This window comes from Streptomyces sp. NPDC087845 (assembly GCF_044742755.1).
GTDB lineage: Bacteria > Actinomycetota > Actinomycetes > Streptomycetales > Streptomycetaceae > Streptomyces.
This window is the reverse complement of the sequence record NZ_JBIUVC010000010.1, coordinates 1-55,994: the sequence shown is the minus strand read 5'-3', so window position 1 is coordinate 55,994 and position 55,994 is coordinate 1. Positions and strand designations below refer to the sequence as shown.

The window sequence follows — 55,994 nt, the reverse complement described above, 5'->3', positions numbered from 1 at the left end:
ATCACCATGGGCTGCGGCGACACCTGCCCGGTCTTCCCCGGCAAGCGCTACCTGGACTGGAAGTTGGAGGACCCGGCAGGCCGGGGCGTCGAGTCCGTCCGCCCCATCCGCGACGCGATCAGGAACCTCGTCGAGGGCCTGATCGAGGAGATCGCCCCGGTCACGCCGGAGTGACGCCCGCCGCACCGCTTCACCGCGTCACCGCCGCCCCGCTCCCCCGCCGCACCGCCGCACCGCTTCACAGGCCCGACGGGCCTTCCGGACCCGGCCGGCCCGCGCTCGGCCGGCCCGCACTCGGCTAGCCCGCGCTCGGTTCTGCCGCACCCGGCGTGGGGTAGACGGGGACGTACGTCGAAGCCGGCCAGGGTTCGTACGCCGGCACAGTGCTCCACGGCGTGGGCTCGGGGGGCGCGAAGGGGCCCGCACGCTCCCGCATGAGGATCAGCATGACCACGACGAAGAGCAGGGTGATCACGATCAGCGCGAGACCGACGGGGTTCCGGGGGTTGTAGACGTAGCGGCTCGTCCCCCACTTGCTCCGAATGAAGACTGGCTCATCGTCACGGTCCACAAACCGGATACTACGTCGAACACTTGAGCAGTCGAAGGGTGGCCGCCGGTACGCCCGCCCCAAGGGCATGAAGGGCTGTCAGTCCCGGGCCGTACGGTTCTCCTCGTATCGATTCGATGCACTCGCGTACGAGGGGGAGGGCCGACGCGTGGCCAACGCTGCCGCCGCACGTCCAGTCGCCACGCTCACCGCACCGCTGGACCGCAAGCAGGACGCGGCAGACGCTCCGCGCCTCCTGTGGTGGCCCGCACAACGGCCGGACGGGCGACTTGTACGGCGGCCGAGCGGACAGCGCGCCCCCGGCAGCCCACAGCCCGCCTCCGACCGGTGCCTGCTCCTCCAGCGGGGCGACACCGAGTTGGCCGCCGCGTTCGTCTCCGTCGCCCCGGACACCGAACGCGCCCCGGTGATCCGTTTCCCCGCTCCCTGGCCCCGCAGCTTCGGCACCTGCACGGTGGCACCGGGCGGCGATCTCGCGGTCTTCGCCGGAGTGCACGCGCTGCGCGCGGTGGACCCGACGGGCGCGGTGCGCTGGGAAGTCCGGCACGGCTGCTGGGACGGCAGCTGCCCCACGCTGCACACCGCCTACGAGGAGTACGCGGCCGACCGTTCGCATCAGTACGCGGACAGCGGCTCGGCCGTCTTCTCGGCGGACGGGACACTCGTGTGGGCCCATATCCGCGGCCCCGTAGCGGCGGCCGGACCGGACCCGGAGGCGCTGGACGAGTGGCTGGTCATCGACGCCGCCGACGGGCGGGTGCTCGGCCGGGCGGACGCGGAGACCGCGGCCGCGGGCTCGGACCACGTGCCGCACCCCGACCCTGCCCGTATGGGGCTGTGCGTCGGCGAGGGGCAGGACGGGGTACCGATGCTCTGGGGCCGGTGGGACGGCGCGAACCTCTCCGTCGAGTGGTTCTGCAACGACGAGCGGATCCTGACGGCGGTGAGCCCCTCGGGCGAACGCTTCCTGACGGTGACCCATTACGAGGAGACACTCGGCGTGCACCGGGTCGACGACGGATCCGTACTGTGCGCACTCGACAGCGACACCGCGATTCCCCGCCACCCCGGGGCCGATCCCGACGACGTGGACGCCGACGTGGCCCTCTGGGACTACACGTGCGGTTTCCTCGACGAGGAGACCGTCATCGCCGGCACGTCGGAGAGGGACGAGGAGTACGGCGAGCCGCGCCACTGGCTGGTGGGCGCGGGCGAGGCAGGGATGCGGGTGACCGCCCGGATCACGTACCCCTTCCCGATATCGGGCGGGGTCACGGCCCTCGGTGACGGCACCTGGTACACGGTGTCGGAGTCGGGCGACGCCCTGCACATATGGAGCCGATGAGGCGGCGGCCCCACAGGCCCGCCCCCTCTCCGTCCCCGTCCCTGTCCGCCTGCCCGCCTGCCCGCCGGCCCGCCGGCCCGCCGGCCCGTCTGCCCGCCGGCCCGTCACATCGTCGGCGGCGCGTGCACGAGGCTGGACGGCCTCTACGACAGCGCGGGCGCACCGCCGGACACGCGCCTTCCGGCCCCCGGTGCCACGCGCCCGGCGGACGCCGGTCCGGATCCCGGCATCACGCGCCGGGCGGACGCCAGCCCGGATCCCGGCCGGTCAGCGCCAGCACCTGCTCGAAGGGGCCGGCCCCTTCCGGCACGGGGTGGGGCTCGCCAAACACCTTCGCCTCCCGGGCCATCGGCGCCATCGCGGCCAGCCCGGGGCCGATCTCGTTCAGCACGGACTCGTCCGGAACGAACTCCTGGCCGGTGGCCCGCGCGAGGTCCCAGGCGTGAACGGTCAGATCGCCCAGCACCATGTTCCCGACGGTCCTGGCCGGGAGCCCCATGGCCCCCGCGGTCCCCTCGTCGGCCCCGGGCACGGCCCAGGCCGCCACCAGCTCGGCCGTCTCCTCGCCGAAGCGCGCCCGCCAGTCCCCCGTGACGGCGTCCGGCACCTCACCGAAGTCGACCTCCTTGCGGGCCGCCAGGGCCTGGAAGTTGACGACCACTTGGAACAGGTGGTTGATCAGGGCCCGTACGTCGTACTCCGCGCACGGCGTGGGGTCTCCCAGACTGCTGTCGTCGATCCCGGCCAGCACGGGAACGGCCCGCCCGGCGGCCGTTTCCAGCAACTCGCTGATTTTCTCCATCCTCCGACCTTGCACGCCGGTGCGCCCCCGTGCTTGAAGAAACGCGACACGGCTCCACGGCGTACCGCGCCCACCGTAGGATCGCCGCCATGCCAGGTCCGCGACGCGACACCCGGGGCATCGTCGACGCCCCCGAACTCTTCGCGCAGGTACGCTTCCGCCGCCGCGAGCCCGCCCCCGGACTGCGGCCGTACCTGGAGCACTACTGGTTGATCGACTGGGATCTGCCGGAGCCGTACGCCTCCCATCTGGTACCGCACCCGTCCGTGAATCTGGTCTTCCAGCGGTACGGGACGGGGACCGGCAAGGATCACGGGGCCGCCGGGTTCGCCGAGGTGTCGGGCATCGGCCTGGAGCTCTTCACGCAGAAGCTGGAGGGGCGGGGGCGGGTCTGCGGAGTGCAGTTCCGGCCCGGCGGATTCCGCCCGTTCGCACCGGCCCGGCCGGTCTCCGAGTGGACGGGGCGGCGGCTTCCCGCCGACGAGGTGTTCCTCCCGCCCGCCCCGCCGTCGGCCGTGCTGGACCCGGCGGACGAGGACGCGCGGGTGGCGGCGCTCGACGCGTACCTGATGGCGCTCGGCCCGGAACCGGACCCGCAGGCCGACCGCGCGATGGCCCTGGTCGACCTGGTCCGCACGGACCGTACGGTGCGCCGAGTCGACGAGCTCGCCCGGATCGAGGGGGTGTCGTCGCGCTCGCTCCAGCGGCTCTTCGCCACGTACGTCGGCGTCGGCCCCAAGTGGGTCATCCTCCGCTACCGCATCCACGAGGCCCTGGAGCGGGCCGAGTCGGATCCGGAGGTGGACTGGGCGGCACTCGCGGCGGAGCTCGGCTACAGCGACCAGGCCCACCTGATCAGGGACTTCACGGCAACGGTCGGCGTCCCCCCGACCGCGTTCGCCCCACACTGACCACAGAAGTCGAGCACTGACACCACCGGCCGCACCGACACCACCGACCACACCAACGTCGCCGACATCACCGACGGCACCGACGGCACCGACGGCACCGACGGCACCAACCGCCCCGAACGCGGTGTGCCGCAAGGCGGGCTTCACCCTGCTCGGTGAGTGCGACTTCGAGTACCCGCCCGGCCACGCGCTGCTGACGAACGACTGGCGGCTGGACTTCACCCCTGGTGGGGCGCGCTGACCTCAGTCCAGATCGAGGGCCTTGTCGAAGTTGAACGCACCGATGCTCAGCCGCTCCCGCAGGTAGAAACGGTGGGCGTCGGTGCGCTGCGTGCCCGAGTCCAGGTTGAGGTGCAGACAGCCCGCCTCCCTCGCCCGCCCTTCGAGGTGCCCGAGCAGCCGACGGCCGACGCCGGTGGAACGGGACGCTTCGGCGGTGACCAGATCGTCGACGTACAGCATCCGGATCCGACTGGTGTTGTGGACGACACGCCAACCGGCCACGCCCACGCAGGCGCCGCCGTCGTCGTAGGCGGCGCTGAACCGCAGTCCCTGCGGGTACCCCTTCTCATACACCTCCCGGAAGAGTTCCTCGGTGAGATGGGGGCGGAGTTCACGCAGAACGGGAAGCAGGTCGGCGGCCAGTCGGGCATCGCCGGGTTCGAGGTCGAGGATCTTCATGCGGGAACTGTAGGCACCCGGCGCCCGCCCGAAAACGTTTGACGGGCGGACCTTCCTCCAAGATATTCTCTGCGTCACGCAGCTTATGCGCGAAACAGGTACATGCTCGGATCAGGCAGCTGGATCCCCGGCGAGACCCTCAGGGAAACACCCGGGAAAACGCTCGGGGAAACACCCGACGGAACACCCGACGGAACACCAGAGGAGACCCCGCCCCATGCTCACTCTCGTCACCGGATGCCGCGGCCGCATCGGCGCCACGCTCGTCTCGCTTCTGCACCGGGACGGCCACGCCGTACGCGCCGCCTCCCGCAACCCCGACCGGCTCACCGACCCGACCGCCGCCGCACGCACCACTCCCCTCCCGACCGCGGCCGGCGCGCTGCCAGCCGACGTACCGGTCGTGGCCTGCGATCTCGGCGATCCCACCACCTTCGCGACCGCTCTCGACGGGGTCGACGCCGTTTTCCTCTACGCCGAGGCGTCCGGCATCGACGCCTTCGTCTCCGCGGCCGAGGCCGCCGGGGTCGGCCACATCGTGCTGCTGTCCTCCAGCTCGGTCCTCGCCCCGGACGCCCACGACAACCCGATCGCCGCCTCCCACCACGCGGTGGAGCGGGCCCTGACGGCCTCGCCCCTCACCACGACGCTGCTCCGCCCGGGTGCCTTCGCGAGCAACGCGTACCAGTGGGCGGAGTCGGTACGGGCCCGCGGCTCCGTCGACCTCCCCCACCCCCGCAGCCACACCAGCCCGATCCATGGGACGGACATCGCCGAGGCCGCCCTCGCCGTTCTCACCGACCCTCTGCTGCGGAACGCGGCGTACCACCTCACCGGCCCCGAATCGCTCACCGCCGCCGAGCAGGTCGGCCTGCTGGCGGCCGCATCCGGGCGCCCCATTGCTGTCAACACCGTGACCGGAGCGGTCTGGAAGGAGTCCGTGGCCCCCTTCGTTCCCGGGCCGATCGCCGACGCGCTGCTCGCCTACTCTGCCGCCGCGGACGGCTCACCGGCCGAGGTGACCGGCGATACGGAGAAGCTGACCGGCCACCCGGCCCGCACCTTCGCCACCTGGGCCGAGGAAAACGCGGCCGCCTTCCGCCCCTGAGCCCTACACCCCGGCGACAGAGCCCCGTGACGGTGCCGCCCCGCACGGAAAACCCTCGCCGACGCACCCCACTCGATGACATCCTGACGAGGTGAACGGACCGGAGATCCACCTCGAAGTCGCCCCTGAGCTGCGGCTCTTCGTCGCCCATGAACGCCGTCGGGGACGCTCGGCCGTGACCACCGACGGCTCGTCCACCCTCGGCCATGTCGTGGAGTCGCTCGGCATCCCGCTCACCGAGGCCGGGCAGCTCCTGGTCGACGGCCGGCCCGTATCCGTCTCACACATCCCGGGGGCGGGCGAACTGGTCGAGGTGCGCGCCGTGGAACGCCCGCAGCGCGTCCCGGGCGCGCCCCTGCGGTTCCTGCTCGACGTCCACCTCGGCACGCTCGCCCGTCGGCTTCGGCTGCTGGGTGTCGACGCGGCGTACGAGAGCGAGGACATCGGCGACGCCGCGCTGGCCGCCCGGTCGGCGGACGAGCGCCGCGTCCTGCTCTCCCGGGACCGCGGGCTGCTGCACCGACGGGAGATCTGGGCAGGCGCGTACGTCTACAGCGACCGGCCGGAGGACCAACTCCGGGACGTGCTGGAACGGTTCGCCCCGCACCTGGCCCCCTGGACCAGATGCACCGCCTGCAACGGCCCACTGAAGGCGGCCGACAAGGACTCCGTCAGCGGCCGGCTGGAACACGGCACCCGGCGCTCGTACGACGTCTTCGCGCAGTGCACGGAGTGCGACCGGGTCTACTGGCGGGGCGCCCACCACACCCACCTGGACGCGATTGTCACGAAGGCGCTCCACGACTTCGCGCCCACTTCCCCGGACGGCGCCCGGAAGAACGGCCGGGAAAACGGCCGGGGCAGGGGCGGGGCACCATCGAGCCCGCCGGCCTTCGACCCGGAAGCCTCAGAATCCCCCAGGGCCTCAGGGCCCTCAGAAGCGCCTGGAACCCCCGGAGCCCCCAGCAGCTCGGAACCCTCAGGAGCCTCAGGGCCCTCAGGAGCCAATGACTGACGGTCCGCCCTCCCGCAACGCCCTGACCTGCCGCGCGCTCAGCTCGGCAGTCCGCCGCATATGCGCAATGAGCAGCGCCACTTCGTCATCGTCGTACGCCTCGAACATCGCCGCCCACGCCCCGTTCAACCGCCCCCACACCGCACCGATCTCCGCCATCCGCTCCGGAACGGTCGTGACGAGCACCCGCCGCCGGTCGGCCGTGTCCCGCTCGCGCGTCACGTAGCCGCCCCGCTCCAACCGGTCGACCAGCCGGGTCGCCGACCCAGTGGTGAGCCCGGTCAGCTCGGCGACGCGCCCCGTAGTGACCGGGGTCGCCTCCAGGCTGAGCAGGTTGAGGCACTGAAGATCCGTCGGGTGTAGCCGCAGGTGGTCCGCTACGGCCTGGTTGAAGAGGGCGTAAGCGGCCATGTAGCGGCGTGACTCGACGGTCAGCTCGGCCATCAGCGCACTGCGGCGCCCCCGGGACTTCTGCGGCATGCAGAAAGTGTACGAAGCAGATACTGCGGGGCGTCCGGCAGCTCGATCGCCACACCCGACCGCCACACCCTCGCCACCGGGTCGCCGACCGCCCCGGCCACCGTCCACCGCCCACCACCCCGGGCCACCGTTCCACCGCCACCGCCACCGCCACCGCCACCGCCACCGCCACCAACGAACGGCCGTGACCAGCACCTTCGGCAGATGCCTCTACAGATGCCTCTTAAGGCTGCTCGGCGGTCAGGTAGCGCTGAATGGTGGGGGCGAGCCAGGCGATCACCTCGTCGCGCGGCATCGAGACGGCAGGCTCGATGCGCAGGACGTAGCGCGCAAGCGCCATCCCCAGAATCTGCGAGGCGACGAGGGCCGCCCGGCGCGGTGCGGCGGCCGGGTCGGGGCAGACACCGGCCGCCATCGGACCGATCTGCCTGGCGAAGACCTCTCGCATCCGCTCGGCGCCGGCGTCATTGGTGACGCCCACCCTGAGCAGGCCCGTGAGCACGTCGTCGCCCTCCCACCGGTCCAGGAAGTGCGCGACGAAGGCGGCGCCGATGTGCTTGTCCGGTATCGCGCCCAGCTCAAAGATCCGCAGGTCGATCACGGACGCCGCGGCGAAAAGCCCCTCTTTGTTGCCGTAGTAGCGCATGACCATCGACGGATCGATGTTCGCGTCGCGGGCGATGGCCCGGATGGTGGCGCGCTCGTACCCGTCGGCAGCGAACCGCTCACGCGCGGCTTCGAGGATCGCAGCCCGGGTGGCATCCGAGCGGCGGGGGGCGGCGGGCTTCGTCTTCATGCCAACAACTGTAGGCCAACATGTGTTGACACGCCAACCGCGGGGGAGCTACGGTTGCCAACAAGTGTTGACCAACGCTTGTTGGCACGAAGGTGACCGCTGACGAACGGGCACAGGAGGCAGACATGACCACCACCCCGAGCACCGCACCCGACACCGACACCGTCGACGTACTCGTCGTGGGCGCAGGCCCCACCGGCCTGCTGCTCGCCGGCGACCTCGCCGCCCAGGGCCTCTCGGTCGCGCTCGTGGAGCGCCGCCCGCACGAGATCAGCAACATGACGCGCGCCTTCGCCGTACACGCCCGCACACTCGAACTGCTCGACAACCGCGGCGTGGCCGACGAGCTCATCAAGACGGGCACATCCCTCTCCGCCCTGCGCTTCTTCGGCAAGCTCTCGCTCGATCTCTCCCGGCTGCGCACCCGCTTCCCCTTCGTGCTGATCACCCCGCAGTACGAAGTGGAGCGCCTGCTGGAGCGCCGCGGCCGCACCGCGGGCGTCCATTTCCGGTACGGCACGGAGCTGACGGCGCTCCACCAGGACGCCGCATCGGAGACCGTCACCGCCGAACTGCGCGAGGCGGACGGCAGGGCGACCGCGCTCAGCGCCCGCTACCTCGTCGGTACCGACGGAGTGCGCAGCCGGGTGCGCCAGGCGCTCGGCCTTCCCTTCCCCGGGGAGGCCGTGATCCGGTCGATCGTCCTCGCCGACGTCCGGCTCACCGAGGAGCCCCCCAACCTCCTGACGATCAACGGCGTGGGGGACGCCTTCACCTTCATCGCCCCCTTCGGTGACGGCTGGTACCGCGTGATGGGCTGGACCCGCACCCACCAGCCCGCCGACAGCGCCCCCGTCGACCTCGACGAACTCCGCACGATCACCCGCCGCGCCCTCGGCACCGACTACGGCATGCGCGACGCGCGCTGGATCTCCCGCTTCCACAGCGACGAACGCCAGGTGCGGGCCTACCGCACCGGCCGGGTCTTCCTCGCGGGGGACGCCGCCCATGTCCACTCACCCGCAGGCGGCCAGGGTATGAACACCGGCCTCCAGGACGCGGCGAATCTCTCCTGGAAGCTCGCCGCCGTACTGCGCGGACACACGACCGCCCCGGAGGCACTGCTCGACAGCTATCACGCCGAACGGCACCCGGTCGGCACCATGGTGCTCCGCTCCAGCGGAGCAATCCTCCGCCTCGCCATGGCCCACACCCCGCTCCAGCGAACGATCCGGGCTTTCACCACCACGGCGCTGTCCATGATCCGGCCCGCCTCCGACAAGACCATCGGCCTGGTCTCCGGCATCTCGATCGCCTACGCGGCCCCGCGCGGGGCCCACCCACTCACCGCGAAGCGCGCCCCGGACCTGAGTCTGCGGGAGGGCCGCCTCCACCAACTCCTGCGCGACGGCACATTCGTCCTCGTCACCCCCACCGACGCCGCCACTCCACCCTCATCCATCCCGTTGGTGCACGCGCATTGGCGCAGCGACCGCACGACCACCCTGCTGATCCGCCCCGACGGCTACATCGCCTGGGCGAGCGACCGCTCCGACCCGGCGGCCCTGCGGGCCGCGCTCACCTTATGAGCACGCGCCCCGCACCGAAGCCCACCGCAGCACACCGCTCCGCGCTGCTCTGCACCCACGGCGCCCGTCCCTCCGACATCGCCGACGACGTCACCGACGCCATCGCCGGCATCGCCGACCGCCGGGGGTCAGAAGACGTACTCGTCCCCGGTGGCCGGAGCCAGCACCTCGTGGTCGTTGTTCTTCGGGTTCCGATCGGTCGCTCCGCCGTTCCACAGCGTGTCGACCCGCACGACGACCTCGTCCGGCCGCCCTGCAAGCTGCAGTTCGAGAGCGAGCTGCCGCCCCTCCGGCACGTCCGTGCGCAGCTCGCCCGTCCGGCACAGCACGGTCTGCCGGTCCGCCTGCAGACAACTCTCCGGAAGCTCCTGCCGCCCGGAGAGCGACAGCGACGTACGCACCCGTACGGTCACACCGGCCAGGTTCGACGGTCCGTGGTCCACGCTCTGCACCCAGACCCCGAGCCCCGAACCCCACAGCGAGACATGCCCGTGGTGCGACACATCCGCCTCGGGCGCGATGCCCCCGATCACCGAACCGGTCACCGAACCGGTCACCGTCCTGTCCCCGGCCCCGGCCCCGGCCCTAGTCGTATCCGTACCCGTATCCGCAGCACCAGCCGTGCCACACATTCCCAGCCCCACGGCCAAAGCCATAGCCATCGCCGCCGCCGCGGTGGTCACCACGGGCGCGGCTCTACGTGTCACTACCATGCCCTGAAGATACAGATCACCCCGAAACATCCACATTTCACCACGAGTTCGGCGCGCCTCTCCCTCGCGACCTCCCTGCGCCTCCCCAGACCCCCTTGGGCCTCCCCCGGTCGCCCCCGGTCGCTCCCCCGCCTCCCCCCCTGCCTCCTCCCCCTGCCCCCTCTGCCTCGCCCTTCGCTTTCCATGACACGCTGCGTCCATGGCCGTCGCTCGCTCTGTCGCTCTGTTCGTCGTCGCCGCGCTGTTCGAGATCGGCGGTGCCTGGCTCGTCTGGCAGGGTGTACGTGAGCACCGTGGCTGGATCTGGATCGGTGCGGGCGTCATCGCGCTCGGCGCCTACGGTTTCGTCGCCACGCTCCAGCCGGACGGCGAGTTCGGCCGCATCCTCGCCGCGTACGGCGGTGTCTTCGTCGCGGGCTCGATCGCCTGGGGCGTTGTCGCCGACGGCTACCGCCCCGACCGCTGGGACGTGATCGGCGCGCTGATCTGCCTGGCGGGCATGGCCGTCCTCATGTACGCCCCCCGCAACCACTGACCGCACGCCTGCCTATCCTGGCCCCGTACCGATCAGCTGCCCGAGGAGTCCGTCATGGCTGCCACCCCGATCGCCGTCATCACCGGAGCGAGCAGCGGCATCGGCGCCGCGACCGCCCGACAGCTGGCCGCAGCCGGCTACCGCGTAGTCCTGACCGCCCGCCGCAAGGACCGCATCGAGGCGCTCGCCGCCGAGATCAACGAGGCGGGCCACCAGGCAACCGCCTACGCCCTGGACGTCACCGACCGCAACGCGGTGGACGAGTTCGCCACGGCGTTCCGTACCCTCGCCGTCCTCGTCAACAACGCGGGCGGCGCACTCGGTGCCGACCCCGTCGCCACCGGCGACCCCGCCGACTGGCGCCAGATGTACGAGACGAACGTCATCGGCACACTCAACGTCACCCAGGCCCTGCTCCCCGCACTCACCGCGGGCGGCGACGGAACGGTCGTGATCCTCTCCTCCACCGCGGGCCTCTCCACGTACGAGGGCGGCGGCGGCTACGTGGCCGCCAAGCACGGCGAACACGTCCTGGCCGAGACCCTCCGGCTGGAGATCGTCGGCACCCCGGTCCGCGTCATCGAGGTGGCCCCCGGCATGGTCAAGACGGAGGAGTTCGCCACCACCCGCTTCCGCGGCGACACCGAGAAGGCGGCAAAGGTGTACGCGGGCGTCGAGGCCCCCCTCACCGCCGACGACGTGGCCGACACCATCACCTGGGCCGTCACCCGCCCCAGCCACGTCAACATCGACCTCCTGGTGGTCCGGCCCCGCGCCCAGGCCTCCAACTCCAAGGTCCACCGCACCGCCTGAGCCCGGCGGACACCCGAGGGCCCGGAGCGAGCAGCCCGAAGGGCCCCGGACGCGCATCCCGCGCCCGGGGCCCTCGTTCCGCACGCGTGAATCCACACGCATGAATCCACACGCGTGAATCCGCACGCGTGAATCCGCACGCGTGAAGAAGCCTCAGCCCTTCACGCACACCACCTGCTTGAGCTTGGCGACAACCTCCACCAGGTCCCGCTGCTGCTCGATGACCTGCTCGATCGGCTTGTACGCGGCCGGAATCTCATCCACCACACCGGAGTCCTTGCGGCACTCCACGCCCCGCGTCTGATCTTCCAGGTCCCGCGTCGAGAAGCGCCGCTTCGCGGCGTTCCGGCTCATCTTCCGGCCGGCTCCGTGCGAGGCCGAATTGAAGGACTTCTCGTTCCCGAGGCCCTTCACGATGTACGAGCCGGTGCCCATCGAACCCGGGATGATCCCGAAGTCCCCGGATCCCGCGCGGATCGCTCCCTTGCGCGTGACCAGCAGGTCCATGCCCTCGTACCGCTCCTCCGCCACATAGTTGTGGTGGCAGGAGATGACCGGCTCGAAGGTGACCTTGGCCTTCTTGAACTCCTTGCGGACCACGTTCTGGAAGAGCGCCATCATGACGGCGCGGTTGTGCTTCGCGTACTCCTGCGCCCAGAACAGGTCGTTCCGGTACGCCGTCATCTGCGGGGTGTCGGCGATGAAGACGGCCAGGTCCCGGTCGATCAGATCCTGGTTGTGCGGCAGTTTCTGCGCCTGGCCGATGTGGAAGTCGGCCAGTTCCTTGCCGATGTTCCGCGAACCGGAGTGCAGCATCAGCCAGACGGAACCCGATTCGTCGAGGCAGAACTCGATGAAGTGGTTGCCCGATCCGAGCGTTCCCATCTGTTTCGTGGCACGCTCCTGACGGAACTTGACCGCATCGGCCACTCCGTCGAACCGTCCCCAGAAGTCCTCCCACCCCTTCGCCGAGAGGCCGTACAGCCGGTCCGGGTCCACGGCCTCGTCATGCATGCCGCGGCCCACCGGAATGGCCTGCTCGATCTTCGATCGCAGCCGGGACAGGTCACCGGGGAGGTCGTTGGCCGTCAGGGACGTCTTCACCGCGGACATCCCGCAGCCGATGTCCACGCCGACCGCCGCCGGACAGACCGCGCCGTGCATCGCGATGACCGAACCGACCGTCGCCCCCTTGCCGAAATGGACGTCCGGCATGACGGCGAGCCCCTTGATCCAGGGCAGGGTGGCCACGTTGCGCAGCTGCTGCATCGCGACGTCCTCGACCGAAGCCGGGTCCGCCCACATGCGGATCGGGACCTTCGCGCCCGGCACCTCTACATACGACATAGTTCCTCGATACCCCCGAAAAGCCTGAAAGCGCAAAACCGGTGCCAAGGTCGGCAAATGAGTCGGTCGACCGGCAATCGCAGCGGCGCGTGCGATAGACATTGTGTCCACCGGTCGCCATCGAGCGACAACCGTTTTTCGCACGAAGGGAGCCCAGGACCGTGCGACGAATGGCGTACGTGCCCGGCATCGCGCTCATGGCAGCGCTTGTCGTCGGCTGCAGTGCCAGCACTGGAACGGGCGGCTCCGCCCCCGACAGCAAGCCCGGCGAGGCGACGGTCGCCGCCGCGGCCCCCGGCAAGTACCGCACGCTCCTCGACCCTTGCCGCGCCGTTGCGCCGTCCTCCCTGAAGGACCTGCTCCCGGGCGCCGCCGAACTCCCCGAGGACCAGCAGCAGAAGGTCTACGACGGCACGGCCACCGTCACCTACGACACCGACCGCCGGGTCGGCTGCCGCTGGAAGTCCGAGGCCCCCGGCTCCTCGCACACCCTCTTCGTCGACTTCGAGCGGGTCGTCTCCTACGACCCCTCGGTGAGCGACGACGACCGCGCGCGCGAGGTCTACGCGAAGAAGGAGGCCGCCGCCGGTCTGTCCTCGGACGCCGACGCCGCCACCTCCGACAGCACGAAGAAGCAGACGCTCCCCGCAACGGATCCCGCATCGGATTCCGCGTCGGGACTCGCCTCGCACGCCCTGTCCGGCCCGGCCGCCAAGGGCAAGAAGACGGACGAGCCCACGGACGACAGCACCGACGGGAACGGCCACGCAAGCACCGACGGCGGCAAGGCCGACGACACCGGCACCGGTACGGCCGGCAGTTCCGGCGACTCCGAGGGGTCCGACGAGAGCCTCCTGCCGCGCACCCTCGACGGCCTCGGGGACAGCGCGTTTCTCAACGATCTGCTCACCCGGGCAGGCTCCACCGCGAAGAACCGCACGGTGAGCGTGGTATTCCGCACATCCAACGTCATCGTGACCATCCAGTACACCGAGCAGCCGACCGTCTCCACGGTGGTCCCCGACAGCAAGGAACTGCAGGAGAGGGCCCGGTCGCTGGCCCAGAAGCTGGTCGACAAGTTCAGCGAATAGCCCCGGCCCGGAGCATCCGGACCGGCGGCTCCCCCGCCCGCCGAGCGCGCGACCGAGGCGGCATCCGGTCGCCGTCCGTCGTACCGTGGGCCCTCCGGAAAACCCGCCGGAACGTCCGCCGCCGCCCCCTGGCAGCCCGCCCGCCGCGCCACCCGAGTGAAGGAACCATGCACCGTTCAGCCCCGCGACTCACCCGCATACTCGCCTGCGCCGCCGTTCCGGTCATGCTCGTCGTCGCCGGCTGCTCGTCGGACTCCGGCGACAAGGACAAGAAGGACTCGTCGGGTTCGTCCTCGTCGTCCACGGCACCGAGTGCGAAGAAGTCGGAATCGACTGTCGAGCCCGCCAAATTCACCGCCCTGCCCAACCCGTGCAAGTCGATCGCCTCGAAGACGGTCACCTCCCTGGTCCCCAAGACGAAGTCCAAGGGCGGAACCACTGCCAACTCCAGCGACACCGCGTACCGCGCCGGCTGCTCCTGGAACGGCCTCGACGACAAAGGCGTGAAGGGCTCCCAGTACCGCTGGCTCGACGTCGGCTTCACCCGCTTCGACTCGGACCAGGCCCTGGGCAGCGGCGCCACGCGCGCGCAGCAGGACTACATGAAGCAGGTTGCCAAGGCCAGGGAGGCCGAGGGCGCGAAGAAGGTCGCCGAGGCGTCCGTCCCCGGTATCGGCGAGCAGGCCACCAAGATCACATATGACCTCACCAAGACGAGTGAGGACTTCAAGTACGCGACGATCGTGGCCCGTACGGAGAACGTCGTCGTCACCCTCACCTACAACGGCGCGGGTTACGCGGGCGCGAAGACCCCGTCCGCCGACGACATCCTGAAGGGCGCCGAGAAGGCGGCGAAGGAGGCAGTGGCCTCGGTCGCCGCCACCACCACCGCCGACTCCAAGCCGGACGCCCCGAGCGGGTCCACCGAGCCCGGCGGGTCGTCGAAGTCGGGCGAGAAGGCCACGGACAAGAAGACGAGCTAGCCGACCCGGCGGGGCACGGCGGAGCGCCGCGGAACGCACCCCCAACGTCCCTGTCCAGCAGCGGTTTCACGAAGCCCGGTCCTCCCCCGAGTACCGGGCTTCGCCCCTCCCCGCGCAACACGCCGCGCCCTCATGTGCCAGGCTGTGCCCGCCAGAAGTCGAAGCAGGACGCCCATGCAGAGCGCCGGGGCGGGCGTCGGACACGGGAGACGGGGAGGGGAACGCGGGTGGCCGCGATGCAGCTGACACGCACCCACCGGATACTCATCGGGCTCGTGGTCGCCGGTGCGGTGCTCATCGCCGCGATCGGTTTCGCGGGTTCGTACGCCGCGGTGCGCGAGCTCGCGCTGCAGAAGGGCTTCGGGGACTTCTCGCTGGTCTTCCCGATCGGCATCGACGCGGGCATCTGTGTCCTGCTCGCCCTGGATCTGCTGCTGACCTGGCTGCGCATCCCGTTCCCGCTGCTGCGCCAGACGGCCTGGCTGCTGACCGCCGCGACGATCGCCTTCAACGGCGCCGCGGCCTGGCCCGACCCGCTCGGCGTCGGCATGCACGCGGTCATCCCGGTGCTGTTCGTGGTCTCCGTCGAGGCCGCCCGGCACGCCGTGGGCCGGATCGCCGACATCACCGCCGACAAGCACATGGAGGGCGTGCGGCTCACCCGCTGGCTCCTCTCCCCCGTGCCGACGTTCCGGCTCTGGCGCCGCATGAAGCTCTGGGAACTCCGCTCCTACGAGCAGGTCATCAAGCTCGAACAGGACCGGCTGATCTACCAGGCCCGCCTCCAGGCCCGCTTCGGCCGCAACTGGCGCCGCAAGGCACCCGTCGAGTCTTTGATGCCGCTGCGCCTGGCGAAGTACGGCGTCCCGCTGGCCGAGACCGCCGCGGCCGGCCTGGCCGCCTCGGGCATCGAACCGGTCCTGCTGCCCCCGGCCCCGGCCCTGTCCGCGGCAGAAGTGGACGAGTTCCCGCCCGAATTGCCGTACGCCGAACACCACCCGCAGCAGGACCCCCAGCAGCAGCACCCGCCAGAGCAGGAACAACAGCAGCAGGAACAACAGCAACAGCTAGGACAACAGCAGCAATTCGGACAGCAGCAGCCGCAGCACACCCACCCCTCCCACCCGGCCGCCGCCGAGGAGTGGCCCCAGGAGGGCCCCGGCTCGCACGAGAGCCCGTGGTTCACGGCGCCCCGGGTCCCGGACGACGCCTACGAGAGCGCGTACGACCCGGCCTACGTCGAGGGTCTGGAGCCCGCCCCGGTCATGGTCCCGCTGGGCCCCGGCGGCCGCACCCGCCCCCTGGGCAACGTGGGCACGATCGGCGCCGTTCCGGCCCCCCGCGCCGCAGAACCCGAGCCGGAACTCCAGCCGGGCCCCCGGCAGGAACACCAGCAGGAGCCTCAGCCGGAACACCAACCGGAACCCCAGCCGGAGCCCAGGCCGATGCCTCAGCCCGAGCAGGACCCTGCGGAGTGGGCGCAGGAGGACGCGGAGTTCGCCGAGATCGCGTACGAGGTGTTCGCCGCGTTCGTGAACCAGCACCACGACTTCCCGAGCGTCGAGGCCCTGGACATACACGTCTCGGACGGCCACAACGTCAGGCACCCGCGCAGCGCGGCACTGATCCGGCGTCTGATGCCGGAGTTCAAGAACCGCTTCCACGCGGAACTCGAAGCGGACCACATCGCGTAGTCACGAAGCGCCACGTCACACCGCACCGCACCGCGCCGGGCACCACGCCGCACCACTGCCCCGCACCACGCCGCATCACGCCGCCCCGCACCCGACGACGGGCGGGCCCGGCGCCCGGAGCCTGGAGCCTGGAGCCCGGAAACGGCGGAGGGCCGCCACCCGGTGATCCGGGTGACGGCCCTCCGTACGAGCACCGCCTACGCGCCCAGCAGCCTCCGCACCCGGTCCGCGCCCACGGCCAGCAGCAGCGTCGGCAGCCGCGGCCCCGTGTCCCGGCTCACCAGCAGCCGGTACAGCAGCGCGAAGAAGGACCGCTGCGCGGCCTTCAGCTCGGGCGTCGGCTTGGCGTCCGGCTCCAGGCCCGCCAGCATCTTCGGCACGCCGTAGACGAGCGTGGTGAGCCCGTCCAGCGACCAGTGCGAGTCCAGCCCCTCCAGGAGCAGCCGCAGCGACTCCCGGCCCTGCTCGTCCAGCGAACCGAGCAGCTCCTTGTCCGGCTCGGTGCGGACGATGGTGCGGGCCTCGGCCGGTACCTGGCTGGTGATCCAGTTCTCGGCGCGGTCGAGACGCGGCCGGGCCTCGTCGAGCGAGGTCAGCGGGTTCTCCGGGTCCAGCTCGCTCAGGATGCGCAGCGTCTGCTCGTCGTGCCCGCCCGTGATGTCGACGACCGACGCGAGCGTGCGGTACGGCAGCGGGCGGGGCGTACGCGGCAGCTCACCGGCGGCCGTGCCGATGGCCCGTGCGTACGCGGCGGCGTCGGCCGGCAGCACCGAGCCGTCGGCGATCTTCCGCGCCAGCGAGTCCCACTCGTCGTAGAGCCGCTGGATCTCCTGGTCGAAGGCGATCTTGAAGGACTGGTTGGGCCTGCGGCGCGCGTACAGCCAGCGCAGCAGCGGCGCCTCCATGATCTTCAGCGCGTCGGCCGGGGTCGGCACGCCGCCCTTGCTGGAGGACATCTTCGCCATGCCGGAGATCCCGACGAACGCGTACATCGGGCCGATCGGCTGCACGCCGTCGAAGATCTCGCGGACGATCTGGCCGCCGACGACGAACGAGGAGCCGGGTGAGGAGTGGTCCACGCCGCTCGGCTCGAAGATCACGCCCTCGTACGCCCAGCGCATCGGCCAGTCGACCTTCCAGACCAGCTTGCCGCGGTTGAACTCGCTCAGCCGGACGGTCTCGGCGAAGCCGCAGGCCGCACAGGTGTAGTTCAGCTCGGTGCTGTCGTCGTCGTACGACGTGACGGTCGTGAGGTCCTTCTCGCAGTTGCCGCAGTAGGGCTTGTACGGGAAGTAGCCGGCCGAGCCGCCGCTGCCGTCGTCCTCGCTCGCCGCGCCGGAGCCCGCCTCGGCCTCCAGCTCCGCCTCGTCGACCTTCTTCTGCTGCTGCGGCTTCTTCCCGCCCTTGGCTCCCGCCGCGCCCGCCGCACCCGCCGCCGACGGGTCCTTCTTCGTCCGGTACCGGTCGAGGACGGCGTCGATGTCGCCGCGGTGCTTCATCGCGTGCAGGATCTGCTCGCGGTACGCGCCCGCCGTGTACTGCTCGGTCTGGCTGATGCCGTCGTACTCGACACCCAGCTCGTCCAGCGCGGCGGTCATGGCGGCCCTGAAGTGCTCGGCCCAGTTCGGGTGCGCGGACCCGGCCGGTGCGGGCACCGAGGTCAGCGGCTTGCCGATGTGCTCGGCCCAGGACTCGTCGACCCCCGGGACGCCGTTCGGCACCTTGCGGTAGCGGTCGTAGTCGTCCCAGGAGATCAGGTGCCGGACGGTGTACCCGCGGCGGCGGATCTCGTCGGCGACCAGGTGCGGGGTCATGACCTCGCGGAGGTTGCCCAGGTGGATCGGGCCCGACGGGGAGAGGCCGGACGCGACGACGACCGGTTTGCCAGGCGCACGACGCTCCGATTCGGCGATGACATCGTCCGCGAAGCGGGAGACCCAGTCGGTCTCGGTGCTGCTCTGACTCTGAGCCACGGTCTGCACGTCCTTCTCTCTTGTAGGACTCGTAGGAACACCCTTGTGGGACTCGTAGGGGCACCGCCATTCTCCCAGGTCCCACCGGCAGCGCGAAAACGGCTTTACTCACCGTGGAATACTGGGCGTGATCCCTTGTACCCCTACGGAAACGGCAGCCAGCCCATGGCCTCGGTCAATTCCCTCGCTTCCACGCTCCAGCAGCAGCTGGCGGACGCCCTGACGGCAGCTCTGCCGGATGCCGGCACCGCGGACCCGCTGCTGCGACGAAGCGACCGGGCCGACTTCCAGGCCAACGGCATCCTGGCCCTCGCCAAGAAGCTCAAGGGCAACCCGCGCGAGCTGGCGTCCCAGGTCACGGCCGCGATCCCGGCAGGCGGCCTGATCAAGGAGATCGAGGTCTCCGGCCCCGGCTTCCTGAATGTGACGCTCAGCGACAGGGCGATCGTCGAGACCCTCGCCGCGCGCGACGCGGACGACGAGGGCCGCCTCGGCGTCCCGTACAACAGCGCCGCGGGCACCACGGTCATCGACTACGCGCAGCCGAACGTGGCCAAGGAGATGCACGTCGGTCACCTCCGTTCCGCGGTGATCGGTGACGCGATGGTGCAGATCCTGGAGTTCACCGGCGAGACCGTGGTCCGGCGCCACCACATCGGCGACTGGGGCACCCAGTTCGGCATGCTCATCCAGTACCTGATCGAGCACCCGGGCGAGCTGACCCACGAGGGCGACGGCGGCGCGGCGGACGGCGAAGCCGCCATGTCCTCGCTGAACCGGCTCTACAAGGCGTCGCGGGCGCTCTTCGACTCCGACGAGGAGTTCAAGGCCCGCTCCCGGGACCGGGTCGTCGCGCTCCAGGCGGGTGACGAGGAAACCCTGTCCATGTGGCAGCGCTTCGTCGACGAGTCGAAGATCTACTTCTACTCGGTCTTCAACAAGCTCGACATGGAGATCCGCGACGCCGACATCGTCGGCGAGTCCGGCTACAACGACATGCTGGAGGAGACCTGCCGCATCCTGGAGGAGTCGGGCGTCGCCGTCCGCTCCGAGGGTGCGCTCTGCGTCTTCTTCGACGACGTGAAGGGCCCGGACGGCAACCCGGTGCCGCTGATCGTCAAGAAGTCGAACGGCGGATACGGCTACGCGGCGACGGACCTCTCCGCGATCCGCGACCGGGTGCAGAACCTCAAGGCGAACACCCTGCTGTACGTGGTGGACGCGCGGCAGTCCCTGCACTTCAAGATGGTCTTCGAGACGGCCCGCCGGGCCGGCTGGCTGAACGAGGACGTCAAGGCCGTGCAGCTCGCCTTCGGCACGGTGCTCGGCAAGGACGGCAAGCCGTTCAAGACCCGTGAGGGCGAGACGGTCCGGCTGGCGGACCTGCTGGACGAGGCGATCGACCGGGCGTCCGCCGTCGTGCGCGAGAAGGCCCAGGACCTCACCGACGAGGAGATCGCCGAGCGCGGCGCGCAGGTCGGTGTCGGCGCGGTGAAGTACGCGGACCTGTCGACGTCGGCGGCGCGCGACTACAAGTTCGACCTGGACCAGATGGTGTCGCTGAACGGCGACACGAGCGTGTACATCCAGTACGCGCACGCCCGTTCCCGCTCCATCAAGCGCAAGGCCGGCGAGCTGAAGCCGCAGCCGCACCCGGAGCTGGAGCTGGCCCCGGCCGAGCGCGCGCTGGGCCTGCACCTGGACCAGTTCGGCGAGGTCGTGGCCGAGGTCGCCGCCGCGTACGAGCCGCACAAGCTGGCCTCGTACCTCTACCAGCTGTCGTCGCTCTTCACGACGTTCTACGACCAGTGCCCGGTGCTGAAGCCCGAGGTTCCGGGCGATGTGGCCGAGAACCGCCTCTTCCTCTCGGACCTCACCGCCCGCACCCTGCACCAGGGCATGAAGCTGCTCGGCATCCGGACCCCCGAGCGCCTCTGACCCCCGAGCGCCCCTGCCCGGGGCGCCCGCCCGTACGCACCGGCCCGGTGGCGAGACCTAGTTCGGCTCCATGGTCTCCCACTGGGCTGTGTCGTACTGGTACCTGTACTCCGGCCGCGTCTTGATGCTGCTCGTACGGAACGGCTTCCCGCCGTCGTCGATGCGCAGCGTCCCCTCGCGGCCGCCGCTGCTCCACTCCAGCTCCAGGTACCAGCTGACGTCGTGCCCTTCGACATGGGCGTTGAGGTCGAACACCTCCACATCGGTGGAGGACACCCGGAACGGGAAGTCCTTCGGCGGCACCCGCACATCCCCCTGCTGCCCCGCCACCGGGGTGAGGGTCGGCCGGCCGTCGTCGAGGTCGATGTCGAAGGACTGCGGGGTGATGCCGCTCCCGCAGCCCTCCCCCATCGAATACGCCGACCAAGCCAGCGGCGCCTTCCGGGACAGCGTCCGCACATGCAGTCCGTTCAGCACGACGGCCTGCCCCGACTTCCCCTGCACGGTGACTTCGAGCAGCATGTTGCCGCCGTCCACCCCGCCGAGCGCCCTGGCCCAGCCGCGGGTGTCCTGCGGCGGGGGCGGCGGAGGCACGTCGTTCGGCTTCTGATCCAGCACGTAGTACTTGCCGCAGGGCTCTTCCCAGTTGTACGAGCTGATGGTGGCGCTCAGCGGCACGCCCCCGCTCTGCTGCCCACCCGGCCCGGCTCCCGTGCCGTGCCTCCCGGACGTGGCGAAGGCGCCGCCGGACGGCGGTGACGAGACGGTTGCCGAGCCGGACGGTACGGGCTTGCCCGACTTCTTCGTCCCACTGGGCGAGGGGGTGGCGCTCGCGTCGAGGCCCGATCCGACGCGCGCGTCCTCGTCCGGGTCCTTCGCATCCACGACGGGGGCGTTGCTGAGATCGTCCGTGTCCGTACCCGACAGCTTGCTGACGACGATCGAGGTCGGCACGGTCAGCGCGACGACGGCGACGGCCGCGAGCAGCACACGCGCCCGTGCGGAGGCCAGGAACCGCCGGGGCCGGCTCGCCCCGCCGGCCAGGATCGCGGGTTCGGGTCCGGGTTTGAGTTCCGGCTCGGGTTCGGGCTCGGGCGTGATCTCGGACGCGTCGCCACCGGCCCCTGCCCCGGCCCCTGCCCCGGCCTCGGCCTCCTCGGAACCACGAACCGCCTCCGGACCCGCCTCCGGACCCGCGTCGGAAGCCTTGCCCGAAACCGCATCCGGCACCGGCACCGGCACCGGCTCCGCAGAAGCAGAAGCAGGAACAGGAGCAGCCGTGGCAGGGCGCCGCCGGGCCGCATCCGCCACGATCCACCGCCGGTGCAGCTCCACCAGTTCGTCCGGGCTCGCCCCGCACAGCCGCGCCAGGCGTTCCACCGGGGCGTACTCGTTCGGCACCGCATCACCGTTGCAGTACCGGTGAAGCGTCGACGTGCTCACGTGCAGTCTCCCGGCGAGAACTCCGTAGCTGCGCCCCGAACGGTCCTTCAGTTCCTTCAGCAGAGCCGCGAAATCTCCGGCCTCCGGCGTCGCCACCTCGGCGTTCCCCCTCCTGGTCCGTCCCGGAACACCGTTCCAGGGACGTGGAATCTGCCCAGGTCACAGTACGCGCAGGCATTCCAGCTTCCCCAATGGGCTGTTCGGCGTTGCGGGCGGAATCCGCGGTCCCGCAATCTGTGAACACACCGCAGCGACCACCGGGACAACGCAGTGCGATTCCACTTCCGCATCGAGCTCATCGACGCAGTGGCCATCGGAGTGGTGATCGTGTCCGCCGCGATCGTCATAGTCCTGATCTGCCACAACTGACCGACCTTCATCACCGGCCCACACACGGGGAGTACCACCACCATGCGCAACCACATCCGCACCACCGCCCTCGCCGCGACCGCCCTCCTGGCCGCCCTCTCGCTCACCGCCTGCGGCGGCAACGACAACGCGAACGACAGCAAGGCAGGCGCGGCGGCTCCGGCGGCGAACGCCACCGCCACCACCCCCCACACGGACAAGGGCGCCAAGGACGCCAAGGACACCAAGGACACCAAGGACGCCAAGGAGACCGGCAGCGGCACGGCCCAGGCCCCCGCCCAGAACGCCTCCACCACCTCCAAGGGCTCCACCGGCGGCAGCAAGAGCGGGAAGAGCAGCGCCGGCAGCACCGGAAGCGGCAGCAAGTCCCCCGTCACCTGCACCGGCTCGAACACCAAGGTCACCGTCACCAAGGTGAGCCGCCCCATCAACCACCTGCTGCTCACGGCGACCAACACCGGCTCCGCACCCTGCTACGCGTACCACGCACCGGCGCTCGGCTTCGACGACGCCCAGGCCGCCTTCCCGGTCCTCCGCGACAGCATCCCGCAGGCCGTGGTCACCCTTGAGCCGGGCCAGTCCGCGTACGCGTCCATCGGGCTGTCCGGTGAGCCCGACGGGCAGGAGCTGCACAAGGGCACCCACCTCACGGTGTACTTCACCGGCAAGGCCAACCAGGGCTCCACGGGCGCCCCGGCCAAGCTGACGCTCCCCGCCGGCACCTCCTGGGGCGACAACGGCTTCGTCACCTACTGGCAGAGCGAGATGGCCGACGCCCTCATGTACTGATCCGTCAGCACGTACGGATCCGCCGACACGCACTGATCCGTCAGCGCCTCGCCGGGGTCGTCCGCTCTCGCGGACGGCCCCGCTCGCGGTACTCCAGCAGCTCGCGCAGCTGCTCGTCGAGGCGCAGCGCACCCAGCGCATGATGCCTGGCCACCAGGTGCCGGTGCGGATCGGGGCCGGGCCGCAGCGCGTCCAGCAGCAGCCGTCGAACGGTCTCCGGTAGCTGCACAGTGACTCCCGTTTCCTCTGCGTAAGGGCGGGCCGTACGGGCTGCGGAAGCAGCGTAACGCGACGCCCACGCCCAACAGCCCTACAACTGAACTACGTTGACTCGTAGTCGACCTACGGGGGCGCCGCATGGACCGGACCCGGCTGAAGTCACTGGCCTCTCTGGTGTCCGCGCTCGCGCTCGCGGCCCTCCTGCCGGTCCTCGTCGCGCTGTGGGTCGGCGACGGCGTACAGAAGCTGCTCACCGGCGACTCCGCCACGGTCCACGACGTCACGCAGTGCGTGGAGGGCGGCGGGCAGTTGCCTGCCGCCCACTGCTACGGGACGTGGACGTTCGCGGACGGCCGCACGGCCTCCGGCGAGATCACCGGCGCCGAGGTGGCCGCCGGTGACACGATCTTCGCGGGCGACGGCTGGGCGTACGACTCCACGTCCCCGCTCCACTGGCGGATCTGGATCCCGGTCACGATCTTCGGCGCCGGAGCCGCCGCCCTGACGGCCTCCTGGCTGCGCCACCGCAGATCCCGCGACGACCCGGCCCCGGCCGACTGACGTAAGCTGGCCTTCCATGGTTATAAGCACCGCTCTGTGGTCCTTCGCCCTGGTTGTAGGACTGCTCACCCTGACTCCCGGACTCGACACCGCTCTGATCCTGCGGACCTCGGCGCTCGGCCGCCGCAGAAGAGCCTGGGGCGTCGTCCTCGGAATCCAGACCGGCACCCTCCTGTGGGGTGCGCTCACCTCCCTCGGTGTGACCGCACTCCTCACCGCCTCCCACCTGGCCTACACGACGCTGCGCTGGGCCGGCGCCGCCTACCTGGTCTGGCTGGGCGCCCGCATGCTCCGGGACACCTTCCGGGGACGCCCCGTCCCGGACACGAGCGACTCCGTACTGCTCGCCGGTACGGACTCGGTACGCGGCGGCTGGCGGCAGGGAACGCTCACCAACCTCCTCAACCCGAAGATGGGTGCCTTCTACGTCGCCGTCCTGCCCCAGTTCGTCCCCGCCGGCGCAAGCCACTTCGCCATGGGACTCCTGCTCACCACCGTGCACATCCTCATCGGCCTGATCTGGTCGGCCGTCCTCATCGGCTTCGCCCGCGTCCTGCACGGCTGGCTCCGCAAGCCCCGGGCCCGCCTCCTGCTCGACCGGATCACCGGGACCGTCATCGCCGCCTTCGGCATCCGGCTGGCCCTCAGCGACTGAACCCCCGGCCCGGCCGGGCCCCCGGGAAAGGCCCAAACGAGAGGCCCTGGCGTCGATTGGTTCGGGATGCGCCGACGCGGACCGGTCGACCAACTGGCCCACCTCGCGGACCACCCGGACCCGAAGGTCCGCAGAGCCCTCGTATGGGCCGTCGAGAACTGGTCGCCCCGTGGCACCACGGAACTCCTCCACCACCTCTCCCAGGACCCGGACGCGACGGTCCGGGAGGCCGTCGAGTCCAGCGCACCCGAGACCTGAGGCCCTCGCCCCGACCGGGCTCGAACCCGTACAGATTTCTTGTACGGGTCGTGCACGCGTGACGCGGGCGCCCGGGTGGAAGTTCGCTCGGTATGCACCCCAGGAAGCGGAAGCGCAAGAACGCGTCGGCCATGAAACTCGTGGGGAGGCTGGTCGCCGTCTTCCGCAGGGCCGCCGGTCTGACCCAGCCTCAACTCGCTGACCTGGTCGGCCATCAGGTGGAGACGATCGCCTCCGTCGAGCAGGGCAGACGCGCTCTGCTGCCTAGCCTGGCCCTGATGTTGGACCAACTGCTGGACACCAAGGGCGCGTTGTCGGAAGCCGTCGAACAGATGCCGGAAATCGACCTGATTCCGGCATGGGCGGGCGAGTACCTGGAGCTCGAACTGGAGGCGCTCGCGCTCTCCTGGTACGACAACCAGGTCATGCCCGGCCTCCTCCAGACGGAGCGGTACGCAAGGGCGATGTTCCGCAATCGGATTCCGGCCTTCAGCGAGGAGGAGGTCACGTACCAGACGGAGGCCCGTCTGAAGCGCCGTGAGATCCTGCACCGGCCGTCGCCCCCGACCATCAGCTTCGTCGTCTGGGAGCCGGTCCTGAGCCTCCAGCTCACCGACGACGAAGGGCATATGGAGCAGCTGAGGCACCTGCGGGAATGTGCCGCGCTCCCCGGTATCTGCTTCCAGGTCCTGCCCCTGAACCACCGGACCCACGCGGGACTCGCTGGCCCCTTCACATTGCTGGAAACACCGGACTTCCAGCGCGTGGCCTACTCCGAGACACAGCGCGGGAGCCTGCTGGTCTCCGACCCCGACGAGATCAGCATCCTCTCCCAGAAATATGCGATGCTGCGAGCCCAGGCCCTCACCCCCGAAGACACCATGGGCCTACTGAAGCGTCTGCTGGGAGAGCAATGAGCACCGCACTTGAGTGGTTCAAGTCCAGCTACAGCAGCGACGAAGGCGGGCAGTGCCTCGAAGTCGCTTACGAATGGCGCAAGTCGAGCTACAGCGGCGACGAAGGCGGGCAGTGCCTCGAAGTCGGCTACGACTGGAAGAAGTCGAGCCACAGCGGCAGCGAAGGCGGCGCCTGCGTCGAGGTCGCCGCGCACACCGCCGCCGTCCACGTCCGCGACTCCAAGAACCCCGACGGCCCCGTCCTCACCGTCGCCCCCACCACCTGGACGGCCTTCGCCGGCTTCGCCGCCGACCGGCGACTCGCCTGAACCCACCGGAGGAATCCCACCGCCATGGCTGTCATCCACCGCACCACCCTGACACCCACCAAGCTGGAACTCCTCGCCACCTGGCTGCCCACGCAGCCCTGGTACCGCGGCGCGTCCGGGCAGCAACCCGAGTTGGCCACGTCCGGCGGATTCCGGCTGGACGATCCGGAGGGCGAGGTCGGCATCGAGTTCATGGCGGCCACCGACACCTCGGGCGACCAACCGGTCACGTATCACGTGCCGTTCAGCTATCGCGGCGCACCGATCCCGGGCGCCGACGAAGAGCTCATCGGCACTACCGAGCACGGAGTGCTGGGGCAGCGGTGGGTCTACGACGGGACGCGTGACCCGGTCCTCGTCGCCCAGCTGTTCGCACTGATCGTCGGCGAGGCCGAGCCGCAGATGCAGGGCACGAGCGACACCCCCGATCCGTCCGTCACCGGGTGGTTCGCGGAGACCGGAGCCAAGGCGGCGATCGCCTCCACGACCGTGACCGACGACCCGGACGGTACGGACATCCTGGTGGAGACGGCCGACGGACGTCGCCTGGCCATCCACATCAACCGCGTTCTCCAGCCCGGTCAGGAGTCCGAGGAACAGGCACTCGGCCACGTGGTCGCGGACGCGTCGCTGCCCGACGGCACCACCGCTCGCACCGCGTTCGTCGTGGTTCACGCACACCCGTAGCCGAACCGCAGCGCCCGGCCGATTGTCAGTGGCCGGGCCTACAGTTTGGTCATGGCGACGCTCCCGAACCCGCTCCCGTCCCTGGCCACGTCAGGGCTCCAACTCCCGCCCGGCTCCCTGGTGGACGCCACGATCGACGGCACCTGGCACGAGCCGCTGCTCTGGTGCGCCGACGAGCCCGCGTCCCACGGCACATGGCGCACGCTGCGCGCGGCCGGGCGGACGGTCGGCCTGCTTCCCGTGCTGATCGACGGCGGCAGACGTGACCAGTGGCCCGACACCTGGGACCTGATCCCGGACGGCACGTCGTACCCCGGCGATCACGACGCCGAGGAGGTGCTCAGCGAGTACTGGGAGGACTGCGCGCCCGAGGAGCTCGACGCCGCCGAGGGCGAGTGGCCGGGCCTGGCCCCCGTCCCGGCCGCCGAGGGGCAGGACACCCCCGACGACCTGGCGGTCGCGATCGCCGAGGAGTGCGTCGGCCCGGACGGCTGGTACCCCGGCTCACGGCTGGCGCTCGTCCCGGCCCGGCGCAGTGCCGACATACCGGCGGCGATCGGCTGGTCGGGCCCCGTCAACTACGAGGAAGACGTGGCCCGGCTCTGCGCCGTGCTCCGCTCCTGGGAGGACCGCTTCGGCATACGGGTCGTGGTGCTCGGCTTCGACACCCTGACCGTCTCGGTCGGGCGGCCGCCGACCACCCTGGCCGAGGCACGGGCTCTCGCCGCCGAGCACTTCGCGTTCTGCCCGGACAACATCAACCAGAACCCGCCGTACGACCTGGACGTCTACGCCGAGAAGATGATCCTGAACCAGGAGACCTGGTCCTTCTGGTGGGACTGAGCGAACCTGCCGGGTTCGCTCCGGACCGCCCCCAAGGCGGGCCGGGGTGAACCCCTTGGCGAACCGCACGTCGGCACTGGCACCGACACCGGCACCGGCACCGGCGGGCGGCTCCACGGGCCTGACCGCCGCCCGCAGCGGGTGAGTACGCGCACTCATGTGCTGTGCGAGGAGCCTCGGTTGACTCACTGGCATGACTGACGTCCCCACGGCCGCTCGTGCGCCGCGCACCTGGATCGCCTCGCTGATTTCCACGGTCGTGACGCTTCCGCTGGCGTTCTTCGCCCTGGTCTTCGGCGCGTTCGCTCCGATGGCATGCGATTCCTGCACGGAGCCCGAGGCCGGCCGGTTCGACACCAGCTTCGATCCCGCGTGGACGGTACTCACTCTCAGCCTGGTGCTGGCGCTGATCACCCTGGTCACGAGCTGGGCGTTCAGCCGGCGCAGGCCGCCGGCCGGACTCGCCCTCGCCGTGCTCGCGCCCGGTGTCGTGTTCTTCGCATGGGTGGCGTTCATGGCCCTGGTCGACTGGCCGTGAACCTCCGAGGGGACCTGCCGCGCCCTGCCCGGGGGAGCTGCGGCTCGGGGCCCGGCCCGGTAAGTTGGCTGTCTTCGGGCGGCGCAAGCTCCCGGAGTCCCCGAAGGCGAAGCCCATGACGAACCTCGCCCAGACGCCTGCACGACTTCGCCTCGAAGCCGCGCTGAACAACCTGACCGCTGTCTTTCGCGGGATGGCCGCCCACCCCGACGAGCACAACTGCGAGTGCCACTGGGGCAGTGCGGAAGACCTCGCGCAGCTGAAGACACCGGACACGGCGCTGGACCCCGACCTTCTGCATCGCACCTGGCAGGCCACCGACTGGACGTACAAGGCATCCGTGCTCCGCCGGATCCTGCCCCAGTTCGCCGCGGCCCTCACCACCGGCCTCGTCGAACCCCTCTTCGGCATGGAGGAAGCCGGACGCACCTTCCACCAGGCCGAGTGGCAGCAGTGGCCCGTCGAACAGGCCGCGGCCGTAAGAGAGTTCCTGCACGCATGGTGGGCCCACACTCTCACCGAGCCGGACCCCGTCGTGCCCGCGTACCAGGTCCTCGTACTGGCCGCCGAGGCATCCGCCACGCTCGGCCCCTGGCTCCGCACCTGGGAGGCGCAGAATCACCCCACGGCCGACGAGCACCTGGTCAAGGCCGTGACCTCCTGGGAGTACGACCTTCGGGGAGATCAACTCCCCTGGAGCACCTGGCACGACGAGGAAGACATGTGCGCCGAGCTGACAGCCTGGCTACTGCGTCATGCCCCCGCCCGGCTCCGGGCCCACGGCGCCCCCGAAGAACTGCTCCACCAGATACGACTGCTCGGCCTCACCGGCCCCGAACGCTGGGACGAGGACCTTGGAGCCGGTGGGCTCGCGTAATCAACTGTCGCCGCCTCCCCGTGGAACCCACCCAGCCGGTGACCACGTGCCGTCACCGCCGGCCGACGGCCGCCTTGGCCGACGCGGACGGTGCGGACGGTGCACCAGCTGGGCGGGGTGAGGGCGGGCGGCGGGGTCAGGATCCGGTGGACGCCCTTCGGCAGTCCTGCCCTTGCAGCCACAAGCTGCCTTCGGCCCAGCCGGCCCGACAGTGGAACCGGGCTTTGGTGCTGCGATCGACGACGTCGAAGTCGGAGACCGGGCCCCAGCGGTCGGAATTGCACTGCCGTGCGAACAGGTTGGGCAGGTCCGCGTCGACCTGGTCGCAGTTGAAGACCTCTCGCGCCTGCGCGGCCGGGCTGCCGGCCCTGGCGGTGTGCGGTGCGGCGGCTGAGGCAGCCACGGGGGCGGCCACGAAGAGGAAGGCCGCGAGAGCGCCGGCCGTAAAGGCCCGCCTGCCAGTGCGACGGGCTTGCTGCATTGTGGTCACGTCAGTCTCTCCTTGGGAGACGGTCCGGACACGGTCGTGCCCGGACAACACACGCCCGACGCGACGGGGCGTGCTTCCCAGCGCATCCACGGGCGTCCTGAACCCGGACGGTCCAGTCCCCCCTCTCATCGGCACGCCGAAGCCGACGAGCTGAGCCAAACCACCCCGCGGGCAGGCGTACGGAGCACACCGTCGAACCCACTGCGCGCGCCGCATGCCCGTTCCGCGCCCGTTCCGCGCCCACCCCGGCCGACAGCTCACCCCGCGCGTACTGCGCCCGGAGAACGCGAGACGCGCAGCAGTCCGCCCGGCCGCTGCCGGACAGTGGCGTGCAGGTCGGCAGCCGGTGCGCCGAGCGTCGCGGAGAGGGCCGTCTGAATCACGCCCGTGGGGCCGGGTGGGCGGCCCTGCCTTCATGCCTGAACCGCCGGGAGACCACCCGCCCAAGAACCCTGTTCGACCTGCATATTCCAAGATCGGTTGAACAACGGCTCTTCAGGCCGACTCAGGACGCCTCAGGCCGACTCAGCCGGCGAACCCCGGCACCACCAGACCGGACTCGTACGCGATCACTACCGCGTGGGTCCGGTTCTGCGCGCCGAGCTTGGTCAGCACGTTCCCGACGTGCGTCTTCACCGTCTCCAGGCTCACCGTGAGCGACTCGGCGATCTCCGGGTTGGACAGGCCGGTGGCCATCGACCGCAGCACCTCTTCCTCCCGCCCCGTCAGCGCCGCGTTCGGCAACGCCTCGGCGGAGCCCAGCGGGCGGGCGGCGACCATCCGGCGCAGTGCCGCCGGGAAGAGGATCGCCTCCCCCGCCGCCACCACCCGCACCGCCTCCGCGATCTGCTGGACCGGCAGCCGCTTGAGTACGAACCCGCTGGCCCCCGCGCTGAGCGCGGCCGTGACGTAGCCGTCGTTCTCGAAGGTGGTGATCACCACGACCTTCGGCGGTTCGGCGGAATCGGTGGAATCGGTGGAATCGGCGAGGAGTTGCCGGGTGGCCTCGATCCCGTTGAGACGCGGCATCCGCACATCCATCAGGACCACGTCCGGCCGCAGCCGCCGCACCTGCTCGACCGCCTCGACGCCGTCGGCAGCCTCTCCGACCACCGCGATTCCCGGCCGTGCCGCGAGCAACATGCGCAGACCGCTGCGGGTCACCTCGTCGTCGTCCGCGATCAGGAGTGTGACGGGGGTGCCGACGGGCCCGGTGGTGGAGGCGGGGCCGGTGCCGGCGCCAGTCGCGACGGCTTCGTTCGCGTCGGGGCCATTCGCGACGGCTTCACCCGGGTCAGAGCCGATCATGCCGGCAACCGTACCGGCAGCCGGACCGCCAACCGCCAGTGCTGCGGCCCGTCCGGACCGACCTCGACCTCACCGTGCAGCAGGCGCACGCGCTCGGCCAGCCCGGGAAGGCCGTGCCCGGATGTCGGGAAGGCACCTGGGCCCGTGCCTGTACCCGTGCCTGGATCAGCGCCCGTACCCGTACTCGTGCCCGTCCTCGCCCCGGTCCGGTTGACCACACTGAGCTCCAGTCCGTCCGGCGCGGCCGCCACCCGGACTTCGATCGGACCGCCCGCCCCGTGGCGCAACGCATTCGTCAGCCCCTCCTGCAGGATCCGGTACGCCGCCCGGGAGAGGGTCCCCTGCACCTGCGCCGGCTCGCCCGACAACTCCGGCTCCACCACCGCGCCCGCGTGCCGCAACCGGTCCAGCAGCTCGGGCAGGTCGGCCAAGGTCCGGGTCGGCGCTGTCTCCGCCTTCTCCTCGCGCAGCACGCCCAGCACGTAGTCCAGGTCCTCCAGCGCGGCCCGGGTCGACTCCTCGATGCTGCGCAGCGCAGCCCGTGCCGCCACCGGGTCGGCGGAGAGCACCTCGCCCGCCACCGCCGCCTGGATGGTGGCTGCGGTCAGCGTGTGCCCGATCGAGTCGTGCAGCTCGTGGGCCAGTCGGTTGCGTTCGGCCAGCCGCAATTCCCGCTCGGCCGCCAGCGCGAGCCGCTCGGCCGACGACGGCCCCAACAGCCTCGGCGCCAACCACCGCAGGACGCTCGTCACCACCACGCACACAGCCGCCGCCAGCAGCACGCAGCCGAGCGCCACCACCCATGTCCCCCAGCCACCCGACAACCGCACCGACCGGCCGAACAGACTCAGCCCCGCCTCGGCACGGAACCAACCCCCCGGGAGGGTCAGGCCCGCGAGGAGCAGCACACCGCTCACCACCGCCCCCGTCCACCCCAGTGCCACGTGCAGCAGCAGCCAGACCGGAGTCCGCCAACGGTCAGCACCGCAGGGCACGGCGGGGGCCGGCGCGGCGGGCACGGGCCCGGTGCCGGGTGAGCTCGCGGACCGGCCTACGGCCACCGGGGCCGGCAACGGCACCTTCAGCACTCGACGGGCGCACGCGATCAGCACCCGCCGCGTGGTGCGGGCCAGCCCGACCACGCCGATCAGTACGGCCCAGACCAGCAGGGCCAGAACAATCTGCACCCCCTCGGGGGCGGAGCCCCACACCAGCACCGGCAGCAGCGCGAAAGGCAGCAGCGGAACGCTCGCCAACGCGCCGCAATAGGCGAACAGCGCACCCGCATACGTGGAGCCGCGCAGCAACGGCCGGATTCCCCTGGTCATAATCGGCCAGTATGACCGGTCGGCTCACCGGTGGCCTCCCCCGATCGAGGGAGCGGTTTTTCCCGCCTTTCCGCGATGCGCACCCGAGACTCCGCAGGCCAGGATCGTGCCCTGCCCAGTTGACGGGAGGACGGATGATGAACACGCAAGGGACAGGGACGCCGCCGAATCACACGGCACCGGCTGAGGCCGTGCCGACTCGGACGATGTCGACTCGGGCCGCCGGGCCGGACCCGTATGCGCCCTGCCCCCAGGGCCCCGGCCCCGGCCCCGGCCCCGACTACGGCATGCGGCCGCCGGTCGGCAGGAACGGCCTGGCCGTGGCCGCCATGGTGCTGGGCATCATCGGCTTGCTGACCTCGATCGTCTTCGTCGGCGGCCTGCTCGGCGGCATCGGCATGATCCTGGGCATCGTCGGCCTGAGGACGGCCAAGCGGACCGGCATCGGCCGGGGCAAGGCCATCACCGGCGTGGTGACGTCGTCCCTCGCCATCGTGGTGTCCGTCCTGGTCGCCGTCTTCATGGTCTGGTACGCCAACAAGACGCAGGAGTGCTACCAGCCGGAGAGCATCCAGCAATACAAGCAGTGCGTCCACCAGCAGCTCACCGGGCACTGACCGGGCGCCGTCCGGGCACTGACCGCCGTCCGGACACTGCCCGGCGGCCGGCAGCACAGTCGGCAGCACGGCCGGCGACACCCCCGGCTCGGCGCACCGCTCGGGCGGCCGCCCCGTCAGGCCCCGGACCACCACGTTGAAGATCAACACGACGCCGTAAGCCAGACGCCGTCAAACAGACCCCGTAAATCAGACCCCGTAAATCAGACAGTGAGTCCCATCCTGACGACGGACTCACCGACCTCCCGCGCGCAAAAGGGCGGAAGGACCAGTCATCTCTCCCCAGCAAGGACGAGCATCATCATGCGAAACGGACGAATAGCTTCTCTTCTGGCCGTCGGCGCCGTGGCGACCTTCGTTTCAACGCCTGCACCTGCGCCTGCAATGGCCGCTGCCTCCTCCCAGTCCGCTGCGGCCAAGGCCCCTCTGCTCCCGTACACGCAGCAGAAACCGCAGTGGCAGCGCTGCGACGCGGAGAGCCCCGCCGCTTATCAGTGCGCGACGCTCAAGGTGCCGCTCGACTACAGCGATCCCGGTGGCAGGAAGATCGGCCTCGCGATATCCCGGCTGAAGGCAAGCAGCGCGAAGGAACGTCGCGGCGTTCTGCTGCTCAACCCCGGCGGCCCCGGCGGGCCCGGCCTGGACATGCCTGTCACCCCGGAGCTGGACTTCCCCGAGGAGGTGAAGAGCCACTACGACCTCATCGGATTCGACCCGAGGGGTGTCGGGCAGAGCTCTCCGGTCAGCTGCGGTCTGACTGCCGACGAACAGAACTTTGAACGCCCGTACCGGGCCGAGACCTTCGCGAAGGATGTGGAGTGGGCGCGTACGGTGGCCGACAAGTGCCAGGCCAAGGCGGGTGACACACTGCGGCACCTCACCACCCGCAACACCGCTCGCGACATGGACGTCATCCGTGCCGTGCTGGGAGAGAAGAAGATCTCGTACCTGGGGTTCTCCTACGGCACCTACCTCGGCGCCGTCTACACGCAGATGTTCCCCCGGCGAACCGACCGGTTCGTGCTGGACAGTGCGACCGACCCCGCACGGGTCTGGCAGGGCATGTTCCAGGCGATGGCGGAGGGAACCGAGCCCGCCTTCGCGCGATGGAGCGAGTGGACGGCCCGGCGACATGCGACGTACGGACTGGGCAGCACCCCGGCCGAGGTCCGCAAGTCCTTCTGGGACCTGGTCGCCCAGGCCGACCGCAACCCCATCGACGCAGACGGGAAGCTCCTCACCGGTGACGGCATCCGCGCCGGGCACGCCGCGTTCTTCCACGTTCAGGAAGCCGCCGAATGGGTCGCCGGGCTGAAGAAGGCGGCCGAGGACACGAAGCCGGCCCCGTCCGGCACGCCCGAGCGGGCCCCGAGCCCCGTCACACCGACGCTCGCCCGCGACGTTCCCTCGGACAACGACGCCGCGAGCGCCTGGGCCGTCTTGTGCGCCGACACCCGTACCTGGCCGCGCGACCCCGAGCAGTACCGCCGCGACGCGATCCGCGACAAGGCCCGATATCCGCTGTACGGCGATTTCGCGTCCAACATCAAGCCGTGTGCGTTCTGGAAGCAGGGCAGCGAGCCCGCGACAACGGTGAACAACAAGGTCAGCGCACTGATCCTGCAGAACGAGTGGGACCCCGCAACGCCCCTGGCCGGCGGCCAGGGCATGCACCGGGCCCTGCGCGGCTCCCGGATGGTCACCGTCGCCGGGGGAGAGGGGCACGTCGTCTACGGCTCCAACTCCTGTGCGGACAAGAGCAGCACGGTCTACCTGACCACGGGCCGGCTCCCGGCCAAGGACCTGACCTGCCAGACACCGGCCGGTCAGCAGGACAAATTCTGAACGGTCTTCTCACGCAGTCGCGCCGTCGCAACATGGATCTCGAAACCGCACGGCACCTGCCCGTCCGGCGCCGTCATCTCCCCCACCTCGGCGAAGAAGGTCTCCCGCAGGCGCTCCACGGTGGCCCGGTCAAGCGGGCCGAGGTCGTAGAGGCCGGATACGGCGGTCCATACCTGCGCGACCGGACCACTCAGATCGATGGGAATGGTCTCCCAGTCCACCGCGGAGAAGCCTGCCGGTCCAAGAATTTCACCAAGACCCTCGCGACTGCGTGTCCGCCTGTCCCCCAGCGCCGGAATACGCCGAGAGGCGGGCAACTCCCCCACCGTGGACCGCAGCAGTCGGACGAAGCGGCCATACGCCTCGCCGCCGACGGCCCCACCTCCCACCACGCATGCCAGCACCCCTCCGGGTGACAGCACACGAGCGATCTCGGCCGCGACCTGTTCGATCTCGCCCAGCAGCATCAGTGCCATGTGGGAAACGCAGGCGTCGAAGCTGCCGTCGGCGAAAGGAAGTTCCTGGGCGCGACCCTCCTCCAGCCTCGCCCCGGACAGCGCCGGTCGACGTCGTGCCAGCGCCGGTGACTGCGGAGACAGATCCACCCCGGCGAGCTGCCTCCCGTCGCTCCGGGACAGGAGCTCCAGCAGCAGGCCGTCACCACAACCGAGGTCCAGCACCTGCCTGCTTCCGGCGACCCCCGTACGGCACAACGCCCTGGCCGCCGTCGAGGAGGCGGGCCCGAGCGGCGCCCGTACCGAGGTACTGCGCGCCCTCGCCCGGGACCCCGGCCTCGGCACGGCGGCGGCCCGCATCCTCACGGCCTGGGGCCGTAAGCCCGACGCCTAGGGCCTCTCGTTTGGATCAGGCCGGATCAGGGAGCGGGGCCTGATCCCAACGAAAGACCCTAGGGCTGTACACCCGGCGTCCGCTACCGGATCACGAAGCTGTCGACGATCATGTAGTCGCCCGTCTTCATGACGCCCCTGAGGGTGTGCGCGCCGGGGGCGAGCCCGGCCGCGCGGAAGACGGTCTTCTGGTGCACGCGCGTGGCGTCGTGGTTGTCGATCGTGCCCGCGGACCGGCCGTCGACGAAGAGCTCGACCTCGCCCTCGTCGGTGTTGACCTGGGTGATGAGATCGATCGCGGTCCCGTTGAAGGCCAGCTCGAAGGAGTCCCCGACCGTCTGGGTGGCGTGCACGTCGTCGGCCCAGCCGCCCGCGCCGCCGCGATACCTGTTCTTCCAGTCCCAGCCGCTGCCGGTGTAGACGACGCCGGACGTGTTGTTGATCTGCTCGCCGCCGGTGGGCTTGCGCAGGCTCACCTCGGTGGACGCCTGATCGCGCCAGACCTTCAGCGCGACGCCGGCTCCGGGAGCGGCCTGGTTGTAGGCGAGCCAGAAGCTGTTGCGGTCGGTGACCGGCCGACCGTCGATCTCCCGGATGACGTCATTGGCGCGCAGCCCCTGCCGGTACGCCTCCGAGGTGCCCGGCACGGCAGCCAGGTGCAGGCCGTTGGTGTCGGTCAGTCCGGTGGCGGACTTGATCGCGTCGGAGTAGATCCGGGTCACCGGCACGCCCAGCAGCGGTTCCGGAAGGGCGTCGAGGGTGTCGGTGTCAGGAGTCTCCGTGGGCCAGGTGAGCGGCGGCGGCGTGGGGGATCCGGCCTTGCCGAAGCCGCCCGTCGCGATGTTGTGGAAGCCGAGGGCCAGGGCGGGCGAGCCGGGCCGCACGGTGTAGTCGAGCTTCGCCGGGTCCGTGAAGGGCGACGCACCCGTGAACTGCGGGTCGGCGGTCACCGAGCGGGTGTCCAGTCCGTTCGCCCGCCAGGCGTCGTCGACGCCCCGGACGGCATTGCCGTTGTTCCAGAACAGGTTGTCGTCGATGACGGGCCTGCTCCTGGCCATGTCGGCCTGGATCAGGCTGTAGGGGGTGTCGGTGACGAAGACGTTCTTCTCGACGACGTCGCCGCTGTCCGCGAACCAGACGTGGAAGTGCGCGCCGCCGTTGACGAAGACGTTGTTGCGTACGGTCCGGTGGAAGCCCTCGCGGAGCTTGACCCCTCCGTTGAGCAGCAGGTTGTCCTCGATGAGGTAGTTCGAGCTGCCGTCGTCGAGGTCGATGTCCCAGTGCGAGGAGTGCCGGATCCGGTTGTGGCGGATGACGGTGGTCTCCATCGCGTCCAGCTTCGCGTACGACTTCTTCGTGGCGTCGTCGGCGGTCAGCGGCCAGAAGCGGTCCCGGCCCCAGGAGTTGAAGGGTCCGTGGTCGGACGTCTCCTTGACGCAGTTGAAGATGTCGTTGTTCTGGATGAGGTGGCCGCCCCACGTGCCGTCGTTGATGTCGACGCACGCGCGGGGGCCGTCGTGGAGAGTGTTGCCGTCGACGGTCACCCGGCGGCTCATCGATATCTGCACGCCGGAGGTCTGCTTCTCGAACTGCCCGTTGTCGTGCAGGTAGTTGTCGCGGATGCTGATGTCGCGGGGGTAGTTCTCGCTCTTCGGTCCGGGCCGGGTGTCGCTGATGGTCCTGCGCATGTGGTCCCAGGTGGACGGTTCACGGACCGCGTCCGGGTTGCCGACGACCGCGATGTCGGAGGCCCCCGAGTGGCTGAACTCGTTGCCCGAGACGGTGTCGTGGCTGTTGTACCCGTCGATCAGGAGGGCGTTGCCGCCGAGTTGGTCGAAGCGTGAGTCGCGTACGGAGACGTTCTCGGTGTTCTTCAGATGGACCGCCGCCGCTCGCGCCAGGGCCCAGTCGCCGAGCTGGAGCTTCTCGTACGGCGTGTTGAAGAGCGTGCGGTGGGTCCGGGTGAAGGTGAATCCGGAGAAGGTCAGGTGGTGGACGGCGTCACCCGGCCCGCTGCCCTCCACCCGGATCAGTTCGTTCTGCTCGGCCGTCTCGACGCGGGCACGGGCGGGGTCGGTCCCGGCCGGGGGGTAGAAGTACAGCTTCCCTGCGGGCTTGTCGTAGAACCACTCGCCGGGGGCGTCGAGCTCCTCGAAGACGTTCTCGACCATGCGGTACGTGTCGTGCAGGCCGCTGCCCCGGTTGTTGTCGCCGACCCAGGCCAGTTCGGGCGTGCCGTCCGCCTTCACGCCGGTGACCTCGAAGGAGTTCCCGCCCCACATGCCGTCGTGCAGACCGCGTACGAGCGCCGTCGTCGGATTCTTCCAACGGGCCACGCGCTCGGCGGAGATGGCGTCCGGCGCGTACCCGCCGAGGATCGCGGTGTCCGGATCGTAGTCGGGGTAGCGGGCGAGCGTCTGCCGCTGCCCGTCGACGAAGAGCCCGTCGAAGTCGAGGCCGGCTCCGATGTCCGCGACCTTGATCGAACCGGAGTAGGACCGCCAGTGGGGTGCGAGCGAACGGCCGCCACTGATGACGACGCGTTCGCCGGGCGCGGCGAGGTACCGGACCGGGGCCTTGCCGGTACCGGAGTCGGCTGCGGTGAACTCCAGGGCGGACCGCAGCCGGTACGTACCCCCGTGCACCACGACATCGACCGGTCTCCGCCCCCGCCCGTCCTTGTGGGACGCCGCGCGGACGGCCTTCCGGGCCCGCTCCAGCGTCCGGAACGGTTTCGCCGCCGAGCCCTTGGCCCGGTCGCTGCCCCGGGGTGAGACATGGAAGGTGACGGCCTCACCGCTCCGGCCGCCCGCGGCGGCGGGCACGACGGGCACGACCGCCAGCCCGACGCCCAACGCGGCGGTGGCCACGACAGCGGTCAGTGCGGAGGCCGGGCTTCGGCGGCGGGGGCGGGAACCTGGGACGGTGCGCACGGGCACTCCTCATCGACGGTCACGTCGGATCGGCTTCCATGAAAGCCAGGCATCCAATGTCTATGCCCAACTTCTGCGAGTTGTACGGGGATCAACGCGCCGCAAGCTATTCATACATCGGATGACCGTCAAGAGGTTGAACCAAAAGAGCCCCCGCCCGCCCCGGCAACGGGGACGGACGGGGGCTCACCGCTCCGGCGGCGATCACTCAGGGGATGGGAACCGGCACCGAGGACGACGGGCGGTGGGAGGCGGGGACGGGGACGGCCATCCCCACCCCGGCGCCGGGACGGGGACGACCGGCGCCCACCCCGGCGCCGCTTCCGCTCAGCGCCGCCCCAGCCGCTGCGCGACCTCCGTCGCCCAGTACGTCAGGATCATCTGCGCCCCGGCCCGCCGGATCCCGGCCAGGCTCTCCATGATCGCGGCGTCCCGGTCGATCCAGCCCTTCTCCGCGGCCGCCTCGATCATCGCGTACTCCCCACTGATCTGGTACGCGGCGACCGGCACGTCCACCGAGTCGGCGACCTTCGCGAGGATGTCGAGGTACGGACCGGCCGGCTTGACCATGACCATGTCGGCGCCCTCCGCCAGGTCGAGCGCCAGCTCGCGCAGCGACTCACGGGCGTTCGCCGGGTCCTGCTGGTACGTCTTGCGGTCGCCCTTGAGCGAGGAGCCGATGGCCTCGCGGAACGGCCCGTAGAACGCCGAGGAGTACTTCACGGTGTACGCGAGGATCGAGACGTCCTCGTACCCGGTCTGGTCGAGCGCGTCCCGGATGACACCGACCTGGCCGTCCATCATGCCGCTCGGGCCGACCACATGGGCGCCCGCGTCGGCCTGGACCTGGGCCATCTCGGCGTATCGCTCCAGCGTCGCGTCGTTGTCGACCCGGCCGTCCTCCGTCAGCACACCGCAGTGGCCGTGGTCGGTGTACTCGTCCAGGCACAGGTCCGACATGACGACGAGATCGTCACCGACCTCCGCGCGCACCGCCCGCAGTCCGGCCTGGAGGATGCCGTCCGGGTCGGTGCCCGCCGTGCCCCGGGCGTCCTTCTTCTCGTCCGCCGGAACGCCGTAGAGCATGATCCCGGAGACCCCGGCCGACACCGCGTCGGCGGCGGCCTTCCGCAGGGTGTCCAGGGTGTGCTGCTGCACGCCGGGCATGGCCGAGACGGCGACCGGGGCGTCGATGCCCTCGCGCACGAACGCGGGCAGGATCAGATCCGCCGGGTCGAGCCGTGTCTCGGCGACCATCCGCCGCATCGTCGGGGTCGTCCGCAGCCGCCGGGGGCGGGAGCCGGGGAAGTTTCCGTACACAGTCATCCTTCGAGATTAGACCCGTACACATCACCGTCTTACCGACACCTGTGCCGGAAAAAGACCGCGAAACGGGCAGAGGCCCGGCCGCCGAAGCAGCCGGACCCCCGACACCGTGAACCGGCCGATCAGGTCGTCGTACGACGACGCCGCGCCCCCGGACGCCGCTCGCTCGGCCGCGTCACCGGGTCGCCGGCCTCCTTGGCCGTCTCCCGGCGCTGCGCACCGAACTCGGCGAGGGCCTCGGCCAGCTTGTGCACCGAAGGCTCCGGCGACAGGACGTCGACGCGCAGACCGTGCTCCTCGGCCGTCTTGGCCGTCGCCGGGCCGATGCACGCGATGACCGTCACATTGTGCGGCTTGCCCGCGATGCCGACGAGGTTCCGTACCGTCGACGACGAGGTGAAGAGCACCGCGTCGAAGCCGCCGCCCTTGATGGCCTCACGCGTGTCGGCGGGCGGCGGCGAGGCGCGGACCGTGCGGTACGCGGTGACGTCGTCGACCTCCCAGCCCAGCTCGATGAGCCCGGCCACCAGCGTCTCGGTGGCGATGTCGGCGCGCGGCAGGAAGACGCGGTCGATCGGGTCGAAGACCGGGTCGTACGGCGGCCAGTCCTCCAGCAGGCCGGCGGCGGACTGCTCACCCGACGGCACCAGGTCCGGCTTCACACCGAAGTCGACGAGCGCGGCGGCGGTCTGCTCACCGACGGCCGCGACCTTGATCCCGGCGAAGGCACGGGCGTCGAGCCCGTACTCCTCGAACTTCTCCCGGACGGCCTTCACCGCGTTGACGCTGGTGAAGGCGATCCACTCGTAGCGGCCCGTGACCAGGCCCTTGACCGCGCGCTCCATCTGCTGGGGCGTACGAGGCGGCTCGACGGCGATCGTCGGGACCTCGTACGGCACGGCACCGTACGAACGAAGCTGGTCGGAGAGCGACGCCGCCTGCTCCTTCGTGCGCGGGACGAGCACCTTCCAGCCGAAGAGCGGCTTGGACTCGAACCACGCGAGCTGGTCGTGCTGGGCAGCGGCGCTGCGCTCACCGACCACGGCTATGACGGGCTGGTGCCCGTCCGGCGACGGCAGGACCTTCGCCTGCTTCAGGACCTGCGCGATCGTCGCGAGGGTCGCCGTCCAGGTGCGCTGGCGGGTGGTCGTACCGGCCACCGTCACGGTCAGCGGGGTGTCGGGCTTGCGGCCCGCCGAGACCAGCTCACCGGCGGCCGCGGCCACCGAGTCGAGCGTCGTCGAGATGACGGCCGTCGCATCGCTCGCACCGACCTCGGTCCAGCAGCGGTCCGAGGCGGTACGGGCGTCGACGAACCGGACGTCGGCGCCCTGCGTGTCACGCAGCGGCACACCGGCGTACGCGGGCACGCCCACGGCGTTGGCGACACCCGGCACGACCTCGAAGGGGATGCCGGCGGTGGCGCAGGCGAGCATCTCGGCCCCGGCGTCCCCGTCCAGTCCCGGGTCGCCGGAGACGGCACGGACGACCCGCCTGCCGCCCCTCGCTGCCTCCATGACAAGATTGGCCGCATCCCTGAGAACGGGGACACCGGCGGCTGTTGACTGCGCGTCAACAACCGTCAGTTCAGGGGTGCTTACGCCTGCCCGCGCATGGCAGCGAACGACGCCGAGAACGTCCGGCTCGGCGACAAGGACGTCCGCGCTCGCGAGCGCCTCGACAGCGCGCAGGGTCAGCAGTCCCGGGTCGCCGGGACCGGCGCCGAGGAAGGTGACGTGCCCTTGTGCGGACAGGGCCGGAAAGTCGGATGCGGCGTGGCCGGTGGGGCTCAAAGTGCTCGCTCCCCCATAAGACCGGCCGCACCCTTGGCGAGCATCTCGGCCGCGAGTTCGCGACCGAGGGCCGCCGCGTCGTCGTGCGACGTGGGGACGGGACCGGTGGTGGACATCTGTACCAGCGAGGAGCCGTCGGTGGAACCGACGACACCGCGCAGGCGCAGTTCGTTGACAGCCTGCCCGTCGACCAGGAGGTCGGCCAGCGCACCCACAGGTGCGGAACAACCGGCCTCCAGGGCGGCGAGCAGGGCACGCTCGGCGGTCACGGCGGCCCGGGTGACCGGGTCGTCGAGCTCGGCGAGCGCGGCGGCGAGGTCAGCGCTGGTCGCAGCGCATTCGATCGCCAGTGCTCCCTGGCCGGGAGCGGGCAGGACGGTGTCGACCGACAGGAAGTCGGTCACCTCACCGCTCCGGCCGAGGCGGCTGAGCCCGGCCGCGGCGAGTACCACCGCGTCCAGCTCCCCGCTTCGTACGAATCCGATCCGCGTATCGACATTCCCCCGGATCGGCACGGTCTCGATGTCGAGGCCGTGATTGCGCGCGTACGCGTTGAGCTGCGCCATGCGGCGCGGCGAGCCGGTGCCGATGCGGGCACCGGACGGCAGCTGCTCGAAGGTCAGCCCGTCCCGCGCCACCAGTACGTCGCGCGGGTCCTCGCGCACCGGCACGGCGGCCAGCACGAGGCCCTCGGGCTGGGCGGTCGGCAGGTCCTTGAGCGAGTGGACGGCGAAGTCCACCTCGCCGCGCAGCAGCGCGTCGCGCAGCGCGGCGACGAACACGCCGGTGCCGCCGATCTGCGCGAGGTGCTCCCGGGAGGTGTCGCCGTACGTGGTGATCTCGACGAGCTCGACGGCGCGCCCGGTCACCTCGCTGACCGCGTCGGCGACGAGGCCGGACTGCGCCATGGCGAGCTTGCTGCGCCGGGTGCCCAGCCGGAGCGGCGCGTCGGTCTGCGCGCGCTGGGGTGAGTTGTCGGTCATGACCGCCCTCGATTCGGGTCGTTCAGGTCTGCCCGGGAGACGGCGGCGACCGTCTGCGGGTCGAGGTCGAAGAGTTCCCGCAGCGCATCGGCGTACCCGGCGCCGCCGGGCTCGCTGGCGAGCTGCTTGACCCGCACGGTGGGCGCGTGCAGGAGCTTGTCGACGACGCGGCGCACGGTCTGCGAGATCTCGGCGCGCTGCTTCTCGTCCAGGTCGGGGAGGCGTCCGTCGAGCCGTGCGATCTCGCCCGCGACGACTCCGGCGGCCATCGTGCGCAGGGCGACGACGGTCGGGGTGATGTGGGCGGCCCGCTGGGCGGCGCCGAAGGCGGCGACCTCGTCGGCGACGATGGTGCGCACCTGGTCCACATCGGCGGCCATCGGGGCGTCCGCCGACGCCTCGGCGAGCGACTCGATGTCGACGAGGCGCACACCGCCGAGGCGGGCGGTGCCGCCGTCGATGTCGCGCGGCATGGCGAGGTCGAGCAGGGCGAGGCGGACGGGTCCGGCGCCCTGGGCGGGCACGGTGGCCCGGACGGCCCGGCGCACCGTACCGGCGGTGCCGTTCTCCACCCAGGCGGCGTGCCGGTCGGGGTCGGCCGGCGGCGCGGGGACGGGGGCGGCGGGCGCCTCGTGCGCGGGGTCGAAGGCCAGGCCGAGCGCTCCGGCGACGGCCTCGGCGGTCAGCACGAGACCCGTGGCGCCGGTGCACGAGACGACGACGTCGGCACGTGTCAGTTCACCGGCGACGGCGGCCATCTCCACGGCCCGGGCGGTCACTCCGGTACCCCCGGGCTGGCCCAGGATCTCGACGAGCCGGTCGGCGCGGGCCCGGGTCCGGTTGGCGACGGCGATCTCGGCGACACCGGCACGGGCCAGGGTGGCGGCGGCCAGCGAGGACATCGAGCCCGCGCCGATCACCAGCGCCCGCTTGCCCCGGGCCCAGTCGGTGACGTCCGCACCGGCCGCGAGCTGTTCGAGGCCGAAGGTGACGAGCGACTGCCCGGCCCGGTCGATCCCGGTCTCGCTGTGGGCGCGCTTGCCGACCCGCAGGGCCTGCTGGAACAGATCGTTCAGCAGCCGGCCGGCGGTGTGGAGCTCCTGCCCCAGCGCCAGCGCGTCCTTGATCTGGCCGAGGATCTGACCCTCGCCGACGACCATCGAGTCCAGCCCGCAGGCCACCGAGAAGAGGTGGTGGACGGCCCGGTCCTCGTAGTGCACATAAAGATATGGAGTGAGCTCGTCCAGCCCGACCCCGCTGTGCTGGGCGAGGAGCGTGGACAGCTCGGCGACGCCCGCGTGGAACTTGTCCACGTCGGCGTACAGCTCGATGCGATTGCAGGTGGCCAGCACGGCGGCCTCGACCGCGGGTTCCGCGGCGAGGGCGTCCTGGAGCAGCTTGGCCTGTGTCTCGGCAGCCAGCGAGGCCCGTTCCAGTACGGAGACGGGGGCGCTGCGGTGGCTCAGCCCTACGACGAGAAGACTCATGCCGGCATCACGGCGGGCATGTCCCCGTCAGGTCCCTTCCGGCTGTCGGCGGCGGCACGCACGGGCGGCGCGGCCGTCTCCGGGCTGCTCTCGGAGGTGTCCTCGCCGGCCTTGCGCTGCTCGTGGAAGGCGAGGATCTGGAGTTCGATGGAGAGGTCGACCTTGCGGACGTCGACGCCGTCGGGCACGGAGAGCACCGTCGGCGCGAAGTTCAGGATGGAGGTGACGCCCGCGGCGACGAGCCGGTCGCAGACCTGCTGGGCGGCACCGGCCGGGGTCGAGATGACACCGATCGACACGCCGTTCTCGCTGACGATCTTCTCCAGCTCGTCGGCGTGCTGCACGGGGATCCCGGCGACGGGCGTTCCGGCCATCGCCGGGTCGGCGTCGATCAGCGCGGCGACCCGGAAACCGCGGGAGGCGAAGCCGCCGTAGTTGGCGAGCGCGGCGCCGAGGTTGCCGATACCGACGATCACGACCGGCCAGTCCTGGGTGAGCCCGAGTTCACGGGAGATCTGGTAGACGAGATACTCGACGTCGTACCCGACGCCCCGCGTCCCGTAGGACCCCAGGTAGCTGAAGTCCTTGCGCAGCTTGGCAGAATTGACCCCCGCCGCCGCCGCGAGCTCCTCGGACGAGACCGTGGGGACCGAGCGCTCGGAGAGCGCGGTCAGTGCGCGCAGGTACAGCGGAAGTCGGGCGACGGTGGCCTCGGGAATTCCTCGGCTACGGGTCGCCGGTCGGTGAGTTCGGCCAGTTGCCACGGTGCTCCTGCGGGATGAGCGGGGCTGCAGGCGGCCGTACGTCACAAGGCCGCCCCGTCGAATGCAGGCTATGTCTTTGTGAACACGTGCACAAAGATAGTGTCCGTTTTGTCCGGTCAAAGTGACCGGGGTCACGCACATTCGTTGCGCGATCCCGGAACCAAGGATCGCATCAGCCCGTTGCGGGCCCGAAGGGGGCAAAGCGGCACACACTCCTCACAACCACTCCCCCGAGATCACTCAAAACGCCCACGATGGTAACCGGGTTTCACTCATGAACGCAGTGCGTTGCGCAGCCTCGCCGGGTCCACCCGCCAGAACGTGTGCTGCTCGTCGTCGATCAGGACGACCGGGATCTGCTCCCAGTACTCCCGGTGCAGCTCCTCGTCCTGGGTGATGTCCCTCTCCTCCCAGGAGGCACCGGTCTCCTCGCACACCTCCCGCACCACCGCCCTCGCGTCGTCACAGAGGTGACATCCGGGCTTCCCGATCAGGGTCACCACCCGGTCCGCGGGCTTCTTCCTCGTACGTCGCAACAGGGCACTCATGCCTTCATTCTGCGCCGAACGGATCCGGCACCCCGACCCCGGCGGCGAACCGGTTCCGCCGTTGATCCGCCACGCCCCGGATCACCCGCGCAGCACATCGGCGGCCGAGAGTTCACGGCACGGCATCCCGGCAGGTCGGGAAGGGCCGGACCAACTGGCTATGCTCACGACATGGCCGCTCTTGGATGGCTCACACCCCGTAGGCGCCCCGCGACAGCACGGAGCGTGCTGGCAGGCGAGGCAGCAGCTGAGGCAGCGCGGAAGTCCTCCGTCCCCACCGAACTCCCCGACGACCGGCCCTCCGCCGACGACTCCTCCGCCACCGGCCGGGACGCCTCCGTCCGCCCGGAGACCGCCGAAACCGTCAGAACCTCCGAAACCGCCAAAACCGCTGAGCCCGCCGAATCCGCCGAGCCGGCCTTCCCCGTCGTCGGCGACGAGCGGGCCGCCGCCTTCTTCGACCTGGACAACACCGTGATGCAGGGCGCGGCGCTCTTCCACTTCGGCCGCGGCCTGTACAAGCGGAAGTTCTTCCAGCGCCGCGAGCTCACCCGGTTCGCCTGGCAGCAGGCGTGGTTCAGGCTGGCCGGCGTCGAGGACCCGGAGCACATGCAGGACGCCCGCGACAGCGCCCTGTCCATCGTCAAGGGCCACCGCGTCTCCGAGCTGATGTCCATCGGCGAGGAGATCTACGACGAGTACATGGCCGACCGCATCTGGCCCGGCACCCGCGCCCTCGCCCAGGCCCATCTGGACGCCGGGCAGCGGGTCTGGCTGGTCACCGCCGCCCCGGTGGAGACCGCCACGATCATCGCCCGCCGCCTCGGGCTGACCGGCGCGCTCGGCACGGTCGCCGAATCCGTGGACGGCGTCTATACGGGCCGCCTGGTCGGCGAGCCGCTGCACGGGCCCGCGAAGGCCGAGGCGGTCCGCGCCCTGGCCGCGGCCGAGGACCTGGACCTCGACCGCTGCGCGGCCTACAGCGATTCGCACAACGACATCCCGATGCTGTCCCTGGTCGGCCACCCCTACGCGATCAACCCGGACGCCAAGCTCCGCAAGTACGCCCGCGCCCGCGACTGGCGGCTGCGGGACTACCGGACGGGCCGCAAGGCGGCCAAGGTCGGCATCCCGGCCGCGGCCGGCGTCGGCGCACTCGCGGGCGGTACCGCGGCCGCCGTCGCCCTGCACCGCCGCCGCCGCTGACGCACACCCGTTCGTTCCCCGCCGCGGCCGCCGGGCCACGCCCGAACACGCACCGCCAATCGGAACCCCTTACCCACCGACCACTCCCGCCAGTCGGATTACGCGCACCCGACCACAACCCGTCGTCCCGGCAGGCAGATCGCGAACTAATCCGATCAATAACCGGTCACGATGTGCTACTTGATACGTCGATTAGTCGCTACAGAAGCGACGTAATCGATGATTTGAGCAACTGGGTGTAGCACTGCCTGTACGAAGCGTTATTCTCCTCAGACGCATTCCGGAACCCACCACTCACTACGACGAGTGACGGTTTCGCACTGCACGTGATGGAAGCTCTGCCTCTGGGAGTCCCGTGTACCCACACGTCGGGGTTGACGCCTCGGGCCTGGCTACGCTGCGCGCAACGGTCGCCAACCGTTTGCGCGGCTTCGTCCCCACCGCGTACGCCGTACCCGCTTGTGCCACCCCTGCACCTGTCGGCCCCTGCTATGCCATGGCCGAACGCGGTGCGGCGGTCGGAAGACGCAGCAACCGCGGCACAACTACTACGTCCACCGTCCGCAGGCCCACCGCCGACAGCGACAGCGCGCGCATGATGGATCTCGTCGAGCGCGCCCAGGCCGGCGAGGCCGACGCCTTCGGCCGCCTCTACGACCAGTACAGCGACACCGTCTACCGCTACATCTACTACCGCGTGGGCGGCAAGGCGACGGCGGAGGACCTCACCAGTGAGACCTTCCTGCGCGCCCTGCGCCGCATCTCCACCTTCACCTGGCAGGGCCGCGACTTCGGCGCCTGGCTGGTCACGATCGCCCGCAACCTGGTCGCCGACCACTTCAAATCCAGCCGCTTCCGGCTGGAGGTGACCACCGGCGAAATGCTCGACGCCAACGAGGTCGAGCGCAGCCCCGAGGACTCCGTCCTGGAATCCCTCTCCAATGCCGCACTGCTGCAGGCCGTGCGCCGACTCAACCCGCAACAGCAGGAATGCGTGACCCTGCGCTTCCTGCAGGGCCTCTCGGTCGCCGAGACCGCCCGGGTCATGGGCAAGAACGAGGGTGCGATCAAGACCCTGCAGTACCGCGCCGTCCGCACCCTGGCCCGGCTCCTTCCGGACGACGCCCGCTGACCCGCCTCCGGCCGCATCACTCTCGGCGATATGTTCATTACTCACCGGTCGTATCATCGTTCTTGCGTAACCCATGTGCCGCGCTCCTCGTTGTGCCGGTTGCAGGCCCCCTGTCGCCACCCCATGTCCGCCGACACTCACTCATTCGTGTGGAAGCGCTCAAGGTGTGCAACCTTCCGGACCCTCAGGGGAGTCGACCGTCATGACGAGAGGAGGTGCCGCCAGTGATCGCAAACGTTTCGGCACACCGGCGGGCGAACGCCTTCGCCCAGGCCCTGGAGGAGCAGTCGCTCCACGGTGCGGCGGCCGCGCAGCCCGAGGAACCGGCCGAACCGGCCGCCCACGGACCGCTGCTGGCCCTGGCGAACGGCCTCGGTGAGCTACCGCGGCCCGAATTGGATCCCGAGGTCAAAGTGGTGCAGCGAGCCCAGCTCGTCGCCGCCATGGAGGCCATGTTGGCCGAGGGCGGTGCGTCCGCGGGCCCTACGGTGCCCGAACAGCGGGCCAAGGGGGCCCACCGGGCCTCCCCGCTCCGGAAATTGCGTCCGCGCTCACGCTGGACGAAGGGCCTCGCGGCCGGCGGACTCACCGTCGGTGTGGCGGCGGGAGCCTTCGGCGGAGTGGCCGCTGCCAGTTCCGACGCCCTGCCAGGTGATTCGCTGTACGGACTCAAACGCGGCATGGAGGACATCCATCTCGGCATGGCCAGCGGCGACGCCGACCGCGGCGAGGTCTACCTCGACCAGGCGTCGACCAGGCTCAGCGAGGCCCGCCGGCTGATGGAGCGCGCCCGCTCCGGCGATCTCGACCACGAACAGCTCGGCGAGGTCAGGCGCGCACTCAACGGCATGACGCACGACGCCACCGAGGGCCACCGTCTGCTCCACGCGGCGTACCAGCGGGACGGCGCCATCGGCCCGATCCAGACCCTGGACTCCTTCTCCCGCTCGCACCGCGACAGTTGGAGCAGCCTGCGCAACCGGCTGCCCGTACAGCTGACCGATGTCGGCGACCAGGTCAGCTCGGTCTTCGACGCCATAGACGAAGAGGTCGGGCCGTTGCAGTCGCTGCTGCCCCGCACCCCGGACCGGAGCCGCGGCGCACGGCGGTCGGACGCCACGGAGCAGGACACGGGACCGTCCGGTACGGACCACTCCACGTCCTCGTCGCCGCGGGCCCCGCACGGCAGTACGGGCCACATCCCCGCACCCCGACCGTCGGACTCCGGCAGCGCCCCGTCCGACGGCCTGATCGGCGGCACGGACGGCCTCCTCGGCACCCCGCCCCCGGGCACCGCACCGTCCACCGACGGCCGGATCAGCTCCCCGCCCACACCGGACGTAACGCTGCCCCCGCTCCTCCCCGGCCTGCTCCCGGGCCTGGGGCTCAACAGCGAGAATCTGGACGACTGACACCGTCCCGATCGCCGGACGGGCACTCCGAGCCCGTCCGGCGATCGAGGCCAAGCACCCACCGGCACACCGCCCGCCCCGGTACGCACCTCAGAAGAACACCGACCTCCGCTGCACCAGCAACTTGTACAGCGTGTGCTGAATCTGCTCCCGCACCTGGTCCGTCAGATTGAACATCAGCATCGGATCCTCCGCCGCCTCCACCGGATACCCACTCGTGGAGATCGGCTCGCCGAACTGGATCGTCCATTTCGTCGGCAACGGCACCGCCCCGAGCGGCCCCAGCCAGGGAAACGTCGGCGTGATCGGGAAGTACGGGAATCCCAGCAGCCGTGCCAGCGTCTTCGAGTTGCCGATCATCGGGTAGATCTCCTCAGCCCCCACGATCGAGCACGGGACGATCGGCACCCCCGCCCGCAGTGCCGTGGAGACGAAACCGCCCCGGCCGAAGCGCTGGAGCTTGTACCGCTCGCCGAACGGCTTGCCGACACCCTTGAAGCCCTCCGGCATCACCCCGACGAGCTCGCCGCGCCGCAGCAGCCGCTCCGCGTCCTCCGCGCAGGCCAGCGTGTGCCCGGCCTTGCGGGCAAGCTCGTTGACCACCGGCAGCATGAAGACGAGATCGGCCGCGAGCAGCCGCAGATGCCGCCCCGCCGGATGGTTGTCGTGCACGGCGACCTGGAGCATCAGCCCGTCGAGCGGCAGCGTCCCCGAGTGGTTGGACACGATGAGCGCCCCGCCGTCCGACGGGATGTTCTCGATGCCCTTCACCTCGACCCGGAAGTACTTCTCGTAGACCGGCCGCAGCATCGACATCAGGACCTGATCGGTCAGTTCCTCGTCGTACCCGAACTCGTCGACCTCGTACTCGCCGGTGACCCGCCGCCGCAGGAACGCGAGCCCGCCGGCGATCCGCCGGTCCCAGCCGCCGCGCTCGGCCCCCTCCAGGGGCTGCCCGGCCCGCCGGGGCTCCCCCTGCGGCAGCGAGGCATCCTGCTGCCCGGGAAGGGCGCTGACGGCCGTGGTCCCGACCACGGAGGCCGCGGAAGCCGCGGCGGGTCCCTGCCCCCTGCCCCCCGCTGACCGGCGCCGCGCGGAACGCGACGAGCCGCCCGACCGCGAACGGTCGTCGTCGAACGGAATGACCTTGGCATCCGCCATCGTCGGTGCGCTCCTCTACCTGGCGCTGGGGGTCGGGTGTGTGTCGCCCGCCCCGGTGGACCCCGGAACATCGCCGGCCGCCCCGGCGAACGGCATGGCGGCCAGTCTGTCGACCGCCCTTCCCGCCGCCTCGGGCGGCAGCAGCCCCGGCCCCTGGCTGCGCGCGAACTCCGCGAACGTCTCCGCGGTGGTGAACTCCGGGTGGAAACCCAGGGTCTCGCGCATCTGGACGGTGGAAACCACCCGGCCGTGGGTGAGCAGCCGGATCTGCTCCGGCGAGAAGTCCGTCATGCCGACCCTGCGCAGCGCCTGGCCGACCCAGGTGACGGCGGGCAGCAGCAACGGCATCGTCGGCCGCCCCAGCCGCCGCGAGCACTGCGAGAGCAGCAGCACGCCGTCCCCGGCGATGTTGAAGGTGCCGCTGTTCAGCGTCCCGCGCCTCGGCTCGCGCGAGGCGATTCCCAGTACGTCGACGACATCGTCCTCGTGCACGAACTGGAGCCTCGGGTCGTACCCGAACACCGTGGGCAGTACGGGCAGCGACAGATAGTCGGCGAGCGGCGAATCCGCCTCCGGTCCCAGAATGTTCGCGAACCTGAGCACGCACACGGCGACGTCCGGCCGACGGCGGGCGAAGCCCCGTACGTACCCCTCGACCTCCACCACGTCCTTGGCGAAGCCCCCGCTCGGCAGGGACTTGGGCGGAGTGGTCTCGGTGAAGACCGCCGGGTCGCGGGGGGCGGAGCCGTACACGTTCGTACTGGACTTGACGACCAGCCGCCGCACGCTCGGCGCCTTCTGGCAGGCCCCGAGCAACTGCATGGTGCCGATGACGTTGGTCTCCTTGACCGTCGTCCGGCCGCCCGTACCGACCGCCTTGGCGGAGACGTCCAGGTGGACGACCGTGTCGACGGAGTGCTCGGCGAGGACTCTCGCGATCGCGGGCTGGCGGATGTCCGCCGCCACGAAGTCGGCGTCGCCCAAGCGGTGTCCGGGCGCGACCGCGTCGACGGCGATCACCCGGTCCACTTCCGGATCACGCTGGATGCGCCGCACGAAGCGGCCGCCCAGCTGCCGGGCCGCTCCCGTGACCAGCACGACCTTCCCCAAGATCAGCGCCTTCCGTCGAAAGGTTTCCCCTGGGCGTCACCGTAGCGGGTGGATGTTGCCCCGTGATGACCGCACGGCGGCCTTCTGCCGCGTCTTTGGCCCGAATGCGGGTACCGCCGCAACGCGCCGCAGCCCTCCCGCCACACGGGCGGGAGGGCTGCGGATTCACGAACTGCGTTCGCCTACTTCTTGTTGCGACGCTGAACGCGCGTGCGCTTGAGCAGCTTGCGGTGCTTCTTCTTGGCCATCCGCTTGCGCCGCTTCTTGATAACAGAGCCCACGACTACCCTCGCTCACTTCTTCTTCACTGGTGCGGGGCGTCTGGGCCCACACGACCTACGTCGGCCTAGCCTACCCGCCACCGCGTGAGGGGCGTAATCCGAGGTGAACCTCAGGCGGACTCCACCCCCACGAAGGACTCGCGGAGATACTCGTGAACCGCTTGCTCCGGAACCCGGAAGGACCTGCCCACCCGGATCGCCGGCAGATGACCGCTGTGCACCAAGCGGTACACGGTCATCTTCGACACCCTCATGACCGAGGCGACTTCCGCCACGGTCAGAAATTTGACCTCGTTGAGAGGCCTCTCGCTGTCAGCAGCCATGACCCACCTGTACCTTCCGCACGAGACGCCCACCGGCTTCCCCTCCGGTGACTCTTCGTCGTTGTGCGCTCACTCCCCAGATTAGGGGCGCGTGATGCGAGTGGGGAAGAGGAGAGACGATCGGCCGCCTACTGTGACAGACACGCCCGATTGAGTACATAGCGCGTGAGCGGGCGGTAGGAGGCGGACCGCACGGCGTCGTCGAGCGGGACGGCGACCGACACCCGCCCCTCGGCCTCCCCGACGAACAGCGCGGGGTCGTCCGTATCCGCCAGCCCGATCGCCTCGATGCCCAGCTGACCTGCCCCGCAGACCCACCCATGGTCCCCGACGACCAGCTCCGGCAGCCGCCCGCACCCCTCCGCCGCCGACTCCAGGGCAACCCTGACCGGCAACGGTGAATGGGTGTGTGCGCCGGTGTCACCACCGGAAGCCCGCACGCCGGGTTCACGCACCATCGCGACTCCTCGTACGTAGTCGAGGTTGTACGTGCGTACGCCGAACCGGGTCGTTATGTCGATACATCGCCCCTGCGCGGGTGTGAGTACGGGGCACCCGGCCGCCGACAGGGCGTCTGCCAGCTCTGCGTAGAAACCGAGCAGCCGGTGCGGATGCCCCGTCCCCAACAACACCGGCGCCCGCCGGACCGCCGCATGCGACAGCCGCTCGGCGAAGGCATCCAGAGCTGCCAGGGTCCGCTCCGGATCGATCACATCATGGCCCGAAACATGAGCGGGATCGTCCGAAACACCACACTTGGCGGCCATCAGACGTAGCAGATCGGGCTCCTCCCAACACCGTTCGGGGTCGAGGCCGAGCATCACCCGCGGGTCGCGGGCCGCGAAGAGCCGATAACTCCGCAGGCTCACTTCCCTCGACGTGGCCACGGGCCCGGCCAGCCGGGCCGCCAGCAGATGCGCACGCAGCGCTCCGGTGCTCAACACCCCACCGATGCTGCCCCAATCACCCGGACGGAGGGCCAGAAGCCCGGATACGCCCCACAGTTGGCGTAACCCGGCCCAGGACGGCACGGCCGGCCCGCCGTCCCCCGCCCGCCCTCGCAGGGAGAGGGCCGCACCGTGACAACCGCCCCCGCCCCCTCAGGTCAGCAGCCCCCGCAACGGGAACGCCGCCCGCCTGGTCGCCAGCACCGCCTGGTCCAACCGGTCCGCGGGGTCGTACCCCTCCTCCCACGGCTTCCAGGAAGGAGTACGCCCGTCCGTCATCCGGGCCGGCCCCAACTGACGGGTCCGCGCGTAGACCTCGTCCCGCCACGAGGCCGGAACCACCGACTCTGGATCCACCGGCGCGTGCGCGGCGATCCCCACCAGATGCGTCCAGGCCCGCGGCACCACGTCGACCACCGCGTACCCGCCCCCGCCGAGCGCCACCCAGCGCCCGCCCTCCGCGTACGCGTGGGCGAGATCGTGGCAGGCCGCCATCACCGCCCGCTGCGCGTCCAGCGACACCGCGAAATGGGCGAGCGGATCCTCGAAATGCGTATCGGCCCCGTGCTGACTCACCAGCACCTGCGGCCTGAAGTCCGCCAGCAGCTCCGGCACGACGGCGTGGAACGCCCGCAGCCAACCCGCGTCCCCCGTACCCGCCGGCAGCGCCACATTCACCGCACTGCCCTCACCCGCCCCGGAACCGGTCTCCTCCGGCCAGCCGGTCTGCGGAAACAGCGTGCGCGGGTGTTCGTGCAGCGACACGGTCAGGACCCGCGGGTCCTCCCAGAAGGCCGCCTGCACACCGTCCCCGTGATGTACGTCCACGTCGACGTACGCGACCCGCTCGGCACCCAGCTCCAGCAGCCGTGCGATGGCGAGCGCCGGATCGTTGTAGATGCAGAACCCCGCGGCACCCCCCGGCATGGCATGGTGCAGCCCGCCCGTGAAGTTCACCGCGTGCGCGGTGTCCCCACGCCACACCGCCTCGGCCGCGGCCACCGACTGCCCGGCGATCAGCGCCGACGCCTCATGCATCCCCGCGAACGCGGGATCGTCCACCGTCCCGAGCCCGTAGTTCTGATCGGCGTGCTTCGGATCCGCCGACGCGGCGCGCACGGCGGCCACATAGTCCTCGCGGTGCACCAGGCGCAGCGTCGACTCCCCGGCGGGCTTGGCCGCCACCACGTCCACGGCCCCGTCGAGCCCGAACGCCCGCACCAACCCCATCGTCAGGGCCAGTCTGACGGGGTCCATCGGATGGCTTTCGCCGAAGTTGTATCCCGTTACTGCGTCATCCCACATCAACTGTGCGCGGCCGCTCATGCCCGCCACCGTATCGGGCAGGTTCCGTGCCGAACGACTTGGCGTACACGAGCGTCGCGAGCACCAGCACCATCGGTACGAGCATCGCCCCCCGGTAGCTCCAGGCATCCCCGAGCGCCCCCACGAGCGGCGACCCCACCAGGAATCCGACGTAGTTGAAGACATTCAGCCGTGCGATGGCCGTATCGCTCGCCCCGGGAAACATCCGCCCGGCAGCCGCGAACGTCTGCGGCACGATCACACACAGACCGAGACCCAGCAGAGTGAACCCGAGCATCCCGACCCACGCACCACCGGCCACCGCCACCACACCGAACCCGGCAGCGGCCAGCACACTCCCGAACCGCACCACGGCCACAGCCCCGAACCGCCGCACCCCGAAGTCCCCGACGGTCCGCCCCAGCAGCGTCGTCACCATATAGACGTTGTACGGAACGGTCGACAGCTGCTCCGTGCTGCCCAGCACGTCCTGCAGATACTTGGCGCTCCAGTTGGAGACCGTCGAGTCCCCTATGTACGCGAAGCTCATCACCAGGCAGAGCGGCATCAGCAGCTTGAAGGAGACCGAAACGGCCCCCTTCCCCTGCGCCTCCACCGGGGCCGCCTCCACCGACGCGCCCTCGGCGTACCACCGGCTCCCGATGAACACGACGGGCAGCAGCACGACGACCGCCGGAAGGTACGAGACCAGCAGCGACAGATCCCAGTGCGCCCCGGCCCACGCCATGGACGCCCCGGCGATGCCGCCCAGGCTGTACACGGCATGGAACCCCAGCATGATGGAACGCCCGTACGCCCGCTGAAGGCTGACCCCCATCATGTTCATGGAGGCATCGAGCGCCCCGACGGCAAGCCCGAAAACCCCGAGCGCCAGAGCCGCCTCCCACAACGCGCTCCCGGCCCCGGCACCGAGCAGCGCAAGCATCACAACGGGCTGCGCCCACCTCAGTACGACCCCGGGCCGCACCCGCGCGACCACCTTCTCGGTGACCACGCTCCCCACCCCGGCCAGGATCGGCACCGCGGCCAGGAACACCGGCAACAGCCCGTCGGATATCCCGTACCGGTCCTGGATGGCGGGAATCCGCGTCACGAGCAGAGCGAAGGTGACCCCTTGCACGAAGAAGCTCAACGCGAGAGAGGCCCTGCCGTGCCGCAAGCGAGCATGTGTCATGGCCGCGAGCGTAAGGCCACCCGCTACCCATGGGTAGATGGATCAGGCGAGCAATTCCCGCAGTTGGCTCATGTCGGAGAAGTGCCCGGTCACCCCGGCGAGCCGGTCCGCCGGCATCATCGACGTAAACCCGTACACATCCATCCCCGCGGCCTGGGCCGCCTCCACGCCGAGCGGGCTGTCCTCGATGACGACGCACCGCTCGGGAGGGACCCCCATCCGCTCGGCGGCATGCAGAAACAGATCGGGCGCCGGCTTTCCGCGCGCCACATCCTCCGCGCTGAAGATCCACTCCTCCTCGAACCACTGGTCGAGCCCGGTCTTGCGATGCCCGACCCGGATCCGCTCATGGGTCCCGGAGGACGCGACGCAGTAGGCCACCCCGTCGGCGACAAGCTTCCCCAGCACCTCGTCGACGCCCGCCACCGGCTCCAGCTCCTGCTGGAACGCCGCGAAAATCCGTGAGTGCAGTGTCTCGTCGAAGTCCGAGGGCAGCTTCTCCCCGGTCTTTTCCTCGACGAGATCGTGCACCCGGTGCACGGCAGCCCCCATGTAGTCGCGAAGGCACTCCTGGTACGAGGTGGGGTGACCGAGCTCCGTGAGGTACTCGGCCAGGATGGTGTTGGAGATCGGCTCGCTGTCCACGAGCACACCGTCGTTGTCGAAGATGACCAGTTCGTAGCGCATGCTTCGAGCCTAGACGCTCTGAACGCAGAAAAGCCCCGTGCCACAAGGGCACGGGGCTTCTCACAAAAGGAGTTCGGCGGCGTCCTACTCTCCCACAGGGTCCCCCCTGCAGTACC

General features: G+C 70.5%; 55 protein-coding genes and 2 pseudogenes (1 of these 57 running past the window's edge). 28 read left to right on the top strand and 29 right to left on the bottom strand.

Annotated features, from left to right (window positions below; all coding sequences use genetic code 11):
• Window positions 1-174 carry the 3' portion of an arsenate reductase ArsC gene (locus ACIOMQ_RS25010; RefSeq protein WP_401266140.1) on the top strand. The gene continues 240 nt to the left of window position 1, outside the view, so 174 of the gene's 414 nt are visible here — the last part of the coding sequence; the start codon falls outside the window, past its left edge; the stop codon is at window positions 172-174.
• A gap of 124 nt (window positions 175-298) precedes the next feature.
• Here the strand turns inward: ACIOMQ_RS25010 and ACIOMQ_RS25005 are convergent, their stop codons facing one another.
• On the bottom strand, window positions 299-571 hold the full coding sequence (locus tag ACIOMQ_RS25005; protein ID WP_401266138.1) for a hypothetical protein: 273 nt from the start codon (window positions 569-571) through the stop codon (window positions 299-301).
• Window positions 572-719: 148 nt separating this feature from the next.
• Between ACIOMQ_RS25005 and ACIOMQ_RS25000 the strand changes: the two genes are divergently transcribed.
• Complete coding sequence (locus ACIOMQ_RS25000) at window positions 720-1,916, top strand: hypothetical protein (RefSeq protein WP_402190394.1); 1,197 nt, start codon at window positions 720-722, stop codon at window positions 1,914-1,916.
• Between the two features lie 229 nt (window positions 1,917-2,145).
• Here ACIOMQ_RS25000 and ACIOMQ_RS24995 read toward each other — a convergent pair whose 3' ends face one another.
• On the bottom strand, window positions 2,146-2,718 hold the full coding sequence (locus ACIOMQ_RS24995) for a TIGR03086 family metal-binding protein (protein ID WP_362199214.1): 573 nt from the start codon (window positions 2,716-2,718) through the stop codon (window positions 2,146-2,148).
• A gap of 89 nt (window positions 2,719-2,807) precedes the next feature.
• Here ACIOMQ_RS24995 and ACIOMQ_RS24990 point away from each other — a divergent pair, with 89 nt between their 5' ends.
• Window positions 2,808-3,629, top strand: a complete 822-nt coding sequence (locus tag ACIOMQ_RS24990; protein WP_401944435.1) for a DUF6597 domain-containing transcriptional factor — start codon at window positions 2,808-2,810, stop codon at window positions 3,627-3,629.
• Window positions 3,630-3,744: 115 nt separating this feature from the next.
• Window positions 3,745-3,870 (top strand): annotated as a pseudogene (locus ACIOMQ_RS24985) (GNAT family N-acetyltransferase); the annotation flags it as partial.
• Window positions 3,871-3,872: 2 nt separating this feature from the next.
• Here ACIOMQ_RS24985 and ACIOMQ_RS24980 read toward each other — a convergent pair.
• A complete protein-coding gene (locus ACIOMQ_RS24980) occupies window positions 3,873-4,310 on the bottom strand; it encodes a GNAT family N-acetyltransferase (protein WP_362199208.1) in 438 nt (145 codons plus the stop codon).
• A gap of 217 nt (window positions 4,311-4,527) precedes the next feature.
• On the opposite strand from ACIOMQ_RS24980, the gene ACIOMQ_RS24975 reads away from it, so the two are divergent.
• Both ACIOMQ_RS24975 and ACIOMQ_RS24970 read left to right on the top strand, forming a co-directional pair.
• On the top strand, window positions 4,528-5,418 hold the full coding sequence (locus ACIOMQ_RS24975) for an NAD(P)H-binding protein (RefSeq protein WP_362199205.1): 891 nt from the start codon (window positions 4,528-4,530) through the stop codon (window positions 5,416-5,418).
• Window positions 5,419-5,509: 91 nt separating this feature from the next.
• A pseudogene (locus ACIOMQ_RS24970) lies at window positions 5,510-6,226 on the top strand (Mut7-C RNAse domain-containing protein); the annotation flags it as partial.
• A gap of 189 nt (window positions 6,227-6,415) precedes the next feature.
• On the opposite strand, the gene ACIOMQ_RS24965 reads toward ACIOMQ_RS24970, so the two are convergent.
• Window positions 6,416-6,913, bottom strand: coding sequence for a MarR family winged helix-turn-helix transcriptional regulator (locus ACIOMQ_RS24965; RefSeq protein ID WP_402190390.1), 498 nt, complete (start codon window positions 6,911-6,913; stop codon window positions 6,416-6,418).
• 223 nt (window positions 6,914-7,136) lie between these two features.
• Entirely contained in the window at window positions 7,137-7,709 is a 573-nt protein-coding gene (locus ACIOMQ_RS24960) for a TetR family transcriptional regulator (RefSeq protein ID WP_401266128.1), read from the bottom strand.
• A gap of 125 nt (window positions 7,710-7,834) precedes the next feature.
• Here ACIOMQ_RS24960 and ACIOMQ_RS24955 point away from each other — a divergent pair, with 125 nt between their 5' ends.
• Window positions 7,835-9,298, top strand: a complete 1,464-nt coding sequence (locus ACIOMQ_RS24955) for an FAD-dependent monooxygenase (RefSeq protein WP_401266126.1) — start codon at window positions 7,835-7,837, stop codon at window positions 9,296-9,298.
• Between the two features lie 128 nt (window positions 9,299-9,426).
• Here the strand turns inward: ACIOMQ_RS24955 and ACIOMQ_RS24950 are convergent, their stop codons facing one another.
• Window positions 9,427-9,855, bottom strand: coding sequence for a hypothetical protein (locus ACIOMQ_RS24950; protein ID WP_401266123.1), 429 nt, complete (start codon window positions 9,853-9,855; stop codon window positions 9,427-9,429).
• Between the two features lie 355 nt (window positions 9,856-10,210).
• Between ACIOMQ_RS24950 and ACIOMQ_RS24945 the strand changes: the two genes are divergently transcribed.
• Window positions 10,211-10,546, top strand: a complete 336-nt coding sequence (locus ACIOMQ_RS24945) for a YnfA family protein (protein ID WP_362199189.1) — start codon at window positions 10,211-10,213, stop codon at window positions 10,544-10,546.
• A 54-nt stretch (window positions 10,547-10,600) separates the two neighbouring features.
• Window positions 10,601-11,359 (top strand): SDR family NAD(P)-dependent oxidoreductase, encoded by a 759-nt coding sequence (locus tag ACIOMQ_RS24940; RefSeq protein WP_362199186.1) that lies wholly within the window; start codon window positions 10,601-10,603, stop codon window positions 11,357-11,359.
• Window positions 11,360-11,512: 153 nt separating this feature from the next.
• Here ACIOMQ_RS24940 and ACIOMQ_RS24935 read toward each other — a convergent pair whose 3' ends face one another.
• A complete protein-coding gene (locus ACIOMQ_RS24935; protein ID WP_362199183.1) occupies window positions 11,513-12,706 on the bottom strand; it encodes an RtcB family protein in 1,194 nt (397 codons plus the stop codon).
• 170 nt (window positions 12,707-12,876) lie between these two features.
• On the opposite strand from ACIOMQ_RS24935, the gene ACIOMQ_RS24930 reads away from it, so the two are divergent.
• The 3 genes from ACIOMQ_RS24930 (at window position 12,877) to ACIOMQ_RS24920 (ending at window position 16,474) form a co-directional block, all read left to right on the top strand.
• Window positions 12,877-13,797: a DUF3558 domain-containing protein gene (locus tag ACIOMQ_RS24930; protein ID WP_401757777.1), complete on the top strand. Its 921-nt coding sequence runs from the start codon at window positions 12,877-12,879 to the stop codon at window positions 13,795-13,797.
• Window positions 13,798-13,964: 167 nt separating this feature from the next.
• Window positions 13,965-14,780: a DUF3558 domain-containing protein gene (locus ACIOMQ_RS24925; RefSeq protein WP_401987111.1), complete on the top strand. Its 816-nt coding sequence runs from the start codon at window positions 13,965-13,967 to the stop codon at window positions 14,778-14,780.
• Window positions 14,781-15,016: 236 nt separating this feature from the next.
• Window positions 15,017-16,474 (top strand): DUF2637 domain-containing protein, encoded by a 1,458-nt coding sequence (locus tag ACIOMQ_RS24920; RefSeq protein WP_401266116.1) that lies wholly within the window; start codon window positions 15,017-15,019, stop codon window positions 16,472-16,474.
• A 197-nt stretch (window positions 16,475-16,671) separates the two neighbouring features.
• On the opposite strand, the gene lysS is transcribed toward ACIOMQ_RS24920, so the two are convergent.
• On the bottom strand, window positions 16,672-18,456 hold the full coding sequence (lysS, locus tag ACIOMQ_RS24915) for a lysine--tRNA ligase (protein WP_362199156.1): 1,785 nt from the start codon (window positions 18,454-18,456) through the stop codon (window positions 16,672-16,674).
• A 156-nt stretch (window positions 18,457-18,612) separates the two neighbouring features.
• On the opposite strand from lysS, the gene argS reads away from it, so the two are divergent.
• Window positions 18,613-20,385, top strand: coding sequence for an arginine--tRNA ligase (gene argS / locus ACIOMQ_RS24910; RefSeq protein WP_362199153.1), 1,773 nt, complete (start codon window positions 18,613-18,615; stop codon window positions 20,383-20,385).
• A gap of 57 nt (window positions 20,386-20,442) precedes the next feature.
• Here the strand turns inward: argS and ACIOMQ_RS24905 are convergent, their stop codons facing one another.
• Window positions 20,443-21,924 (bottom strand): helix-turn-helix domain-containing protein, encoded by a 1,482-nt coding sequence (locus ACIOMQ_RS24905; RefSeq protein WP_402190385.1) that lies wholly within the window; start codon window positions 21,922-21,924, stop codon window positions 20,443-20,445.
• 315 nt (window positions 21,925-22,239) lie between these two features.
• Between ACIOMQ_RS24905 and ACIOMQ_RS24900 the strand changes: the two genes are divergently transcribed.
• Window positions 22,240-22,986, top strand: a complete 747-nt coding sequence (locus ACIOMQ_RS24900) for a DUF4232 domain-containing protein (protein ID WP_402190382.1) — start codon at window positions 22,240-22,242, stop codon at window positions 22,984-22,986.
• A 40-nt stretch (window positions 22,987-23,026) separates the two neighbouring features.
• Here the strand turns inward: ACIOMQ_RS24900 and ACIOMQ_RS24895 are convergent, their stop codons facing one another.
• Window positions 23,027-23,215, bottom strand: a complete 189-nt coding sequence (locus ACIOMQ_RS24895) for a hypothetical protein (protein ID WP_401757766.1) — start codon at window positions 23,213-23,215, stop codon at window positions 23,027-23,029.
• Window positions 23,216-23,343: 128 nt separating this feature from the next.
• Here ACIOMQ_RS24895 and ACIOMQ_RS24890 point away from each other — a divergent pair, with 128 nt between their 5' ends.
• The 9 genes from ACIOMQ_RS24890 (at window position 23,344) to ACIOMQ_RS24850 (ending at window position 28,849) form a co-directional block, all read left to right on the top strand.
• A complete protein-coding gene (locus ACIOMQ_RS24890) occupies window positions 23,344-23,766 on the top strand; it encodes a hypothetical protein (RefSeq protein WP_402128746.1) in 423 nt (140 codons plus the stop codon).
• 16 nt (window positions 23,767-23,782) lie between these two features.
• A complete protein-coding gene (locus ACIOMQ_RS24885; RefSeq protein WP_402190378.1) occupies window positions 23,783-24,421 on the top strand; it encodes a LysE family translocator in 639 nt (212 codons plus the stop codon).
• 66 nt (window positions 24,422-24,487) lie between these two features.
• The gene (locus ACIOMQ_RS24880; protein WP_402190375.1) at window positions 24,488-24,679 is read left to right on the top strand and encodes a HEAT repeat domain-containing protein; all 192 of its coding nucleotides are present in this window, start codon (window positions 24,488-24,490) and stop codon (window positions 24,677-24,679) included.
• 131 nt (window positions 24,680-24,810) lie between these two features.
• Entirely contained in the window at window positions 24,811-25,596 is a 786-nt protein-coding gene (locus tag ACIOMQ_RS24875; protein ID WP_401266588.1) for a Scr1 family TA system antitoxin-like transcriptional regulator, read from the top strand.
• The gene (locus ACIOMQ_RS24870; RefSeq protein ID WP_401266099.1) at window positions 25,593-25,904 is read left to right on the top strand and encodes a DUF397 domain-containing protein; all 312 of its coding nucleotides are present in this window, start codon (window positions 25,593-25,595) and stop codon (window positions 25,902-25,904) included. Before ACIOMQ_RS24875 ends, ACIOMQ_RS24870 begins: the two co-directional genes overlap by 4 nt.
• 24 nt (window positions 25,905-25,928) lie before the next feature.
• A complete protein-coding gene (locus ACIOMQ_RS24865) occupies window positions 25,929-26,591 on the top strand; it encodes a maltokinase N-terminal cap-like domain-containing protein (protein WP_362199128.1) in 663 nt (220 codons plus the stop codon).
• 51 nt (window positions 26,592-26,642) lie between these two features.
• The gene (locus tag ACIOMQ_RS24860; protein WP_362199125.1) at window positions 26,643-27,434 is read left to right on the top strand and encodes a DUF4253 domain-containing protein; all 792 of its coding nucleotides are present in this window, start codon (window positions 26,643-26,645) and stop codon (window positions 27,432-27,434) included.
• Between the two features lie 193 nt (window positions 27,435-27,627).
• Window positions 27,628-27,972, top strand: a complete 345-nt coding sequence (locus ACIOMQ_RS24855; protein WP_402190373.1) for a hypothetical protein — start codon at window positions 27,628-27,630, stop codon at window positions 27,970-27,972.
• Between the two features lie 115 nt (window positions 27,973-28,087).
• Window positions 28,088-28,849, top strand: coding sequence for a hypothetical protein (locus ACIOMQ_RS24850; protein ID WP_362199119.1), 762 nt, complete (start codon window positions 28,088-28,090; stop codon window positions 28,847-28,849).
• 136 nt (window positions 28,850-28,985) lie between these two features.
• On the opposite strand, the gene ACIOMQ_RS24845 is transcribed toward ACIOMQ_RS24850, so the two are convergent.
• The 3 genes from ACIOMQ_RS24845 to ACIOMQ_RS24835 all read right to left on the bottom strand — a co-directional run bounded on the left by ACIOMQ_RS24845 (window position 28,986) and on the right by ACIOMQ_RS24835 (window position 31,975).
• A complete protein-coding gene (locus ACIOMQ_RS24845) occupies window positions 28,986-29,339 on the bottom strand; it encodes a hypothetical protein (RefSeq protein WP_362199117.1) in 354 nt (117 codons plus the stop codon).
• A gap of 525 nt (window positions 29,340-29,864) precedes the next feature.
• Window positions 29,865-30,647 carry a response regulator transcription factor gene (locus ACIOMQ_RS24840; RefSeq protein ID WP_362199114.1) on the bottom strand — a complete coding sequence of 261 codons (783 nt, stop codon included), beginning with the start codon at window positions 30,645-30,647 and terminating at the stop codon, window positions 29,865-29,867.
• The gene (locus tag ACIOMQ_RS24835; RefSeq protein ID WP_402190368.1) at window positions 30,644-31,975 is read right to left on the bottom strand and encodes a sensor histidine kinase; all 1,332 of its coding nucleotides are present in this window, start codon (window positions 31,973-31,975) and stop codon (window positions 30,644-30,646) included. Before ACIOMQ_RS24835 ends, ACIOMQ_RS24840 begins: the two co-directional genes overlap by 4 nt.
• Before the next feature lie 206 nt (window positions 31,976-32,181).
• On the opposite strand from ACIOMQ_RS24835, the gene ACIOMQ_RS24830 reads away from it, so the two are divergent.
• Together ACIOMQ_RS24830 and ACIOMQ_RS24825 are read left to right on the top strand one after the other, a co-directional pair.
• Entirely contained in the window at window positions 32,182-32,592 is a 411-nt protein-coding gene (locus ACIOMQ_RS24830) for a DUF4190 domain-containing protein (protein WP_402190364.1), read from the top strand.
• A gap of 303 nt (window positions 32,593-32,895) precedes the next feature.
• Window positions 32,896-34,437: an alpha/beta hydrolase gene (locus ACIOMQ_RS24825; protein WP_401944461.1), complete on the top strand. Its 1,542-nt coding sequence runs from the start codon at window positions 32,896-32,898 to the stop codon at window positions 34,435-34,437.
• Here the strand turns inward: ACIOMQ_RS24825 and ACIOMQ_RS24820 are convergent.
• The 8 genes from ACIOMQ_RS24820 to ACIOMQ_RS24785 form a co-directional block, all read right to left on the bottom strand.
• Window positions 34,419-35,252 (bottom strand): class I SAM-dependent methyltransferase, encoded by an 834-nt coding sequence (locus ACIOMQ_RS24820; RefSeq protein WP_402190362.1) that lies wholly within the window; start codon window positions 35,250-35,252, stop codon window positions 34,419-34,421. The genes ACIOMQ_RS24825 and ACIOMQ_RS24820 overlap by 19 nt on opposite strands.
• Window positions 35,253-35,368: 116 nt before the next feature.
• The gene (locus tag ACIOMQ_RS24815) at window positions 35,369-38,218 is read right to left on the bottom strand and encodes a PDZ domain-containing protein (RefSeq protein WP_362199103.1); all 2,850 of its coding nucleotides are present in this window, start codon (window positions 38,216-38,218) and stop codon (window positions 35,369-35,371) included.
• Window positions 38,219-38,545: 327 nt separating this feature from the next.
• Window positions 38,546-39,544, bottom strand: coding sequence for a porphobilinogen synthase (gene hemB / locus ACIOMQ_RS24810; RefSeq protein WP_402190358.1), 999 nt, complete (start codon window positions 39,542-39,544; stop codon window positions 38,546-38,548).
• A 122-nt stretch (window positions 39,545-39,666) separates the two neighbouring features.
• The gene (locus ACIOMQ_RS24805; RefSeq protein ID WP_362199097.1) at window positions 39,667-41,337 is read right to left on the bottom strand and encodes a bifunctional uroporphyrinogen-III C-methyltransferase/uroporphyrinogen-III synthase; all 1,671 of its coding nucleotides are present in this window, start codon (window positions 41,335-41,337) and stop codon (window positions 39,667-39,669) included.
• Window positions 41,334-42,320, bottom strand: a complete 987-nt coding sequence (gene hemC, locus ACIOMQ_RS24800) for a hydroxymethylbilane synthase (RefSeq protein WP_362199094.1) — start codon at window positions 42,318-42,320, stop codon at window positions 41,334-41,336. The genes ACIOMQ_RS24805 and hemC overlap by 4 nt, the downstream gene beginning before the upstream one ends.
• Window positions 42,317-43,807: a glutamyl-tRNA reductase gene (locus ACIOMQ_RS24795; protein WP_362199091.1), complete on the bottom strand. Its 1,491-nt coding sequence runs from the start codon at window positions 43,805-43,807 to the stop codon at window positions 42,317-42,319. Before ACIOMQ_RS24795 ends, hemC begins: the two co-directional genes overlap by 4 nt.
• Window positions 43,804-44,571: a redox-sensing transcriptional repressor Rex gene (locus tag ACIOMQ_RS24790; protein ID WP_362199088.1), complete on the bottom strand. Its 768-nt coding sequence runs from the start codon at window positions 44,569-44,571 to the stop codon at window positions 43,804-43,806. Before ACIOMQ_RS24790 ends, ACIOMQ_RS24795 begins: the two co-directional genes overlap by 4 nt.
• 272 nt (window positions 44,572-44,843) lie before the next feature.
• A complete protein-coding gene (locus ACIOMQ_RS24785; RefSeq protein ID WP_362199085.1) occupies window positions 44,844-45,119 on the bottom strand; it encodes a glutaredoxin family protein in 276 nt (91 codons plus the stop codon).
• 171 nt (window positions 45,120-45,290) lie between these two features.
• On the opposite strand from ACIOMQ_RS24785, the gene ACIOMQ_RS24780 reads away from it, so the two are divergent.
• The 3 genes from ACIOMQ_RS24780 (at window position 45,291) to ACIOMQ_RS24770 (ending at window position 48,869) form a co-directional block, all read left to right on the top strand.
• Complete coding sequence (locus ACIOMQ_RS24780) at window positions 45,291-46,325, top strand: HAD-IB family hydrolase (protein ID WP_362199082.1); 1,035 nt, start codon at window positions 45,291-45,293, stop codon at window positions 46,323-46,325.
• Window positions 46,326-46,680: 355 nt separating this feature from the next.
• Entirely contained in the window at window positions 46,681-47,457 is a 777-nt protein-coding gene (locus tag ACIOMQ_RS24775) for an ECF subfamily RNA polymerase sigma factor, BldN family (protein WP_362199079.1), read from the top strand.
• A gap of 224 nt (window positions 47,458-47,681) precedes the next feature.
• Window positions 47,682-48,869, top strand: coding sequence for a DUF5667 domain-containing protein (locus tag ACIOMQ_RS24770; protein WP_362199076.1), 1,188 nt, complete (start codon window positions 47,682-47,684; stop codon window positions 48,867-48,869).
• Between the two features lie 90 nt (window positions 48,870-48,959).
• On the opposite strand, the gene ACIOMQ_RS24765 is transcribed toward ACIOMQ_RS24770, so the two are convergent.
• The 8 genes from ACIOMQ_RS24765 to ACIOMQ_RS24730 form a co-directional block, all read right to left on the bottom strand.
• Window positions 48,960-50,030: a lysophospholipid acyltransferase family protein gene (locus tag ACIOMQ_RS24765; RefSeq protein ID WP_401266066.1), complete on the bottom strand. Its 1,071-nt coding sequence runs from the start codon at window positions 50,028-50,030 to the stop codon at window positions 48,960-48,962.
• A gap of 15 nt (window positions 50,031-50,045) precedes the next feature.
• The gene (locus ACIOMQ_RS24760; protein ID WP_362199070.1) at window positions 50,046-51,140 is read right to left on the bottom strand and encodes an NAD-dependent epimerase/dehydratase family protein; all 1,095 of its coding nucleotides are present in this window, start codon (window positions 51,138-51,140) and stop codon (window positions 50,046-50,048) included.
• 182 nt (window positions 51,141-51,322) lie between these two features.
• Window positions 51,323-51,421, bottom strand: coding sequence for a 30S ribosomal protein bS22 (locus ACIOMQ_RS24755; protein WP_003948845.1), 99 nt, complete (start codon window positions 51,419-51,421; stop codon window positions 51,323-51,325).
• Between the two features lie 110 nt (window positions 51,422-51,531).
• A complete protein-coding gene (locus tag ACIOMQ_RS24750; RefSeq protein ID WP_158070919.1) occupies window positions 51,532-51,744 on the bottom strand; it encodes a helix-turn-helix domain-containing protein in 213 nt (70 codons plus the stop codon).
• Window positions 51,745-51,872: 128 nt separating this feature from the next.
• Complete coding sequence (locus ACIOMQ_RS24745; RefSeq protein ID WP_362199066.1) at window positions 51,873-52,688, bottom strand: phosphatase; 816 nt, start codon at window positions 52,686-52,688, stop codon at window positions 51,873-51,875.
• Between the two features lie 156 nt (window positions 52,689-52,844).
• A complete protein-coding gene (locus tag ACIOMQ_RS24740) occupies window positions 52,845-54,017 on the bottom strand; it encodes an acetoin utilization protein AcuC (RefSeq protein ID WP_362199063.1) in 1,173 nt (390 codons plus the stop codon).
• On the bottom strand, window positions 53,986-55,191 hold the full coding sequence (locus ACIOMQ_RS24735; RefSeq protein ID WP_362199060.1) for an MFS transporter: 1,206 nt from the start codon (window positions 55,189-55,191) through the stop codon (window positions 53,986-53,988). The genes ACIOMQ_RS24740 and ACIOMQ_RS24735 overlap by 32 nt, the downstream gene beginning before the upstream one ends.
• A gap of 42 nt (window positions 55,192-55,233) precedes the next feature.
• Complete coding sequence (locus ACIOMQ_RS24730) at window positions 55,234-55,878, bottom strand: HAD family hydrolase (RefSeq protein WP_362199057.1); 645 nt, start codon at window positions 55,876-55,878, stop codon at window positions 55,234-55,236.
• Between the last annotated feature and the right edge of the window lie 116 nt (window positions 55,879-55,994).

Coding starts and splice junctions, on each gene's coding strand:
- ACIOMQ_RS24995 (WP_362199214.1), bottom strand. CDS start 2,718: ATGGAGAAAATCAGCGAGTTGCTGGAAACGGCCGCCGGGCGGGCCGTT.
- ACIOMQ_RS24990 (WP_401944435.1), top strand. CDS start 2,808: ATGCCAGGTCCGCGACGCGACACCCGGGGCATCGTCGACGCCCCCGAA.
- ACIOMQ_RS24980 (WP_362199208.1), bottom strand. CDS start 4,310: ATGAAGATCCTCGACCTCGAACCCGGCGATGCCCGACTGGCCGCCGAC.
- ACIOMQ_RS24975 (WP_362199205.1), top strand. CDS start 4,528: ATGCTCACTCTCGTCACCGGATGCCGCGGCCGCATCGGCGCCACGCTC.
- ACIOMQ_RS24965 (WP_402190390.1), bottom strand. CDS start 6,913: ATGCCGCAGAAGTCCCGGGGGCGCCGCAGTGCGCTGATGGCCGAGCTG.
- ACIOMQ_RS24960 (WP_401266128.1), bottom strand. CDS start 7,709: ATGAAGACGAAGCCCGCCGCCCCCCGCCGCTCGGATGCCACCCGGGCT.
- ACIOMQ_RS24955 (WP_401266126.1), top strand. CDS start 7,835: ATGACCACCACCCCGAGCACCGCACCCGACACCGACACCGTCGACGTA.
- ACIOMQ_RS24945 (WP_362199189.1), top strand. CDS start 10,211: ATGGCCGTCGCTCGCTCTGTCGCTCTGTTCGTCGTCGCCGCGCTGTTC.
- ACIOMQ_RS24940 (WP_362199186.1), top strand. CDS start 10,601: ATGGCTGCCACCCCGATCGCCGTCATCACCGGAGCGAGCAGCGGCATC.
- ACIOMQ_RS24935 (WP_362199183.1), bottom strand. CDS start 12,706: ATGTCGTATGTAGAGGTGCCGGGCGCGAAGGTCCCGATCCGCATGTGG.
- ACIOMQ_RS24930 (WP_401757777.1), top strand. CDS start 12,877: ATGGCGTACGTGCCCGGCATCGCGCTCATGGCAGCGCTTGTCGTCGGC.
- ACIOMQ_RS24925 (WP_401987111.1), top strand. CDS start 13,965: ATGCACCGTTCAGCCCCGCGACTCACCCGCATACTCGCCTGCGCCGCC.
- ACIOMQ_RS24920 (WP_401266116.1), top strand. CDS start 15,017: ATGCAGCTGACACGCACCCACCGGATACTCATCGGGCTCGTGGTCGCC.
- argS (WP_362199153.1), top strand. CDS start 18,613: ATGGCCTCGGTCAATTCCCTCGCTTCCACGCTCCAGCAGCAGCTGGCG.
- ACIOMQ_RS24900 (WP_402190382.1), top strand. CDS start 22,240: ATGCGCAACCACATCCGCACCACCGCCCTCGCCGCGACCGCCCTCCTG.
- ACIOMQ_RS24890 (WP_402128746.1), top strand. CDS start 23,344: ATGGACCGGACCCGGCTGAAGTCACTGGCCTCTCTGGTGTCCGCGCTC.
- ACIOMQ_RS24885 (WP_402190378.1), top strand. CDS start 23,783: ATGGTTATAAGCACCGCTCTGTGGTCCTTCGCCCTGGTTGTAGGACTG.
- ACIOMQ_RS24880 (WP_402190375.1), top strand. CDS start 24,488: ATGCGCCGACGCGGACCGGTCGACCAACTGGCCCACCTCGCGGACCAC.
- ACIOMQ_RS24875 (WP_401266588.1), top strand. CDS start 24,811: ATGAAACTCGTGGGGAGGCTGGTCGCCGTCTTCCGCAGGGCCGCCGGT.
- ACIOMQ_RS24870 (WP_401266099.1), top strand. CDS start 25,593: ATGAGCACCGCACTTGAGTGGTTCAAGTCCAGCTACAGCAGCGACGAA.
- ACIOMQ_RS24865 (WP_362199128.1), top strand. CDS start 25,929: ATGGCTGTCATCCACCGCACCACCCTGACACCCACCAAGCTGGAACTC.
- ACIOMQ_RS24860 (WP_362199125.1), top strand. CDS start 26,643: ATGGCGACGCTCCCGAACCCGCTCCCGTCCCTGGCCACGTCAGGGCTC.
- ACIOMQ_RS24855 (WP_402190373.1), top strand. CDS start 27,628: ATGACTGACGTCCCCACGGCCGCTCGTGCGCCGCGCACCTGGATCGCC.
- ACIOMQ_RS24850 (WP_362199119.1), top strand. CDS start 28,088: ATGACGAACCTCGCCCAGACGCCTGCACGACTTCGCCTCGAAGCCGCG.
- ACIOMQ_RS24840 (WP_362199114.1), bottom strand. CDS start 30,647: ATGATCGGCTCTGACCCGGGTGAAGCCGTCGCGAATGGCCCCGACGCG.
- ACIOMQ_RS24835 (WP_402190368.1), bottom strand. CDS start 31,975: ATGACCAGGGGAATCCGGCCGTTGCTGCGCGGCTCCACGTATGCGGGT.
- ACIOMQ_RS24830 (WP_402190364.1), top strand. CDS start 32,182: ATGTCGACTCGGGCCGCCGGGCCGGACCCGTATGCGCCCTGCCCCCAG.
- ACIOMQ_RS24825 (WP_401944461.1), top strand. CDS start 32,896: ATGCGAAACGGACGAATAGCTTCTCTTCTGGCCGTCGGCGCCGTGGCG.
- ACIOMQ_RS24820 (WP_402190362.1), bottom strand. CDS start 35,252: ATGCGGGCCGCCGCCGTGCCGAGGCCGGGGTCCCGGGCGAGGGCGCGC.
- hemB (WP_402190358.1), bottom strand. CDS start 39,544: ATGACTGTGTACGGAAACTTCCCCGGCTCCCGCCCCCGGCGGCTGCGG.
- hemC (WP_362199094.1), bottom strand. CDS start 42,320: ATGACCGACAACTCACCCCAGCGCGCGCAGACCGACGCGCCGCTCCGG.
- ACIOMQ_RS24795 (WP_362199091.1), bottom strand. CDS start 43,807: ATGAGTCTTCTCGTCGTAGGGCTGAGCCACCGCAGCGCCCCCGTCTCC.
- ACIOMQ_RS24785 (WP_362199085.1), bottom strand. CDS start 45,119: ATGAGTGCCCTGTTGCGACGTACGAGGAAGAAGCCCGCGGACCGGGTG.
- ACIOMQ_RS24780 (WP_362199082.1), top strand. CDS start 45,291: ATGGCCGCTCTTGGATGGCTCACACCCCGTAGGCGCCCCGCGACAGCA.
- ACIOMQ_RS24765 (WP_401266066.1), bottom strand. CDS start 50,030: ATGGCGGATGCCAAGGTCATTCCGTTCGACGACGACCGTTCGCGGTCG.
- ACIOMQ_RS24750 (WP_158070919.1), bottom strand. CDS start 51,744: ATGGCTGCTGACAGCGAGAGGCCTCTCAACGAGGTCAAATTTCTGACC.
- ACIOMQ_RS24740 (WP_362199063.1), bottom strand. CDS start 54,017: ATGAGCGGCCGCGCACAGTTGATGTGGGATGACGCAGTAACGGGATAC.
- ACIOMQ_RS24735 (WP_362199060.1), bottom strand. CDS start 55,191: ATGACACATGCTCGCTTGCGGCACGGCAGGGCCTCTCTCGCGTTGAGC.
- ACIOMQ_RS24730 (WP_362199057.1), bottom strand. CDS start 55,878: ATGCGCTACGAACTGGTCATCTTCGACAACGACGGTGTGCTCGTGGAC.